The organism is Sphingomonas zeicaulis (assembly GCF_050433225.1).
Lineage (GTDB): Bacteria > Pseudomonadota > Alphaproteobacteria > Sphingomonadales > Sphingomonadaceae > Sphingomonas_D > Sphingomonas_D zeicaulis.
The window spans coordinates 280,154-335,845 of record NZ_JBNPXQ010000008.1; the positions used below are offsets into that span (position 1 = coordinate 280,154).

Below are 55,692 nucleotides of genomic sequence, written 5' to 3' on the forward strand. Positions count from 1 at the left end.
AATCGCGGTGCCCGAACGCACTACGGTGCAACTCAAGCGCGCTGGCGTCCGTGGACCCCTTTACATCCATCTCGATCATGGTGCGGGCGATCGCGCCGCCGGCTTCGACCGTCGCATCCGCCATTTCGACATGGTGTTGATGGCGGGCGAGAAGCACCGCGAGCGACTAGGACGTGAAGGGCTGATCCATGACGGCGGCCACGCCGTCGTCGGCTATCCCAAGTTCGATGCCGCCAACGCGATCCGCGATCCTGCGTGGGATCCGTTCGGCAATCGGCGACCGACCGTGCTCTACAACCCGCATTTCTGCACACTAGGGTCGTGGGCGAAGTTCGGCGTGCCCCTGCTGGAAGCGTTCGCGCGGCAGCATCGCTACAATCTGATCGTGGCGCCGCATGTCCGCATGCTCGACAGCCGCGCGAAGCGCGCACGCTGGCGGGCGCTGACGCAGCATTTCGCGGGCGCCCGCCACCTGCTGCTCGATCCCGGCAGCGACCGGGCGATCGACATGAGCTACACCAGTTTCGCCGACATCTATGTCGGGGACGTCAGCAGCCAGGTCTATGAATTCCTGCGCGTTCCCAAGCCCTGCCTGTTCCTCGACGCGCAGGGCATCGACTGGCAGCAGGACGAGAATTACGGCCACTGGCGTTTCGGGCCGGTCGAGCGTTCGCCCGACAATCTGGTCGGCGCGGTCGACGCCGCGGTTGCCAGCCATGGCGCCTATCGCGCCGCGCAGCTCGAGGGCTTCAACGCCACCTTCTCAGCCGACGCGCTCTCGCCATCCGAACGCGCGGCCGAGGCGATCGGCGATTTCCTGTATATGCGGCTGCGTGGCAGCCCGGCGGTCCGCCCCGCCGTCCGGCGCCTCCAGCGCGCCGCCGCGGTCGCGCTGATGCTGGGCGCGGGTAGCGCCGAACATGGCGCCATGGCCGCGCCGACGGACCTCAGTTCTCCAGCTTCACCTTTGCCGTTACCGACAGGCCCGGCCTGAGCGCGTCCACCGCGCGCTGGCCCGGTTCGAAGCGGATCCGCACCGGCACGCGCTGGACGATCTTGGTGAAATTGCCCGTGCCCGGCTCGAACGGCAGCAGCGCGAAGGTTGAGCCCGATCCCGGTGCGAAGCTTTCGACGCGGCCCTTCAGCGCCTTGCCGCCGATCGCGTCGACGTCGATCGCCACCGGCTGGCCTGCGCGCATGTCGCGGGTCTGGGTCTCCTTGAAATTGGCGGTCACATACAGCGCGTGGAGCGGCACCAAAGTCAGCAGGCGGGTGCCGGGCTGGACATAGTCGCCGACGCGAACCTGGCGGTTGCCGATCACGCCGTCGATCGGCGCGCGGATCAGGCTGTGGCGCTGGTCCTGCCGGGCGAGATCGAGCGCGGCGGCGGCGCGCTGGCGCGCGGCCTCGGCCTGCAGCAGCGCGGCTTCCAGCATCGGCCGGCGCGCGGCGGTGACGCCGGCCTCGCTCTGCGACACGACCAGTTGCGCGCGGGCGCGGGCGGCGGCCTGCTCGGCATCGATCGCGGTGGTGCGATAGACATCGGCATCGCGCTGGGCGACCGCGCCGGTCGCGACCAGCGCCTCGTAGCGCCGCCGGTCGGCGCCGGCACGATCGGCCTCCGCCAGCGCCGAGCGGATCGTCGTGCGCGTCGAGACCACGCCCGCGGCCGCCAGCCTTTGCTCGGCCGCGAGATGCCCCAACGCCGCGCGCGCGGCGATGACATTGGCCTCGGCATCGGCAAGGTCGGCGGTGGCCGCGGCGAGCTTCGCGTCGAACTCCTCGGCGTCGATCCGGACCAGCGGATCGCCCGCACGCACCCTCTGATTGTCCTTCACCAGCACCTCGGCGACCAGCCCGCGCACCTTGGGCGCCACCGTCGTCGCATCGGCGGCGACATAGGCGTCGTCGGTCGATTCGGCGGAAGGGGCGGCGGTGATCCACGCGACCCCACCCAGCGCCACCGCCAGGGCAACGCCGGAAACCACCCACACGCGCGGCACGCGGCGGCGCGGCTTTGCCGGGGCGGCGTTCTCCCCCTCCGGCGCGGGCGCCGCTTCGTGCCGCAATTCGACCACCCGGTCTTCGATCTTCGTGCTCATGCGATGCCACCCCGAATGACGGTGCTTGATGATATGATGAGTGTCATATATATGATGCTCATCATTTGTCCAGTATGGAGACGCGGGTGGGGACGGCAGCTTCAGGAGCGGCGCCGGCATCGGGCTGGCTGGTGGGGCTGTCGCAGGATTGGTCCGCCGATCCGGCGGCGATGCCGACGGCGCGGAAATATCTCATCTTCGGGGTGATGGCGTTCGGCCAGTTCATGGCGCTGTTCGACATCCAGATCGTCTCCGCCTCATTGTCAGACGTGCAGGCGGGGCTGGCGGCGGGGCCGGACGAGGTGAGCTGGGTGCAGACCGCCTATCTGATGGCCGAACTCGTGATGATCCCGCTCTCCGCCTATCTCGCGCGGGCGATGTCGACGCGCTGGCTGTTCATGCTGTCGGCGGGGCTGTTCACCGCCTCCAGCCTGTTGTGCGGCCTCGCCTGGAACATGGAGTCGATGATCGCCTTCCGCGCGCTGCAGGGCTTCACCGGCGGCGCGATGGTGCCGTTGGTGTTCGCGGTGGGCTTCACATTGTTCACCGGCAAGCAGCGCGCGATGATCCCGGCGATCCTCGGCACCGTCGCGGTGATCGCGCCGACCCTGGGGCCGACGGTGGGCGGGCTCATCACCCAGGCGTTCGACTGGCGCTGGCTGTTCTTCATCAACATCGTGCCGGGCATCATCGTCACCGCGCTCTCCGCGCTGATCCTGCGCGTCGACCGCGCCCAGCCGGCGATGTTCGCGCGGATCGACTGGAGCCACTTCATCGCGATGGCGGTGTTCCTCGGCGGGCTGCAGTTCGTGCTGGAGGAAGGGCCGCGCAACGACTGGTTCGGCGATCCGGAAATCGCGATCGGCGCCTGGCTTTCCTTCGTCGCCTTCCTGCTGTTCCTCGAACGCGCCTTCTTCTCGAAGAACCCGATCGTGACCTTGAAGCCGTTCCGCCGGCCGATCTTCGCCTTCGCCTGCCTGTTCAGCCTCGTCATCGGCTTCGGCATGTATGCCTCGATCTATCTGATCCCGGTCTATCTGGCGCGGGTGCGGGGGTTCGACAGCCTGCAGATCGGCACCACCGTGTTCGTCGTCGGCGTCGCGCAACTGCTCAGCACCGTCATTGCCGCCTCGCTCAGCCAGCGGATCGACATGCGCTGGATGATCGCGGTGGGCCTCACCCTGTTCGCGTGGAGCCTTTGGCTGACCTCACACATGACGAGCGAATGGGGCTTCTGGGAACTGGCCTTCCCGCAGGCGGTCCGCGGCCTCGCGCTGATGCTGTGCATCGTCCCCAGCGTGAACATGGCGCTCTCCGCCTTTCCGCCGGCCGAGCTCGGCGCGGCATCGGGGCTGTTCAACCTGATGCGCAATCTGGGCGGCGCGGTGGGGATCGCGGTGGTCAACACCTGGCTGCAGGACGATACGCGCATCGCCGCGGCACGGCTGGGCGAGGCGCTGGGCCATCATGCGACCAGCGCGACCGAACAGGTGCAGGCCCTCGCCGGCCGCCTCGCCGCTACCATCGCCGACCCTGCGGAGGCGCAGGTTACAGCCAGCGGCATGTTCGCCCGCATCGTCGGCCGCCAAGCGCTGACGCTCGCCTTCGACGATGTGTTCCGGCTGATGGCGTGGATGTTCCTCGTCGCACTGGTGCTCGTTCCCTTCTGCCGACAGGCGCCCGGCGCAACGCCGCCGCCCGCCGATGCCGCCGCTCATTGAGGATATTGCGATGCGCTTCTCTCTTCTGCTACTTGGCGCCACCGCGCTTTCCGCGTGCACCGTCGGCCCGGACCACCTGCCGCCCCAGGTGGCGCTGACACCCACCTACGTCACCGTCGCACCGATCGCGCCGGCGGAGGCGGCGTGGTGGCGGGCGTTCGGCGATCCGTTGCTCGACCAAGTGGTGGTGCGGGTGCAGGCGCAGAATCTCGACATCGCCGCCGCCGGCGCGCGGATCGACCAAGCGCGCGCCGCGGCCCAAGGCGCGGGAGCGGCATTGTTGCCGACGGTCGATGTCGCGGCGTCGGCGGACGCGAACCGCCAGTCCCGTCGCACCCCGATCGGCGGCGCGGCGGCCAGCCTCGGCTTCCCGCGCAATTATGAGCTTTATCAGGCCGGCGCCTCGGCAAGCTGGGAGATCGACCTGTTCGGCGGGCTGCGTCGCGGTCGCGAGGCGGCGCGCGCCGACCTCGTCGGCAGCGTCGCCGACGCCGATGCGGTGCGGCTGAGCATGACCGCCGAGGCGGTGGACGCCTATCTCCTGCTCCGCGGGCTCCAGGCACGGCTGGACGTGGCGGAACGGCAATTGGCGGTGCGCCGCGATCTGGTTGGACTGATCCGCCAGCGCGCCGAACAGGGCATCGCCGCCGACCGTGAACTCAACGGCGCGCTCGGCGAGCAGCAGGGGATCGAGGCGGACCTGCCGCGGCTGCGCGCGGGCATCGCCGCGCAGATGAACCGGCTGGATATATTGATGGGCGCGCAGGCCGGCACCTATCGCGCCGAACTGGCGACGGTGGGTGCGATCCCGCGCGCACCGGATCCTTCGGGCAGCGCGGTGCCGGCAGACCTCATGCGGCGCCGGCCCGATCTGGTCGCGGCCGAAAGGCGGGTGGCGGCGGCGGACGCGCGGATCGGCGTGGCGATGGCGGACTATTATCCGCACCTCTCACTTGGCGGACTGATCGGCTTTGCCGGCACCGCCACCGGCAGCCTGTTCACCGGCGGCGCGCTGCAGGCGCAGGGCGGGGCGGGGCTGCGTTGGCGGCTGTTCGATTTCGGCAAGGTCGATGCCGAGGTTGCGGGCGCGCGCGGCCGCTCCGCCGAGGCGCTGATCGTCTATCGCGGCACGGTGCTACGCGCGACCGAGGAGGTGGAGACGGCGCTCGTCCGCCTCGTCGAGGGCCGCGCCGAAGTAGCGAGCCTCACCGAACAGGTCGCGGTGCTGCGCCGCGCGCGCGGGCAGGCGCAGGCAGCCTATGAAAGTGGCGCGGTGGCGCTCGTCGACGTGCTGGATGCCGATCGCGCCTTGCTGGAGGCGTCGGACCGGTTGGCGACCGCCGAGGCGGACACGGCGCGTGCATCGGTCGCGGCGATACGCGCGCTCGGCGGCGGTTACCAGAGTGTGTAGAGGGGGTCATGGCTGACAAGACTGCCCACAAGGCGAAAACCCGCGCACGCATCCTCGACGAGGCGGCGATGGCGATGCGCGCGCGCGGATCGGACGGGATCGGCGTATCCGAACTGATGAAGCGCGCCGGGCTGACGCATGGCGGCTTCTACGCGCATTTCACATCGCGCGACGATCTGGTCGCCCACGCGGTGCACCGCATGTTTCAGGACAGCGCGGCAATGGTCGCGCGCTATCTGGGCGATGCGCCGGACGGTGCCGGGCTGGCGGCGCTGATCGACTTCTACCTTTCCGATTTTGCGATGCGCGCCGCCGATCGCGGCTGCCCGCTGCCTGCGCTGACCGGCGAGGCGGCCCGGATGCCGGAGGCGGCACGGGCGCGGTTCGAGAAGGGCGTGGCAGGCTTCCGGGCCGCGATCGCGCGGGCGCTGACGGCGATGGGAAAGCCGGATGCGGAGACGCTGGCCGCCTCGGTGCTGGCGGAACTGGTCGGCACGATGGCGCTGGCACGGTCGTTCGCGGATGAGGCAACGGGCGCCGAGATGCTCGCTGCCGCGCGCAAGGGGTTGAAGGAACGGCTGGGCCTTACTTAATCCCCCTCCCGCAAGTCAGAGGGGAGCAGGCTAGAGATACCGCACCCACCATGCCCCGCTCGCGCGCTTGAACGCCGCGAACCTGCGACACGCGAACCAGCACGGCACCGCGACTAGCCCGGCAAGCAGCCACAGCGCGCCCAGCGTGGGCACGCTCACCAGCCCGTCCGTCCCCAGCATCGCGCCAACCAGCCGGTTCAGCGCGTGCAGCACGTAGAGGTGCAGGATGTAGAAGAATAAGGGCGCCGATCCGAACACCGCGAGCAGCCGCACGGGCATCTGCGGCACCCGCTCCAGCCCTGCGAGCAGCAGCGCCCCGGTGCCCAGCGTCAGCATCAGGAAGTCCGCCGAGGGCGGATATTTGGTGAGGTTGAGGAAGCTCATCGCGGTGCCGGTCATGTCGGGCTGTGGCGCCCACGGCAGCGGCTCGCCATAGAGGTTGATCATCCGCAGCACCGCGAACAGCGCCAGCGCCGCCGCGCCGGTGATGGCCAGCGCCCGTCCGCGCCGGGCCGCATCGACGCCGCGCGCGAACCACGGGCCTGCGGCATAGCCCAGCGCGATCACGCCGATCCATGGCAGCAGCGGGTAGGATGTCCGCGCCTCGCCACCCCAGGGCAGGGAGATCAGCCCGCGATCGTGGAGCACCGCCCACAGCGCATGGCCCGGTTCCCCGGCGGCGACGTGGATCGGATCGAGCAGGTTATGGCCGAACAGGATGACGAGCCCGATCGCCGCCACCGCCGCGCGGGGCAGGTGGACGACCGCGGCGAGCGCCAGCATCGACAGGCCGATCGCCCAGATCACCTGCAGAAAGGTTCGTTCGGGCGTAGGATCGAAGGTCCAGGCAAAGCTCACCACGGTCAGTTCCAGCGCGATCAAAAACAGCCCGCGCTTCGCGAGGAAGGCGGAGGCTGCCCGCGCGCCGCCGCGCGGCTGGGCATAGAGCCAGGCGGCGATGCCGGTCAGCGCCACGAACACCGGCGCGCAGAGATGCGCGGCGAGGCGGGTGAAGAACAGGGCCGGCGGCGTGATCGCGACATCCATCGGATCGCTGACCTGCGCATGCAGGAAGAAGAACTCGCGCGTGTGATCGACCAGCATCAGCAGCATCACCAACCCGCGCAGCCCGTCGATCGAGGCGATGCGGGCGGAGGCGGTGGTGTCGGCAACCGCGTGCGGAGCCGCGTAAGGCAGGGCTGTGGGTGACCTGGGCAGACTTGACAGCATGAACATCCTTCCGCCATCCGCGATGTTACATCATCACTCGAAAGGCAAGCCTTTTGCTCGTCCGCGTTCCGACGGCAGCCCTGCTGTCGCCCCTGTTGCTTTGCGCTTTCCCTGCCGCCGCCGAGACCGCGGCGGACGGCTCCGGCGATATCGTTGTGCTCGGCACCCGCCCATCGCGGGGCGACCCGACCCTCTCGTCGGATAGCGTGACCGAGGCGATGTCGCAGTCCAGCCGGTCGATCGAGCGCGACATGCTGACCGCTGCGGGCGCCTATCGGCTGGCGGATGCGCTTGAACTGGTCAGCGGCGTCAGCAACCAGAACAATCGCGGCGGTTTCCTCGACAATTTCGCGATCCGCGGCTTCCTCGGCACACCCGATGGCGGCGCCGAATATTATGTCGACGGCTTCCTCGCCAACCGCGGCATGGCGCCGCCGCGCGACCCCGCTACCGCGGAGCGCATCGAGCTGCTCAAGGGCCCGGCCGGCGCGCTGTTCGGAGACATCGATCCGGGCGGGCGCGTCAACATCGTCTCCAAGGCGCCGCGCTTCGTGCCGGCGGCAAGCGCGATATTGACCTATGGCTCGTTCGACACACGCCGCATCGAGCTCGACGCGACCGGACCGCTCGGTGCGACCCTGGCGGCGCGGATCGTGGTGGCGGCGGAGGACAGCGATGGCTGGCGCGACCATGTCTCGCTCAGGCGCCGGGTAATCGCACCCTTGCTGAGCTGGACGCCCAGCGACGCGTTGCGGCTAACCTATGTCGGTGAGATCACCCGCTTCGATGCGCCCTTCGATCGCGGCGTGCCGGCGGTCAACGGCGATGCCAACGCGCTGCCCCGGTCCAACTTCTATGGCGAGCCCGGTGACGGCGTCACCCGCTTTCGCAACCGGCGCCATCAGGTGACGATGCTGGCCGATCTCGGTGGCACCTGGTCGGTCAACGGTGGCATCGCCTGGCGGACCGGATCGCTGCGCGGCTTCTCGTCGGATCAGTCGCGGCTGGTGGGCGAAAGGACGCTGTGGCGGCAGCGGCGGTCGCGCGGCTATGAGGTGGAGGATCTTTCGGCGCGGCTGGAACTGCGCGGGCAGGTCGGCGCGCACCGGCTGAGCATCGGGCTGAAGGGCTATACGCTCGACTATCGCGAACTGCTCACCCGCCGCAATCCGAGCGCCGCCGCGCCGCACGCAATCGATCTTTACGATCCGGTCTATGGCGGCACCGCGCTGCCGCTGCTGCCCTTCACCGACAATCGCGAGCGGCGGCGCGCGGCCACGCTCTATGTGCAGGATATGTGGGATGTGAGCGACCGGCTGACCCTGACCGGCGGCACGCGGATCGACCCCTATCGCCAGACCGTGCGCAACAACCTCACCGGCGTAGAGGGGCGGACGGTGGACGAGCCGGTCAATTTCCGCATCGGCGCGCGCTATCGGCTGAGCGAGGTCGTGTCGCTGCACGCCAATTGGGGCGAGAGCTTCCTGCTCAATTCGGGCACCGGCCGCGACGGCGCCGGCTTCGCCCCCGAACGCGGCAGGGGCTATGAGTTGGGCATGGCGGCGGCGTGGCCGGGGATCGACCTGGCGGTGACCGTCTTCGACATCGAGAAGCAGGGCATCCTCACCAACGATCCGGTCGATTCGTCCTACCTCACCCCGATCGGCAAGCTGCGCAGCCGCGGGGTCGAGCTGGACGGATCGGTGAAACTTGGCAGCCACTGGCAGATCGTCGCCAACTATGCCTGGACCCACGCCCGCGCGGACGACGCGACCTTCGCCACGCCCGACGTACTCAACGTGCCCGAACATGCCGGCACGCTCTTCGCGCTCGGCCGTTTCCTCGATGCGCGCGGCCGCGGCGTTTCGGTCAGCGCCGGCGTCTCCTATGTCGGCGCCCGCGCTGGCGCGATCGATGGCAGCGGGTTGGTGCTGCCGGACTATGCGAAGGCCAAGGCCGCGATCGATTATGCGCTGAATGATCGCATTGGGGTGCGGCTGGAGGCGGACAATCTGTTCGACGCACATTATGCGCAAAGTTCATATAGCCTGATGTGGGTGTTTCCCGGCGTGCCGCGGACGGTAAGGGTCTCGGTGAGGGTGGGATTGTAGAGCCATGCGCGGCGGAGTTTTTGCCAGGTGATGCCGAACCGTACGGAGCCGCTGCTGCTGATCCCCGGCCTGCTGTGCGACGCCGAATTGTGGCAGGCGCAGGTACGCGACCTCGCAGATGTCGCCGCGCCGCAGGTGCCGGACATGACGTTGGACGACAGCATCGCCGCGATGGCCACGCGCGTGCTGACGGCGGCACCGCCCCGCTTTGCGCTCGCCGCGCTTTCGATGGGCGGCTATGTCGCGTTCGAGATCCTGCGCCGCGCACCCGAACGCGTGAGCCGGCTCGCGCTGCTCGACACCAGCGCCGCGCCGGACAGCCCGGCACGCGCCGCCGAACGCCGCGCCGCGATCACTTCACTGGAACTGGGGCGGTTCGTTGGGGTAACCGGGCGGATGCTGCCGCAGCTCGTCCATCCCGATCATGTCGCCGGACCGGTGGGGCAGGCGGTGCAGGCAATGGCGTTGCGCGTGGGCGGCGATGCCTTCGTCCGCCAGCAACGCGCGATCCTTGGCCGGGTCGACAGCCGGCCGGATCTGGCGGCGATCACGGTGCCGACGCTGGTGGTGGTCGGTGCCGAAGATGTGCTGACCCCGGTGGCCGAGGCGCGCATCATCCATGAAGGGATCGTGGGCTCGGCGCTCGAAGTGGTCGAGGGCTGCGGGCATCTGCCGCCGATGGAGGAGCCGGAACGAACGACCGCGGTGCTGCGGGCGTGGCTGAAAGGCTGATGTTCCTCCCCGACCTGAGGGGCCGGAGAGGAACTGGCGGTTAGCCTATCGTCCTCGCCAGGAAGTCCCGCATCAACGGCACGATCTCTTCCAGCTTGTCCTCAAGCGCGAAATGGCCGGTATCCAGCAGGTGAAGCTCCGCGTCCGGCAGGTCGCGCAGATAGGCCTTCGCGCCCACCGGAGGGAAGATCACGTCGTTCGCGCCCCACACCACCAGCGTCGGCGGCTGGTGGGCCCGGAAATAGGCCTGGATCTCGGGATAGAGCGCTACGTTCGTCCGATAATCATAGACGATGTCGAGCTGGATATCGGTCATCCCCGGCCGGTCGAGGAAGAGCTGGTCGTGCAGCCACGCGGCGGGATCGAGCCGCGAGCGGTCATGCACGCCGGTCTCATATTGGAAGCGTGTGCCCTCGATGCCGAAGAAGGAACGCATCGCATCGCGATTGGCGGCGCTGTTGTCCGCCCATAAGGAGCGGGAGGAGGCCCAGAATTCCTCACCCAGCCCTTCCTCATAGGCATTGCCGTTCTGCGTGATCAGCGCAGTCACCCGCTCAGGATGCTTGAGCGCCAGGCGGAAACCGGTCGGCGCGCCATAATCCATCACGTAGAGCGCGTAGCGCGTAGCGCCGAGCTGTTCGAGCAGCGCATCGACCGTGTCGGCAAACCCCGCGAAGCTGTAGACCGGATGGCCGCGCGGCGGCGCTTCGGAGAGGCCGAAACCCGGCAGGTCGGGCGCTATGACATGATAGCGGTCGGCGAGCGCGGGGATCAGCCGGCGGTACATGTGGGACGAGGTGGGATAGCCGTGCAGCAGCACCACGATCGGCGCATCGGCTGGGCCGGCCTCGCGATAGAAGATCTCGAGGCCGCTGACGGTGGCGGTGCGATGATGGGTGACGGGCAGCGCTTCTGTGGACATGGTCATTCTCCTTTTCGGCAGCGAAGGCCGTTGACGGAGGTTTTACGCCAGCCGGCAGGCAGCAATAATCCGCTTATGCTGAAAGAGATTGTTCCGGATCGCGGAATGGCTTGTGCACGCGTTCAAGTATGCCCGCCTCATTTCATCGGCGGTGCTCCATAATAATCCGGCGCGCCGTCGAACCGCACGTCGATGCGGTCGAGCAGGAAGCCCGGGTCTAGCGCATAGACCTGCACGCGATGCTTGCCGGCGGCGAGCTTGCCCAGCGGCACCGTCTCCGCGCTACTGTTGGCGAGCACGTTGAGCTTCCAGCGTTCGCTACGCCCATGCGTCTCGAAGTCGAGGATGCGCGGCGCCGCGTCGTCGATGCGCACGGCGAGCCGCAGCCGGTTCGCCGCGGTCAGCGGGTGGACCGGAATGGCCACGATGCGCAGTTCGGCCTCGCCCGTGGTGGCAGCGCGGAAATCCCAGGCGAGCGGCGCGAGCCCGGCGATGCTGTCGGTGGGGGGACGGCTCAGGCTCGAGCGCAGCGCGGTACCGCGCGAGCCGAGGCCGGGCACGCGTTCCCAGCTACCGTCGGTCGGGAAGCCGGCATCCTCCGAAGCGAGCGAGACGATATGGTTGAGTTCCGCGGGGGCGCCCGATGCGGGGGCAGGCACGACGCGGGCGGTCACCGGGATCCGGCGATCGCCGCAGGTCAGCGTGCCGGCCTCGATCGGGCCGTCACCATCATGGTGCACGAGAACGCGCTGTTCGAAGCCGTTGGAGGCGTCGAGCCTTCCCCGATTGGTCGGAACGCCAGCGCCCTTCAGCGGTGAGAGCGACCAATCCTGCGGCTCCCCGTTGCTCGATATGATGATGTCATGGGTCGCGGCGCGGCCGGCGACGAAGACGAGATCGGAGGCATCGATCGTGCAACCTGGTTTTGCGGCCACTTGCGCGGTGGGATAGGGCGGTTCCGCGAACACCGGCAGCCGGCGCGGCGCCATGTCCATCATGCCGCGCCATTTGCCGCCGTTCTGGTCGTTGTAGGCGGCGGTATCGGTGACGATGCGCTGGTGCGCGGCATGCGCCTCGGCGGCCAGGGCGTTGACGTTGGGGCGGCCCTGCCGGGCCTGGAGCATGGCGAGGTCGAGCGACAGGTTGCGCTGGTTGATGCCGGCGGCGCCGTGAACGGGATAGCCGACAAGCTGGAAAAAGGCATCGTGCCGGTCGGCGGGCATCGTTTTGGTCAAGGCGTCGACGCGAGAGGCGAGTTCGGCGTAGGCATCGATCCGGCGCCGTGCCTCTCCGCCCCCTGTGCGGATATAATCGCCGATGCGGATCGGGCGGGTCGGCTCGGTCTGGCTGAAGCCGATGAACTCGGGCCGCCGTTCGAAGGCGAGATCATAATAGTCGGTCAGGATGCCGGCGATCCGGCGCGCATGCTCCTTGCCGAACTGCGTCGTGGCCCAGGCGGTGAGGTGCTCGCGCGGCGTCTGCGCGAACCTCTGGTGATCGAAGGCGAGGTCCAGAAAATATTGGGTGAGATATTCGCCCGGCTTGATGTCGCCGACATTGACCACCCACAGCTTGCGTGCACCAAGCTGCCACGCGCGGTCCATCTGTTCGCGGATCAGCGCGGGATGGGTCGTCCCCAGCCACAGATAGTCGTGCGGCCGGCCCCAGTAGGAGATGTGGTAATAGACGCCTGAGCCGCCGGCCCGCGCTTGCTCCGCCGGGGTCGGAAGCTGGCTGATGTAGCCATAATTGTCCTCGGGCCACACCAGCGTGACGTCGTCCGGCACCTTGAGGCCGGTGCCATAGATGTCGAGCACCTCCTTGTAGAGCGTCAGCGCCTGCGGCACTTTGTCCGCGGGGCGCCCTTGCGCCTTCGCCAGCAGCGCACGCTGGTCGGCGATGGCGCGGGCGGTGGCGTCCAGCGCCTGTTCGGGCGTGTCGGCGCCTTCCATCGCCGAGTCATGCTTGCCGCGCAGGCCGATCGACGTGATCGTCTCGAAACCCTTCACCGCGCGCGCCCGCTCGCCCCAATAGCGCAGCATTTCCCGGCGGTTGGTGAAATAGTTGAAGGGCCCGCGCTTCGCCTCGTCCCACTCGCGCACATTGTTGCGCATCATCGGTTCGGCGTGGGAGGTGCCGACGATGATCGCATGGTCGCGCGCCGCCTCGGCATTGCCCGGGATCTGGTAGAAGGGCTTGGTGCTGTCATGCATCGCCGGCCAGATCAGATTGGCCTTCAGCCGCCACATCAGCTCGAAGATGCGCGCATAGGTCTTCGGCCCGATATCACCGGTCTCGGGCTCATAGGTCTTTGCTGCCCAGGGCTGCAGCCCCCAATCCTCATCGTTGAGGAAGATGCCGCGATACTGGACGGAGGGCGCCTCGGAGCGTTTGGCCGTGCCGTCCACCGCCAGCCGGTCGATGCGGCGCGGGGTGACGTCTGCCCACCATTCCCATGCCGAGACGCCGAGTTCGCGGCCGAGATCGACCGTGCCCCAGATCGCGCCGCGCTGGTCGGAGCCGGCGATCAGCAGATAGCGCCGCGCCGGATCGCGCCGCGAACGCAGCAGCACGCGTTCATAGCGTTCCCACTGGCCGGCCAGCGCGGCGAGATCGACGCCGGTGTCAGCGGCGACCTGCTTCACCAGCGCCGTATCCCTGGTGCCGATGACGATGCACAACGCCGCGCAGCGCGTGAGATCGGCGGAGACGGCCGGCACCTTGCCGGTCAGCGCGGTAAGGTCGCGCGCAAGCATGTCGCCGGCCAGCGCGCTCGGCTTCGCACCGTCATGGACGATGCCGGCGACCTGCGTGCCGTCGAACAGCACCGCCTCTTCGGCATGCGCGATCGTGGCGGACGAGGCCGCCGCCAACACCCCGAAGATCGCGCGACGCATCAGCGGCACACCGCCCACTTGTCGCATTTGACGCTTTCCAGGCCCGGCAGCGCCTTCAGATCTTCGGCCGTCCACGGTCGTCCGCCGACGGTGACCGCATCGAGCGCGATGCCGGGCGCGTCGATTACCACCGAGGGCTTGGCCGCCTCGGCGACCCTGATGTTGCTGAGCGAAACGCCGGTGATCGGGCTGTCGGTGCGGCCGCGGATCACCATGAGTCGCTCGGTGCGGCCCACCGTCACGTTGTCCATCGTGATGTTGCGGATGACGGGCACGAAATCGCCGCCGGCACCCTCCTCATAATGCATCCAGAGCTGCAGCAGCGCGCGCTCGACCGTGCCGATCTGCACGCGCGAGACGTGGATATTCTCCACCGTGCCGCCGCGATAGCCGTTGGTCTTTACGAACAGCGCCCAGATCAGCACCGGGCTGTCCATCGTGCAATCCTCGATGAAGACGTTGCGGATGCCGCCGGAAAGCTCGCTGCCCAGCGCGACGCCGGCATGCCCCATCTGCATGTGGCAGTTGCGGATCACGATATTTTCGCAGGGCTTGCCGATGCGTCGCCCATCCGCGTTGCGGCCGGATTTGATCGCGATGCAATCGTCACCGGTGTCGAAGCGGCAGCGCTCGATCAGCACGTCGCGGCAGGATTCTGGGTCGATGCCGTCATTGTTGGGGCCATGGCTCGAACAATTCACGTTGCGGAACAGCACATTGCTGCATTCCACCGGGTTGAGCAGCCAGAAGGGCGAATTGGTGAGGGTCACGGCCTCGACCATCACATTGCTGCAGCGATAGGGCTGGAAGAGCGGCGGGCGCAGCCGGTTGCCTTGGCCGAACAGGCGCTGCTCGGGCGGTACGCCGCGTTCGGCCATATCGAACAGGCGGGTGCGGTCCGCCAGCTGCTGCTCGGCCACCGGCACGTCGCGATAGCGGTTCGACCAGGGGCCCTTCCATGGCCACCAATGCGTATCATCCGCACCGCCATCGATCACGCCGGCGCCGGTGACGGCGATGTCGCTTTCCTCGAAGGCGTAGATCAGCGGGTGATAGCCCATCAACTCCACGCCTTCCCAACGGGTCAGCACCGGCGGTAGATAGAGCTGCGGATCGGGGATGAAGCGCAGCCGGCTGCCCGCGGGCACGTGCAGCGCCATCTTGGAGCGCAGCCGGATCGGGCCGGTCAGGCAGATGCCCTGCGGGATGACGATGCGGCCGCCGCCGGCCGTGGCGCAAGCCTCGATCGCGCGGGCGATCGCCGCACTGTTATCGGTCTTGCCGTCGCCGTTGCCACCATATGCCGAGACCGCAAAGTCGCGCCGGGGAATGCGGGGCGGATGGATGCGCGCCACGATGCGGCCGACCTCCGCCCCAGCGGCGGCCTTCGCGACACCGACGGGAAGGATACTCAGCGCCGAAAGGGCCGCGCCGCTGCACAGAAGCTCGCGGCGCGTCGCGACGGCCATGATGGCGCTGTTCATATTCACCCTCCCGATCGGCCTTCTATTCCCCTCCTGTAGCTTTGCTGAATTGGTAATACAATGTGGTATGACATTTCATAATGTAGCGATTGATTTTGGCGCCTTGGTCAGGCCATGATGACATTATCCCAATCATAAGCTATCTTTGATAACGCTAACAACAACATGGAAGACGCATGCTGAAGCCGACGGCCAATAGCGGGGAGAGGCTCTACATCACGGTTGCGCGGCGGCTGGAGCAGGCGATCGAGGCGGGCACTTACCCCATTGGCAGCCGGCTGCCGGCGGAGCGCGAGCTTTCGGACCGGCTGGGTGTAAGCCGGCCGGTCATCCGCGAGGCGCTGATCGTGCTCGAGATTCGTGGCTATATCTCGGTCAGACCAAATGGCGGCACCGTCGTCGCCACCCGCGAAGCGCGCTCGGGCGCGGTCCCAGCGATGCAGGCGGATGCGGGGCCGTTCGAGGTGACCGAGGCACGGCGGCTGCTGGAAGGGGAGGTGGCCGCGCTCGCCGCCACCCTGATCACCGACGACCAGTTCGAGGAGCTTGAGGAAACGCTGCGGCTGATGGACGATCCGATGCTCGACGGGCAGGCGCGCGAGCGTGCGGACCGCGCCTTCCACATGGCGCTCGCGCGGATCACCGGCAATGATGTACTGGTCTCGATGGTCGAGAGCCTGTGGGACATGCGCTACAATTCGGCGCTGTGCATCTATTTCTTCCAGCAGGCGCGTGAGCACGGCATCGAGCCCCCCGCCGACCAACACCGCCTGATCATCGACGCGCTGAGGGCCCGCAATCCGGAGGCCGCGCGTGCCGCTATGCGCGAGCATCTAACCAAGGTCACCGAAAGCCTGCTGATCGCCACCGAAGAGGATGCGCGCGAGCGCGAGCGGCTGAAGGTGACCGAACGCGGCAGCGATTTCGCGCGGCGGGCGCGGATCGGGCGCTGAGCCTAGCTGCCCGGCGAGGCTGGCTCCGGCTCGACGGAGGGGGTTGTCGGAGCAGGTACGGGTTCCGGCTGGTCCTCGGGCTCCGGCGCCACGCGGCGATGGCCGATCGTCATGCTGCGCAGCACGCCGTCCCGGCGGATCAGCCCATGCATCAGCGCCGCGGAGAGATGCGCGAGGATCAGCGCGAAAAACAGGATCGCGATGATCGTGTGCGCTTCCCGCAGCAGCGCATAGACGGCAAGGTCGTGCGGCAGGATCGGCGGCAGCAAAAGCCCGTCGGTCAGCCGCACCGGATAGCCGCCGGCGGAGAGCATTGCCCAGCCGATCAGCGGCATCGCCGCCATGCTGGCATAGAGCAGGACGTGGGAGCCCTTGGCGATCCAGTGTTGCACCGGCGGCAGGTCGGCCGGCAGCGCTGGGGCGCCAGTCGCGAGGCGCAGCGGCAGCCGGATCAGCACTAGCAGCAGGATCGCGATCCCCACCGGCCGGTGCAGTGCGAGCAGGTCGAGATAGGCCGGCCCGGCGGTCGAGACCATGCCGACTCCGATGAACAGCATCGCCATCACCATCGCCGCCATCAGCCAGTGGAGCGTGCGCAACGCCGGATGGAAGTCTGGGGAGGGGCGGCTCATCGCGCGTGGCTCCCCGCCAGATCCTCGCCCACCGCGCTCGGCCCGGCGCCCTCGGTCGCGCGGCGGGTGAAGGAGGAGGAATAGGCCTTCGATCGCGCCGCCAGCAGCGGATCATCGGAAACCGCGATACCGGGCGGCAGGATGGTGGGATCGAAGTTGAGATCGCGGCAGGCGCCCGTCTCCTCGGGCTGTACCGCGTCGATCACCAGCGTGCCCGCGTCGACCGTGCGGTGCGGCCCGGCCCAGGCGACCGTCGCCTTGTCCGCCACATCGCCGGCGTTGGCGACGACGAGTTGCAGGTGCCAGCGCGAGGGTCCCTGTGCGGTGCGCGCGATCATCTCGTCGAACAGATGATCTCGCGGCAGCCGGTCGAGCAGCGCCTTGTCCAGCCCGCTGAGCGGCGCCTCCGGTGCGAACTGCCACCGCACCGCGTGCGTCGCGCCACCGGCGTTGGTGAAGCGGAAAGCGTTGATGCTGTAATAGGTCGCGTTGGCGAAGCTGTCGGGCAGCACCGCCTTCGCCATGTAATCCTGGAACGCCTTCACCTCGGGATGCGCGGCGAGAAAAGGCTTCAGCACCGCCGGATCGGGCTTGCCGGTCTTCGGATCCGGGGTCGTCGCGCGCTGCAGCGCCACGAAGGACGGAACGTCGGCCACCGGGAAGATCGGCGTATGATCCATCGCCAGCCGCCATTCCTGCCCATCGGCGGTCCGCAGCCGCAGCGCCATCGAATGGAATACATTGCGCCCGTCGGTGGCGAGCGGGTTCCCCCCGCCCAGTGAGAAGCGGCCGATGACGGGGTAGTCGCCCGCCACGAACGCGCCGGCCGACGACAATGCGGCGCCCCCGCCATTGGCCTGGAAACGGCCGGTGAAGCACAGCCCCTTGGCATGGGCACGGCGATAGCCCGGATGGCTGCCACCATTGCCGTCGAGCGCAGCGACGATGTCACCGCCGTTGATCCGGTCGTTGCCGATCCAGCCCGCAGCCCAGGCCAAGCCGCCGGCCAGTAGCAGCACGATGGCGCCGATCAGGGCGACAGGCCCGGCAAACGTGCGGAAGGTGAAAGGCATGTCCGGTCCGTCTCCCTTGATGGCATGGGGGTAGACGCTGTGGAACATGGCTTATTCCGGCCGACGCGCAATATGTTCGTTACATTCGAAACGCGATCAGCCTTGCCCGGCCTCCGCCAGCACCGCCTCATAGGCCGCGCGCAGCCGATCCCACACCGAACGGCCTTCCGGCACCGGCGCGCCCAGATGCAGTGCGCGCAGTTCGTCCATGAAATCCGCCCACATCGCGGGGCCGCCTTCTTCCAGCACCTGTGCGCGGATCGAGAGTTCGCGGGAGACCGGCCGGTGCCGCCGCCCCCACGCCCCCATATGCGCCATCACCGGTACCAGCTGTATCGCCGCTTCGGTCAGGCTGTAGATCGACTTTTGCTTATGGCTCGGATCGTCCGCCTTCGTCACCAGACCCGATGCCAGCAATTTCTTCAGCCGGTCGGCAAGGATGTTGGAAGCAATGCCTTCCTCCGACGCAGTCAGCAATTCGCGGAAGTGGCGGCGATTGCCAAACATCATGTCGCGGATGACGATCAGGCTCCACCGATCGCCCAGCACCTCCAGCGTCAGATTGATCGGGCAGCCCGATCGCATCACATCATTCATCGCGGCACGATATCAAACCACTTGCAAAATGCAATCGGTGGTCATAGTCCTGCGTAACTGGTTGTGAATCGCAAGCGGTAAGGAGAGGATCGATGGGGCGGCTGATCGTGTCGGCATTCACCAGCCTGGATGGCTACATCGAGCCGCCGACCGGCTTCGAGGGGCCGGCCTGGTCCGCCGAGGTCGAGCGCCACTGGTCGGGCCATTCGCTCGGCACGGCGAAGCACCTGATCTACGGACGCGTCAATTTCCAGTTCAATGCCGGCTTCTGGAGCGACCCGGAAGGGCCGGCAGTGGAGATTTCCTACGCGCCGGTGATGAACGCGCTGCCCAAGACGGTCTTCTCGCGCACCTTGACCGGCGATCCCGGCTGGAACGCGACGATCGCCACCGATGTCGAAGCGCGGGTGGCGCAGCTCAAGGCGGAGATCGATGGCGACATCTATGCGTTCAGCGGCGCGCAGATGGTGGCGGGCCTCGTCGCGGCGGATGTCGTCGACGAATATATGCTGATGCTGCTGCCGGTGTTGTGGGGCGGGGGCAAAAGGCTGTTCGGCACCGAATTTGCGCGGCAGGATCTGACGTTGATCGACAGTCGCACGCTCGATACCGGCGCGGTCATCCTGCGCTATGCGCGCAATCGCGAAGGGAAGTCCGCGTGACCGCGCTGACGCTCTATTACCACCCGCTCTCCTCCTACTGCTGGAAGGCGCTGGTCGCGCTCAACGAACATGGCGTGGATTATGGGCTGCGCCAGGTCGATCCCGGCGACGCTGCGGTCGGCGCCGAGCTTGCTGCGCTGTGGCCGATGCAGCGCTTCCCGGTGCTGGTGGATGCGGCGCATGACGTTGTGCTGCCCGAAACCAGCATCATCATCGAATATGTCACGACGCGCCATCCTGGCGCCTTCGCCGCGATCCCTGCCGATCGGGATGCAGCGCTGGAGGTGCGGCTGCTCGACCGGCTGTTCGACAATGATGTGATGACGCCGATGCAGCAGGTGGTGTTCGAACATCTCCGACCCGAACCCGAGCGCGACGCCGCCGACATCGCCCGCGCCCGCGCCGCGCTGCGCAGGGCCTATGACATGCTGGAAGCGCGACTGGCCGGGCGGGCCTGGGCGGCGGGCGACGCGTTCACCATGGTCGACTGCGCGGCGATGCCCTCGCTCCATTATGCCGACAAGGTCGAGGCCTTCCGCGCGACGCATCCGTGGCTCGGCGACTATCTCGCTCGGCTGGAAGCGCGGCCGTCAGTGGTGCCGGTGCTGGCAGCGGCGGCGCCCTATGCGCATTTCTTTCCGGTGAAGTGAGTGACCGACCTGTCGACGTCCCCGGTTTTTTCGGGGTCTTCCTCAACCTGAAAGAAGAACGGCGGCCGATCGGCCGCCGTTCCAAAATCTACTCAATCTCAGCGTAGAGCGCCGGGATCAGAGTACCCAGTCCGTCGTCAGCGCCCGCACGTCACCGGTGAACAGAATCAGCATGTCGGCCACGCCATCGCCGTTGGTGTCGCCGCGGAGCAGCGTGGTGTCGCTGTTGGGGTTGTATTGCAGGAACAGTTCGCCCGCGGTGCGCGTGAAGGCGGAAACGATGCTGAACGTCTGGTCGCCGCGGACCAGGCTGTTGGCATCGACGGCCGACAGGTCGAGCACGTCACCTTTGGCGAAGTCTGTGATCCGGTCCGCGGCGTCAACCGCGCTGTCCGCTGCGCTCGTGTAGACGAAGCGGTCGAAGCTTGCGCCGCCAGTCAGTCGATCGGCGCCCAGCCCGCCGAACAGCCAGTCCTGGCCTGCGCCGCCATCGAGCACGTCATTGCCGCCTGCCCCCGTGAGCCTGTCGTTGCCGTTGCCGCCGTTCAGCGTGTCGGCGCCCGATCCGCCATCGAGATGATCGTTACCGAGACCGCCCGAGAGCAGGTTCGCCTGCGAATTGCCGGTGATCACATCATCGAACGCGGTGCCGATGACGTTCTCAATCGAGATCAGCGTGTCGAGGCCGGAACTGGCCGTATTCTGCGCACCGGTCTGCAGCAGGTCGACGATCACCCGGTCGCGCGCGCCTTCATAGCTTGCGGTATCGATGCCCGCACCACCGTTGAGCACGTCATTGCCGAGGCCGCCGTTGAGCAGGTCGTTGCCGGCGCCGCCCGTCAGAGTGTTGGCGCGGTTGTCGCCGGTAAGAACGTCATCGAACGCAGAACCGGTCAGGTTCTCGATCCCGATTAGCCGGTCGGCGCCGACGCCGGTGGTCTGTGCGCCGGTGATCAGCAGGCTGACCTTCACACCCACCGCGGCATCGGCGTAGGTTGCGGTATCGATGCCTGCTCCGCCGTCGAGCACATCGTTGCCGAGGCCGCCGTTGAGAATGTCGTCGCCGAGGCCGCCGATCAGCGTGTTCGACAGCGCATTGCCGGTCAGCTTGTCGTCATGGGCCGATCCGGTCACATTCTCGATGCTGATCAGCCGATCCCGCCCAGCACCGCCGGTCTCCTGGAAACTCAGCAGGAGGTTGACGGTGATCGCGCCAGTCGCATCGGCGTAGCTCGCGGTGTCGATGCCCACGCCGCCGTCCAGCGTGTCATCCCCCAGCCCGCCGATCAGCAGGTCGTTGCCGACCGAACCGACAAGGCTGTTCGCACCCGCGTCTCCGATCAGGGTGTCGTCATAGCTCGACCCGATCAGATTCTCGATCGAGATGAACTGGTCGTTGCCGGCACCGCCGGTGCTGCCCGTCGCGACATTGGCGAACACGCCTGCGACGGCGCCCGCGAACGATGCGGTGTCGATGCCAGCGCCGCCATTAAGCAGGTCGTTGCCACCGCCGCCGTTGAGGAGGTCGTTGCCGCCGTTACCGTCGAGCACGTTGCGGCCGGCGTCACCGGTCAGCGTGTCGGCAAAGCGCGAGCCGATCAGATTCTCGATGGCGGTCAGTCGATCGCGGCCGGCGCCGCCCGAGACATTGGTGCCGATGACTGCGAGGTTGACGCGAACCGCGGAGGCCGCGGTCTCGTACGAGGCGGTGTCGACACCGGCCCCACCGTCGAGCTGATCGTCGCCCGCGCCCCCGATCAGCAGGTCGTCCCCGCGACCGCCGTTGAGAATGTCGTTGCCACCGGCGCCATCGAGCCAGTCGTCGCCATCCAGCCCCTGCGCCGTATCCGCGCCAACCCCACCGGTGAACCTGTCGTTCCCGGAACCACCCACATAGTCGACCAACTTATTCCCCTTCGCAAAACCCCAGCGCGATCTACCACGGCGCGCGGGTCATCGACAGCGGGTTTTGAACCAAAATCGAGTGAATCTGCCGAGACTTAGTGACGGGCAGGCAGGCAAGATGTGCGGCTCGCTTCGGGCCTTGGCCCTGGAACCGCCGTGCCAGTGCTCATCCAGACTTCCCCAAACCCACATAATGGGTTTACGGCGGCCGGGACTCAGCCAGCCAGCGGGGATCGCATGACCGTCATCATCAAGGAAGCCGACCTCGTCGAGAGCGTCGCGGACGCGCTTCAATATATCAGCTACTACCATCCGATGGACTACATCCGCGCGCTCGGCGCGGCTTATGAGGCCGAACAGGGCCCGGCCGCGAAGGATGCGATCGCGCAGATCCTGACCAACAGCCGCATGTGCGCCGAGGGGCATCGCCCGATCTGCCAGGATACCGGCATCGTCACCGTGTTCATCAAATGGGGCCAGCAGTGTATGCTGGACAGCGAGAAATCGCTGCAGGAGGTTGTCGATGAGGGCGTGCGCCGCGCCTATCTCCACCCGGAAAACCGCCTGCGCGCCTCGATCCTGAAGGATCCCGCGTTCAGCCGCGTCAACACGAAGGACAACACCCCCTCGGTGCTCAACGTCGAGATGGTGCCGGGCCATCATGTCGAGGTGCAGGTCGCGGCCAAGGGCGGCGGTTCGGAGAACAAGTCCAAATTCGCGATGCTCAACCCGAGCGAGTCGATCGTCGACTGGGTGCTGGAGATGGTCCCGAAAATGGGCGCGGGCTGGTGCCCGCCGGGCATGCTCGGCATCGGCATCGGCGGCACCGCCGAAAAGGCGATGACGCTCGCCAAGGAATCGCTGATGGGCGATATCGACATGGCGCAGCTCAAGCAGCGCGGGCCGCAGACGGATATCGAGCGGCTGCGCATCGAGATCTTCGACAAGGTCAATGCGCTCGGCATCGGCGCCCAGGGGCTGGGCGGCCTCGCCACCATCCTCGACGTCAAGATCATGGATTATCCGACGCACGCCGCGTCCAAGCCGATCGCGATGATTCCCAATTGCGCCGCCACCCGCCACGCGCATTTCCACCTCGATGGCTCGGGCCCCGCCTATCTGGAGCCGCCGAGCCTCGACGAATGGCCGAAGGTGGAATGGACGCCCTCCAAGGAGTCGATCCGTGTCGATCTCGACACGCTGACGCCTGAGATCGTCGCCACCTGGAAGCCGGGGGACCGGCTGCTGCTCAACGGCAAGATGCTCACCGGCCGTGACGCCGCGCACAAGCGCATCCAGGATATGCTGGCCAAGGGCGAGGAACTGCCCGTCGATTTCAAGGGCCGCGTGATCTACTATGTCGGCCCGGTCGATCCGGTGCGCGACGAGGTGGTAGGCCCCGCCGGCCCCACCACAGCCACCCGCATGGACAAGTTCACCGGCATGATGCTGGAGAAGACCGGGCTGATCGCGATGGTCGGCAAGGCGGAACGCGGCCCCGCCGCGATCGAGGCGATCCGCGAGCACAAGGCCGCCTATCTGATGGCGGTCGGCGGTGCGGCCTATCTGGTCGCGCGCGCGATCAAGGGTGCCAAGGTCGTCGGCTTCGAGGATCTCGGCATGGAGGCGATCTACGAGTTCGACGTGAAGGACATGCCGGTGACGGTCGCGGTCGATGCCACCGGAGAGAGTGTGCATCATACTGCACCGCTGGTGTGGCGTGAGAAGATCAAGCGCGAGCGGCTGCTCGAAGGCGTTTGAACCCGGGTTGCGCAGGCGGCGGGCGCGCATGCGTCCGCTGCCTGTGTCACAGGTGTGTTGACGAAGTAATACAGTCGGTCTAGCACCCCCTCCATATTCGCCAGGCAGGGGGCGTCATGCATCATCCGCTTTTTCGATCGGCGGTCACCGCCTTGGCGCTCGCCGGCATGATCGCGGCATCGGGCGTCGTACGTGCGGCGGAGGGCGAGTATCGTCCCGCCTTCCAGCCCGGCCGCCACAAAGCCCCCGCCACCGCCACGCCCAACGATGTGCTGGTGCTGGGCACGCCGCATCTCTCGGGCTTCCGGGACAGCTTCCGCGCCGAGGCGCTGGGGCCCTTGCTCGATCGGCTGGCGGCGTGGCGGCCGACCGCGATCGCGATCGAGAATCTGTCCGGCCTGCAGTGCGACAGCCTGCGCCGCTATCCGGCGCGCTATGCCGCGACGGTGAAGGATTATTGCCCGGACCCCACCGCCGCGGGCACCGCGACCGGGCTCGATGTGCCCGCCGCCAACGCCGCCGCCGAACAGATGCTGGCGGACTGGCCGGCGGTGCCGACACCCGCGCGGCGGCGGCGGCTGGCGGCTTTGTTCCTCGCGGCCGGGGAGCCCGCATCCGCGCTGGTGCAATGGCTGCGCCTGCCGCCAGCGGAGCGGACGGCGGGGGAGGGGATGGATGCGGCGCTGGCCGCGCGGCTCGACACGCTCAAGGACCGCCGCAACGAGAGTTTCCTGGTCGCGGCGGCGCTCGCCGCGCGGCTCGGGCTCGAACGCGTGTGGTGCGTCGACGATCACAGCGCCGACCAGCCCGACCCCGCCGACCCAAAGGCCTATGAGGCGGCGATCATGGCGGCCTGGAACAATCCCGCCGCGCTGGCGCGGCGCGCCGAGGACCAGCGGCTGGAGGCCGGAGTGATGCAGCCGGACGGGGTGATGGCACTTTATCGCGCCTATAATGATCCGGGCGCCGCCGAGACGGCCTTTCGATCCGACTTCGGCGCGGCGCTCACCGAACCGTCACCCCAGGGCTTCGGGCGCTCCTATGTCGGCTGGTGGGAAACCCGCAACCTGCGGATGGTCGCCAACATCCGCGACGTGCTGGCCCAGCGCCCCGGCGCCCGCCTGCTTGCGATCGTCGGCGCCTCGCACAAGGGCTATTACGAAGCCTATCTCGACCAGATGCACGACGTCAGGCTGGCCGACGCCGCGGCGCTGCTGCGCTGAGGCTGCGCTGGCTCAGCTGTCCAGCGCGATGCCCAGTTGCGTCAGGTCGACGCTGAAGGGCTGCTGCTTGTGGCCGAAGATCGCCGACCAGCCGGTGAACTGCACATCATCGTCGAAGCTGGGGATGAGCTGGTAGAAATTGCGCACCTTGTGACCGATGCCGATCGCGAAATGATCATGATAAACGTGCGGCGGCATGAGCTCGACGAAGGTGCGGGTATGCGTCTTGAGCGCGAGATAGGCGATCGCCGCGCCGTGGATCGCCACCACTTCCTCGGCGCCCTGCATCAGCGCGATCTGCTCGGCGATCGGATGGTCTTCCATATAAACGATGCGGAAACCGCGCGCCTCCAGAAAGGCGTGGAGCGCATCCGCATTCACCGGTGACCGTGGCCCGCGGCGCGACACGAAGATCTTCGCGGGGCCGCTCCGCTCCGCGATATACGCGTCATAGACCTCGCCCGTATAGCTGTAGACCGGTGCGTCGAAGCTCCCCGTGATCTCATATTGCGAAAGTCCGCGAGAGAGGCGGAAGCTCAGTTGCTTGCCGCTGACCGGGCGGTAGGTGCTGATCGGGTCAATGCCGAAATGCTCCAGCAGTTCACGGAAGCGCGGCTCCAGCGGGCGGAAGATGAAGCGGGCGTCGGGCACCGCCGCCTTCACGCACAGGCACAATGGAAGGATGTCCATCAGCAGGTGCGAGATGTTGTTCGGTTCCTTGTAGCGCGTGTCGAAGAAATAGCCGGCCTCGATCGGTCGCCCCCACCGGCTGATCGACCGCTTCGCCAGCGTGCGCGGCCCCAGCGCGCCGAGATCCTCGGTGCGCTTCGAACAGGCGGTGCCCGACAGCAAGGTGATGTCGTTGAAATCCATCGGTCGGCCGACGTCGAGGCGCTTCCGCTCCTCGCCCACCAGCAGATGCACGGGCACCGCGTCGCGCGGCGGCACCGCGCGCACGAGATGCTTGGTGTAGACGGAGCTGGAGACGGCCATATCCCTGCACGCTGTTATGTTCGGGCGTCCCAATCACTACGCGATGCCGGTGCCGCAACAATTCCTTATGCCGCCCTCAGGGTTTTCGGGGGGCAGATCGCCGTTTGGCCTTGTTTTGATATGATAAATCGCTTGAATGGTGTCCTTGGGAGAGGGAGATACGGGATGTTCAGGCCGATGACGGCGCTTGCCGCGCTGATGATGCTGGGCGGGCTGCCGCAGGGGGCGCAGGCCCAGCCGCCCGAACCGGCGCGCCCGGTAACGATCAGCGTCGATGCGGGCAACACGGATGGCAGCCTGCCGCCGGTGTGGCGCTTCTTCGGAGCGGACGAGCCCAATTACGCGACGATGAAGGACGGCCGCAAACTGCTGGTTGAACTCGGCAAGCTCAGGCCCCGCCAGGTTTATTTCCGCGCGCACAACCTGCTGAGCAGCGGGGATGGCACCGCGGCGTTCAAATGGGGCAGCACCAACGCGTATACCGAAACCAAGGACGGCAAGCCGGTCTATGACTGGACGATCGTCGACAACATCATCGACACCTATCTGGCGCGCGGCGTGCGCCCCTATCTGCAGATCGGCTTCACGCCCGAGGCGATGTCCTCCGCGCCCGCCGGCACGCCCTACCAGCATCTCTGGCGGCCGGGCTTCGATTATGGGCTGGTCGCGACCGGCTGGGCCTACCCGCCCAAGGATTATGCGAAGTGGGGCGAACTGGTCTATCAATGGACCAGGCACAATGTGGAGCGCTACGGCGCCGAAGAGGTCGCCACCTGGTACTTCGAGGTATGGAACGAGGCCAACTCGCCCTATTACTGGAAGGGTTCGGCTGAGGATTTCTACAAGCTGCACGACTATGCGATCTCCGGCGTGCGCCGCGCGCTGCCCAATGCACGGGTCGGCGGCGCGGACACCGCAGGGCCCGGCGGCGCCTTCATGGACGGCTTCCTCAAACATGTGTCGTCGGGCCGCAATCATGCGACCGGCGAAGTCGGCACGCCCACCGATTTCCTGTCCTTCCATGCCAAGGGGAAGCCGAGCTTCGTCGACGGCCATGTCCGCATGGGGCTGGCAACGCATCTGCGCGGCACCAATGAGGGCTTTACCAAAATGCTCTCGGTGCCGTCGCTCGCGACCAAGCCGGTGGTGATCGGGGAGAGCGATCCGGAAGGCTGCGCCGCCTGCCCGGGGCCGCAGAACGCCTATCGCAACGGCACCATGTATTCGAGCTACACCGCGGCGAGCTTCGCGCGGATCTGGGAGCTGGCGGCGAAGCGCAAGGTCAATCTGGAAGGCGTGCTCTCCTGGTCGTTCGAGTTCGAGGACCAGCCCTGGTTCGCCGGCTATCGCCAGCTATCCACCAACGGCGTCGACCTGCCGGTGCTCAACGTCTTCCGCATGTTCGCGCAGCTCGGCGAAACCAGGCTGACGGCAGTCAGCGACGCGCAGGTGCCGCTGGAGGCGGCGATGAAGGATGGCGTCCTCGGCGCCGCCGACATCGGCACGATCGCGACGCGCACGGCGGACGGCAAGGTCGCGCTGCTCGTCTGGCATTATCATGACGATGATGTCGCCGGCCCGGACGCGGCGGTGACGATCGCGCTCAAGGGGCTGAAGGCGGCGCCCGCGAGCGCGCAACTCTGGCTGGTCGATCGCGACCATGGCAACGCCTTCACCGCGTGGCAGAAGATGGGATCGCCGCAATCGCCCGATGAGAAGCAATATGCGCAGCTCGAGGCCGCGTCGCGGATGCAGGCGGAGGCGGTGACGGTGAAGAAGGGCGCGCGCGGGGCGGCGAGCCTCGACCTGCGCCTGCCGCGGCAGGGCGTGGCGCTGGTGGTGCTGGACGCGAAATAAGGGGGCTGCCTTCGTGTGACTCGTCCCTCGACTGCGCTCGGGACGAACGGAGTTTACAGAGGCACGTTGCCCCCTCCGTTCGTCCCGAGCGCAGTCGAGGGACGAGTCGCGTGACGGGCGCTCGTGAAGGACGCCCGCAACGCGCCTCCCGGGAATCTTACCCGATCAGGCCCGAAGCCAGCAACAACAGCATCTTCACGTCGATCACCAGACCCTCTGCACGCTTCTGCGCGACGAAGGCGGCGATGTCGTCCAGCGGCACCCGGTGGACGGTGATATTCTCCCCCTCCACGCCGCCGCCATCGCCCACCTTCTCCAGATCATGCGCGATCACGAGGGTGAAGGTCTCCGAGACCATACCGGGCGAGGAAGCGAAATGGCCGGCATGTTCCAGCCGTCCGGCGCGATAGCCGGTCTCTTCCTCCAGTTCGCGGCCCGCGGCGATCTCCACCGCCTCGCCGCTGGTCTCGTCGCCGACCAGGCCGGCGGGCAGCTCCAGGCAATAGGCGCCGATGGGCACGCGATATTGCTCGACGAGCAGGACGTGCCGTTCATCGTCGATCGCGACGATCACCGCCGCCTCGATGCCGCGTGAGCGGCCGACATATTCCCATTGGCCACGGCGCTTGGCGGTAATGAACCGCCCGGCCCACATGATCTCCTCGGGGGTGGCGTTGCGTTCTTCTGGCGTCATAGCTCGATCAGCCGGTCAGGAAGTTCGTTCACATCATCCTCGCTCTTCGGGAAATGCCTGGCCAGCACCACGCCGACCTGTGCCACCGCTTCCGCCATGCCCTCGCCGGGGCGCCCGGCGCGGACATGGCCGATCATCGCCGCCATCGCGTCCCCCCAACATTCGGCGGTGACCTTGGCGGCGATCGCGCTGTCGGCGACGATCTCGGCCCGATGCTCGGCGACGGACAGATAGATCAGCACGCCGACGCGGCCGCGCGTGCGATACTCCGCGCCGACCTTGAAGAGCTGCATCGCACGCGCATGCACCCGCCGCGTCTTCATGCCGCGCGGCGTCAGCGCAAGCCGCAGCGGCTGCCAAGCCAGCAGCAGCCACGCGGCCACCGCCTTGATCGCGGCTACCGCGAGCAACACCGGCAGCAATTCGCCCGGCTCGATCGTCTCTTCCCAGCCGCCACCGATCCAGTGAAACAGCCAGGTGACATGCCCCGGCAGCAGCGCCGCCAGCGCCAGCACGACGAGCACCACACCCAGCACCCAGCCGAGCGCGACGTCGCGATAATCGTCGGACCGGTCGGCGACGATCGTCACGATCTCACCGTCGGTGCCGCGCTCGGCCGCGCCCACCGCGTCGGTCACCAGCCGGTGGTCGGCCTCGCTCAGCGTCTTGAAGCCCGTCGCCATCACCAGCTCCCCGATGCGCCGCCGCCGCCGAACGAACCGCCGCCGCCCGAAAAGCCGCCGCCACCGCCCCAGCTCGATCCGCCGCCGCTGCTCCACGACGATCCCGATCCCCAGCTGTCACCGCCGCCCCAGATGATCACCGGCGCGCCGCCGCCGCGATAGCTGCGGCCGCCCCGCGCGCGGGAAAGGATGAAGATCACCGCGAAGAACAGGATCACCAGCACCACCACGCCGAGCCAGTTCGGGGCGTCATCCTCCTTGGCCTGTTCGGCGAGGATGCGCTTGGCGCGCGCCTCGGCCTGCGGGGCGGGCAGGCGAAGCTGCGCCAGCACCGCATCGGCGCCGGCGCGGATGCCGCCGGGCATGTCGCCGTCGCGAAAGCGCGGCAGGATCTGCTTCTCGACGATCAGCCCGGTCAGCCCGTTGGTGAGAATCGGCGTGAGGCCATACCCCACCTCGATCCGCACCTTCCGCTCGTTCGGCGCGATGAGGAGGATGACGCCATCGTTGACCTCCTTGCGGCCGATTTCCCAGGCGCGCCCCAGCCGATAGCCATAATCCTCGATCGGCCGCCCCTCGAGGCTGGGGACGGTCGCGATCACGAATTGCTGGCCGTTCTGCTTTTCCAGCGCCTCGAGATCCGCGGTGAGCTGCGCTTCCTCGGCCGGCGGGATGATGTTTGCGGCGTCGACCACCCGGCCGGTGAGCTCAGGAAAGGTCTGGGCGTTTGCCGGGTTGGCGATCAGTGCGGCGACAAACGCCAGCAGGACGCCCAACAGGCGCATCGCGCTACTTCGCGATGCCGCCGAAGTCGACGGTCGGCGCCTTGTCGCTGCCCGGCGCGGCCTTGAACGGGGTCATCGGCTTGGCGCCGTAGATGATGTTGGCGCCGATCACCGACGGGAAGGTGCGGATCTCGGTGTTATAGGCCTGCACCGCGCCGTTATAATCGCGGCGGGCGACGTTGATCTGGTTCTCGGTGCCGGCCAGCTCTTTCTGGAGCGCGATGAAATTGTCGTTGGCCTTGAGGTTCGGATAATTCTCGGTGACGACCAGCAGCCGGCCAAGCGCGCCGCTCAGCTGGTTCTGTGCCGCCTCGAACGCCTCGACCTTCGCCGGATCGGTAAGATCCTCGGCGTTGAGCTGGACGGAGGTCGCTTTGGCGCGCGCCTCTGTCACCTCGCGCAACGTCGTGCGCTCCTGGATAGCGGCGGCTTCCACTGTCTTCACCAGGTTTGGGATCAGGTCGGCGCGGCGCTGATACTCCGCCTCGACGTCGCCCCAGCGCGCCTTCGCATTTTCCTCGGCGGTCGGGATGGAGTTGATCCCGCAGCTCGACAGCGACAGGATCAGCGCAGGCGCGGCGAGCGCTGTGGCCAGGCGGCGGGCGAACGGCATCGAAATACTCCCTCGATCGTCTCGTGCCTGCCGCGTACCGCACCGCCGCCCGCGCCGCAATGAGGGGTTCCATCCGCCGGCCGATCCGTTCACATGGGCGCGGGGCGGCAGGAGCGATCAGTCAGGGGACGGTTCATGCTTAACGAGTTCAAGGCCTTCATCGCGCGCGGCAATGTGCTCGATCTCGCCGTGGCGGTGATCATCGGCGCCGCGTTCGGCAAGATCGTCACCTCGTTGACCGAGGATATCATCATGCCGGTGATCGGATGGATCTTCGGTGGCTTCGATTTCTCGGGCTATTTCGTGCGGCTGGGCGCGATCCCGGCCGACTTCAAGGGATCGGCGGCCAGCTATGCGGACCTCAAGGCCGCAGGCGTGCCGATGTTCGGCTATGGCCAGTTCATCACCGTCGCGGTGAACTTCGTCATCCTGGCCTTCATCATCTTCCTGCTGGTGCGCGTCGCCAACAAGCTGATCGAAAAGCCGAAGCCGGCGCCCAAGGGCCCCAGCGAGGTCGATATCCTCAAGGAGATCCGCGACGAGCTTAAGAAGCAGTCCGAAGGCAAAATGGGGTGAGGTGTTCCGCCCCTCCCGGAAAGGGGAGGGGCGCAGAAGCCTACAACTCCACCCATTCCGGCCCGCCGGGCCAGATCATGTCCTCGACCTTGTCACCGATCAGCGTGAAGCCGCCCAGCACCATCAGGATCACCGAGAGGTCGAACAGGAGAACGCCGGCGAACGCGACATAGGGGTGGAACGGGCCCACCCGGTCGAATCCGTCCGAAAGCGGCGCACGGCGGCGCCGCATCAATAGGCCCGGGCGACCGCGAATTCGACCGCCTCGACCATCGCCGCCTTGGCGGTGCCGGCGTGGAAGCCGCCGATCGCATCGATCGCGCGCTGACCGTAGAGACGGGCGCGGGCCATGGTGTCGGCGATCGCGCCGCAGTCACGCAGAAGCTGGGTGGCGTGCGCGAGGTCCTCGTCGCTTACCCGGTGACCGGCGATCGCTTCGCGCCAGAACGCCTTGTCGGCATCCGACCCGCGCGCATAGGCCAGGATCACGGGCAAGGTGACCTTGCCGTCGCGGAAATCGTCGCCCGCATCCTTGCCCATCGTCGCCCCGTCTGACGCATAGTCGATCGCGTCGTCGATGAGCTGGAACGCGATGCCGAGATTGCGGCCATAGGAATCGAGCGCCAGTTCGGCGGCCTCGTCACGCTCGGCGACCACCGCGGCGATGCGGCAGGCGGCGGCGAACAGGGCAGCGGTCTTGGCGCCGATGATCTCCAGATAACGATCCTCGTGCAGATCGATGCGGCGCTGCGCGGTGAGCTGGTTGACCTCGCCCTCGGCGATGACCGCGCTGGCGTTGGAAAGAATCCGCAGCACCTTGAGGCTGCCTTCCTCCACCATCAACTCGAACGAACGGCTGAACAGGAAATCGCCCACCAATACGCTCGCCGGGTTGCCCCAGATGATGTTGGCGGTGCGGCGGCCGCGACGCATGCCCGAACCGTCGACGACATCGTCGTGCAGCAGCGTCGCGGTGTGGATGAACTCCACCGCGGCGGCCAGCTTGTGATGGCGCGATCCGGTATAGTCGAGCAGCCTGGCGCTCGCCAATGTCAGCATCGGGCGCATGCGCTTGCCGCCGCCAGCGATCAGGTGGCCGGCAAGTTCGGGAATCAACGGGATCTCCGACTGCATCCGGGCCAGGATCACCTGGTTGACGGCGTTCATGTCACTCGCAACGAGGCCGATCATCGCGTCGAGCGAGGGCGGCCGCGAGGGGTTCATACGATGTACTGTCGCGCTCATGCCTGCCCGCATTGGCGCGGCTGCGCGTCGAACGCAAGCACATAGCCCTTGCAAAGCAGCCCGGCTGCGCCGCAAAGGCGCCGGGTGAAGGGAGTGACGATGACCGACGAGACGTTGCAGCGGTACCGCGAGAGCATCGACAATATCGACGCGGCGCTGGTGTTCATGCTGGCGGAGCGCTTCAAGGTCACCCAGGCGGTGGGCGAATACAAGGCCCAGGCCGGGCTGCCGCCGGCCGATCCCGGCCGCGAGGACCGCCAGATCGCCCGGCTTCGCGCGCTGGCCGGCGACGCGAATCTCGATCCCGACTTCACCGAGAAATTCCTGCGCTTCATCATCGATGAAGTGATCCGCCACCACCAGAAGCTCCAGGGGTGAGCAGCAGCGGGTGATTCGGCACCGAAAGGTGTCGGAAAGCCTCAGATGTTCGAGACGCGCGCCGAGCCCTCTCCCGCACTTCGCGGGAGAGGGTTGGGTGAGGGGCCGAGCGTAGCGAGGCTTCTTTTTTGTTCTTCGTGCACTGAGGCTGCCGATGGATCGGCGCCGAAGAACGCTCGCTTCGCTCGCGCCCTCACCCGACCCTCTCCCGCACTTCTGCGGGAGAGGGCTTGACGCGCCTCCCGCTCCTTACGCGAACTCCGTCTCCGCAAACCGCACCGGCCGGCCCGATGCGGCATTGGCCAACTGTCCATCCCACATCACCCGCCGGCCGCGGATGATCGTGCCCATCGGTTTGCCGGTCAGCACCATGTCGGTGAAGGGAGACCAGCCGCAGCGGCTGGCGAGCCAGCTTTCCTCGACCGTCCATTGCGCCTTGAGGTCGACGATGGTGAAGTCCGCATCATAGCCCGCGGCGATGCGGCCCTTGCCGGCGATGTTGAACACGCGCTGCGGCCCGGCGGACGTCAGTTCGATCACGCGCTGCAAGGTCGTCCGGCCTTTGGCGACATGGTCGAGCATCAGCGGGAGCAAGGTCTGCACGCCGGGCATGCCCGACGGGCTGGCCGGATAGGCCTGCGCCTTTTCCTCCAGCGTGTGCGGCGCATGGTCCGAACCCAGCACGTCGGGCACGCCCTGGTTCAGCCAGTGCCAAAGCCCGTCGCGGTGCGCGCCGGATCGGATCGGCGGGTTCATCTGCGCATAGGTGCCGAGGCGCGGATAGGCATCCTCGCCAGCCAGCGTCAGGTGCTGCGGCGTCACCTCGCAGGTCGCGACATCCTTGTGGTTGGCGATCACTTCCAGTTCGGCCGGCGTCGTCACATGGAGGATGTGGATCCGTCGCCTGGCCGCGCGGGCGAGGGTGAGGATGCGGCGCGTCGCCAGCATCGCACTCTCATCGTCGCGCCATACCGGATGGCTGGAGGGATCGCCGGTGATCCGCTCGCCGGCGCGCTCCTGCATCCGCGCCTCATCCTCGGCGTGGATCGCCACGCGGCGGCGGCCGGAAGCGAGCACGCGCGCCAGTTCGCTGTCTTCCGAAACCAGCAGGTCGCCGGTCGAGGCGCCCATGAAGATCTTGACCCCCGCGGTGCCCGGCAGGCGTTCGAGTTCCGCGAGCATCGGCGCGTTGGCCGAGGTCGCGCCGACATAGAAGGCATGGTCGCACCACATCCGATCATAGGCACGGTCGAGCTTGTGGTTGAGCGCTTCGGCGCTGTCCGTGTTGGGCTTGGTATTGGGCATCTCGAACACCGCGGTCACGCCGCCGAGCACCGCCGCGCGGCTGCCCGATTCGAGATCCTCCTTATGCTCCAGCCCCGGCTCGCGGAAATGGACCTGGCTGTCGATGACGCCGGGCAGCACCGTCAGCCCGGTGCAGTCGATCGTCTCGCCGGCATCGCCGTCGACGCCGATCGCCGCGATTCGCCCGTCGCGCACGCCGACCGAGACTTCGGCGGGCCCGCCCGGGGTCCACACCGTGCCGTTCCTGAGGATGAGATCGTAAGTCGCCATATGTCTTCCTTTCCGCGCCCGGCCTTCCTACCTGTGCGCCATGCCGCAGACCACCCTTGCCGATCGCGCCGTGCTCCGTCTCTCCGGAGAGGATGTCCGTGGCTTCCTCCAGGGCCTCGTCACCAATGACGTGTCCGGGCCCTTGCCGGTGTGGGCGGGGTTGCTGACCGCGCAGGGCAAGGCGCTGTTCGATTTCATCCTGTGGGCCGATGGCGACGATATTCTGATCGACTGCGAGGCCAGCCAGATCGACGCGCTGGCCCGCCGGCTGACGCTCTACCGGCTGCGCCGCCCGATCACCATCGCGCGCGATGATTCGCTCGCCGTCCACTGGTCAACCGAACCGGGCGAAGGCTTGCCCGATCCGCGCCTCGCCGCGCTTGGCTTCCGCTGGATCGCCCCTGGGGATGCGCCCGCCGAGGGTTGGCCCGCGCACCGGCTGGCGCTCGGCGTCACCGAGGGCGTCGAGGAACTGGGGCAGGACAAGACGCTCTGGCTGGAATGCAACGCCGCCGAACTCAACGGCGTCAGTTTCTCCAAGGGCTGCTATGTCGGGCAGGAGAATACTGCGCGGATGAACTGGCGGCAGAAGGTGAACCGGCGGCTCGTGGTGACGCCGGGCGCCGAGCAGACCGATCGGACGCGCATCCTCTATCCCAACCTCGGTTTGAAGGTGGAGCATTTGCGGGTCGAGGCGATCGATGCCGCTGCGGCGCCGGACTGGCTGCGCGCGGCGCTCACCAAAGTTGAAGGTTGAAGGTCGGGTCGGGCGCAACGGCGCGCCACGACCGTTGTGAGTGCAGTCTGCCCCGTCCGCGATCAGCGAATGGTAGCGCGCCGGACGGCGCCCTCACTGGTTGTCATGCGCTCGCGGCTTGGCACGTCCTAAGCAAAGACGGGCGCCGCGGCGGCCATGAGGACGAGGGTGGACAGTGCCAGGGCAATGATCTTGCCAGGCATCGAGATATGCTGCTGCAAAACGTTAAATCCTTTCCAATCTTGCAGCCGAGAACGGCCGACACGCGAGAAAGGTTGCAGCAACGTGAACGAAGCGAAACGGCGTTAAAGGAAATATTTCAGCCGAATGCTTTGCGGCTTGGCCGTGCCCGATATTTCGAACTGTGCCGAGGCGAAGCGCGGCGGGCCGAACGCGAGCTTGGGGTTGCGCGAAAAGCCGACGCCTTCGCGCGGAATGCCGGCGAAGGTATCCAGCTTGCCATTGCCATTCTCGTCATGAACCACGGCGATCGCATATTCGCCGGCGGGAAGCGCGGCAATGTCCAGATGCGGCTTGGCGGCGCTTACCGAGCGGGTGACCGCCGCGGGATCGCCCTTGCAGTTGGGGAAGCGATCCGGGTTGGTGGTGATGCAGATGCGCAGCACGCCCTTGTCGGAACGCAGGCCTTCGAATTGCGCGTCAACCGCCCCGGTCTGCACCGCCCCCGGTAGCACGGCGAGCGCGAGCAGCGCCATCCCCGCTCTCGCTACCGTCGAACGTACCGATCCCGGAATCCGTCCCGCAGAGGCGGTCCCAGATACGGAAATAGAGACCATAGTTGCACCTGTACCGCTCATGGTGCCGCTGATGATGGCTGGCGGTGATCAGCCAGCGGCCCGCCCTACCCCGCACGATCCAACGGGGGAATATTTCCCACCCCATGTGATTGGTGACACCCATAATCGTCATGATGGTCAAAACAAGCGCCAAAGCGCCGACATGGATGGGAACAAAAAACACCAGCGCTGGAATGACGACCGCGCCGGTCATGGCTTCCCAGGGATGGAAGCTCATCGCCGCCCACGCTGTAGGCGGACGGCTGGCGTGATGGACGGCGTGCGCGATGCGGAACGGCTTAGGCCGGTGCATCCAGCGATGCGTCCAATAAAACCAGGTATCGTGCAGGAAGAGATAGACCAGCACCGAGACAGGTAACCACCATAACGGACGGGCCGCGACATCGTCATAGATCAACGTCCAGCCGCGATTCTGCCAGCCCCACGCGACGATGCCTGCGGGCAAGCCGTAAATCGCAGCCGACGCAAGGCTCCAGCCGATTTCGCGGCGGATCTGCCGGTCCAGCCCCGCATAGAGCCGCGGATGGCGCAGATGCGTGCCCCAGGCGAAGCCGGCCGACACGATCAGATAACGCACGCCGACGATCAGCGTCATGGCAAGCGCGGAAAGCGCGATGGCGAGGGCGATGGTCACGGCCGCTGCGTACCCGTTTTTGCGTTTCGGCGGTAGCGCGCACAGTGGGAAACATGTCCAAATTGCGGAGGTTGCGAGATCGCGACTTTCACCTCGACCGCAAAGCTGTGTATGCCCGCCCGCGATGGCTCGAACGCGCGATTGTGATCTCCTCATCGTCGGCGCCGGTCTGGCCGGTGGCCTGATCGCGCTCGCACTCGCGCGGCACCGTCCGGAACTGGATGTCGTGCTGGTCGGAGACGAGGCGGCGATCGGCGGCAACCATGTCTGGTCCTTCTTCGATTCGGATATCGATGCCGCCGGCGTCGAATTGGTCGCGCCGCTGATCGCGCACCGCTGGCAGGGATATGATGTGTGCTTTCCGGCGTTTGCGCGAAGCTTGCGCGCGACCTATCATTCGATCGAGTCCGAACTCTTGGACAAGGCCGTGCGCGCGGCGCTGCCGGCCGAACGCATCCGCACCGGCCGCCGCGTCCTCACCACCAGCACAACCGCAGCGGTGCTCGACGATGGCAGCCGGATCGAGGCGGCGGGGCTGATCGACGCGCGCGGGGCGGGGGACCTGTCGCTGCTCGATCTCGGGTGGCAGAAATTCGTCGGCCAGGAACTGGTGCTGGCGGCGCCGCATGGGCTGGATCGGCCGATCGTGATGGATGCCAGCGTTCCGCAGATCGACGGCTATCGCTTCGTCTACAGCCTGCCCTTCGCGCCCGATCGGGTGTTCGTCGAAGACACATATTACAGCGACGGTCCCGCGCTCGACACCGCTGCGATCGGTGACCGCATCGCAGCCTATGCCGCAGAGCAGGGCTGGTCGGTCGCGTCCGTCGGGCGGGCTGAAACCGGCGTGTTGCCGGTGGCGATGGGCGGCGATTTCGAGGGCTATTGGCGCTCGGGCGGGCAGGGTGTCGCCAAGGCCGGGGTGCGTGCCGGGCTGTTCCATCCGACCACCGGCTATTCGCTGCCCGACGCAGTGGCGACCGCGCTGCTGGTCGCGGCCATGCCCGATGTGGATGGCGCGGCGCTGCACGATCGGCTGCACGCACATGCCCGCGCGCGCTGGCGAGAGCGCGGCTATTATAGGATGCTCGCGAAGATGCTGTTCCGTGCGGGGGCGGCAGACGAGCGCTATCGCATCTTCGAGCGCTTCTATCGACTCGACGAACGGCTGGTCGAACGCTTCTATGCGGCGCGTTCGACGTTGGCGGACAAGGCACGGCTGCTCGCGGGGAAGCCGCCGGTGCCGGTGATGGGGGCGATCCGTGCGATCGCCGGTGGACAGGTGGGGGCAGAGGCAAGGGCATGACCAAGAAGGTTGCTGTGATCGGCGCCGGATTCGGCGGACTGGCGCTCGCGATCCGGCTGCAGTCGGCGGGCGTTTCGACGATATTGATCGAGGGGCGGGACCGCCCCGGCGGCCGCGCCTATGTGTGGGAGCGGGACGGCTTCACCTTCGACGCCGGGCCGACGGTGATCACCGATCCCGCCTGCCTGAAGGAGCTTTGGGCGCTCAGCGGGCACGACATGGCCGACGACGTCACGCTGCGCCCGGTCTTCCCCTTCTATCGGCTCAACTGGCGCGACGGCACCAACTTCGATTATTCGAACGACGAGGCGAAGCTGAACGCCGAGATCGCGCGACTCAACCCGCAGGATGTCGACGGCTATCGCCGCTTCACCGAATATAGCGCCGGGGTCTATCGCGAGGGCTATGAGAAGCTGGGCCATGTGCCCTTCCTCGATTTCGCCTCGATGGTGAAGGCGGCGCCCGCGCTGGCGCGCTATCAGGCGTGGCGCTCGGTCTATTCGATCGTCTCGTCCTTCGTGAAGAATGAGAAGCTGCGCGAAGCGCTGAGCTTCCATACCTTGCTTGTCGGCGGCAATCCGATGACGACCAGCGCGATCTACGCGCTGATCCACAAGCTGGAAAAGGATGGTGGCGTGTGGTTCGCCGATGGCGGCACCAACCGGTTGGTGGCCGGCATGGTCCGCCATTTCGAGCGGCTGGGCGGCACGTTGCGCCTGTCCGATCCGGTAACCGAAATCGAGACGCGCGGCGACAAGGTGACGGGCATCGTCACAGCCAGCGGCTGGCGCGACAGCTTCGATGCGGTGGCGAGCAACGCCGATGTCGTTCACTCCTATCGCGATCTGCTGCGCAACAACAATGCCGGCCGCCGCGCCGGGCAGAAGCTGGTCAACAAGCGCTTCTCGCCCTCGCTGTTCGTCGTCCATTTCGGCATTCGCGGCAGCTGGCCGGGCATTCCCCACCACATGATCCTGTTCGGACCGCGCTACAAAGGGCTGCTCGACGACATCTACGATCATGGCGTGCTGCCGCAGGATTTCTCGCTCTATCTGCACCACCCCACCGTCACCGATCCGTCGATGGCGCCGGAAGGCCATTCGACCTTCTATGCGCTGGCGCCCGTGCCGCACCTCGGCAAGCTGCCCGTGGACTGGTCTCAGGTGGGGCCGATCCTTGAGAAGCGCATCCTCGACGAGATCGAGCAGCGGCTGATCCCGGACATCCACAGCCGCATCGTCACCAAATTCCACTACACGCCCACGGATTTCGGGCGCGATCTCAACGCCCATCTTGGCAGCGCGTTCAGCCTGGAGCCGATCCTTACCCAGAGCGCCTGGTTCCGCACCCACAACCGCGACGACGAGATCCCCAACATGTATTTCGTCGGCGCGGGCACGCATCCGGGCGCCGGCATTCCCGGCGTCGTCGGCAGCGCGAAAGCGACTGCGGCGTTGATGCTGAGCGATCTCAGGCTATGAGCCCGCCGATCTGTATAGGGAGTCAGTCATGCGCGTAGCCGTCTATTGCGGGTCCAGCTTCGGCGTCGATCCGATCCATGCCGAATGCGCCCGTGCGCTCGGCACCGAACTGGCGCAGGCCGGCGTCGGGCTGGTCTATGGCGGCGGCAATGTCGGGCTGATGGGCGCGGTCGCCGATGCGGCGCTGGCGGCCGGTGGCGAGGTAATCGGCGTGATCCCGCAGGCGCTGGTCGATCGCGAGGTCGCGCATCACGGCGTCACCCAGCTTCACATCACCACCTCGATGCATGAGCGCAAGCAGATGATGGCTGATCTGTCGGACGCGTTCGTCAGCCTGCCGGGCGGCATCGGCACGATGGAGGAATTGTTCGAGGTGTGGACCTGGGCGCAGCTCGGCTACCACGCCAAGCCCTGCGCGCTGCTCAACATCGGCGGCTATTATGACGGGCTCATCACCTTCCTCGATTCGATGGTGACCGGCGGCTTCCTGAAGGATGAGCATCGCTCGATGCTGATCGAGGTCGATGCGGTGGCGGATTTGCTCGACCGGCTGGCCGACCATGTGCCGGAGACGGTCGACAAGTGGATCGGCCGGAAGGATCTGTGACGACGCTGCTGCCGGCCCGCGACGCGATCGTCGCGACCGCAGAAGAGAGCATCGCGCGGGGCTCGCGCAGCTTCGCGCTGGCGAGCCGGCTGTTCGACCGCCCGACGCGGCAGCGCGCCTGGCTGCTCTATGCCTGGTGCCGCCGCTGCGACGATCTCGCTGACGGGCAGGATCATGGTCATGACGCCGAGCGGCTGAGCGCGGATGACGCCGAGGCGCGCCTTGCCGAGATCGCCGCCAAGACCGCGACCGCGCTCGCCGGCGAGGTCGTCGGCGATCCCGCATTCGACGCGCTGCGCATCGTCGCTGCCGAAACCGCGATGTCGCCGGCGCTGCCTGCCGAACATATCGCCGGCTTCGCGCTCGACGCCGCCGGCTGGCGCCCGCAGACCGAGCAGGATCTGCTGCGCTATTGCTGGCACGTCGCCGGCGTCGTCGGTTGCATGATGGCGGTGGTGATGGGCGTCTCGCCCGCCGACCGCGACACGCTCGATCGCGCGACCGACCTCGGCATCGCCTTCCAGCTCGCCAACATCGCCCGCGACGTCGCCGAGGATCATCGTGCGGGCCGCTGCTATCTCCCCGCCGACTGGCTGGCGGAGGCGGAGATCGATCCCGCCGACCTGCTCGACCGCCGCTACCGCGCGCAGCTCGCGGCGCTCACCCGGCGGCTGGCGACGATGGCGGCGCGCTACGAGGCGTCAGCGCGGGTCGGCGCGGCGCGGCTGCCCTTCCGTTCGCGCTGGGCGGTGCTCGCGGCGGCGGGCATCTATGGCGGCATCGCCCGTATCGTCGCCGCGGAAGGGGCGGCGGCGCTCGACCGGCGCGTGACGACCAGCGGAACGGCAAAGGCCGGTGCGGTGTTGAAGGCGCTCGGCGAGGCCTTCTCGACGCCACCGCCCGCTTCCCGCGAAGGATTGTGGACGCGACCATGAGCATGACCCGCATCGAGGCGCTGGAGGGCGACATCACCCGGCTCGCCGTCGATGCGATCGTCAACGCCGCCAATTCCAGCCTGCTCGGCGGCGGCGGCGTCGACGGCGCCATCCACCGCGCCGCGGGTCCGGACCTGCTGGCCGAATGCCGCACCCTCGGTGGCTGCCCGACCGGCGAGGCCCGTATCACCGGCGGCTATCGCCTTTCCGCGCGCCACGTGATCCACACCGTCGGCCCGGTCTGGCGCGGCGGCGATGCCGGCGAGCCCGAACTGCTCGCCGCCTGCTATCGCAACAGCCTGGCGCTCGCCCGCGCCAACGGCGTCCGGAGCATCGCCTTCCCTGCGATCAGCTGCGGCGTCTATGGCTATCCGGTGGACCGGGCGGTGACGATCGCGGTGCGTGAGGTGCGCGCGTTCGTGGCGGCGGCGGATGCGTTCGCCCGGATCATCTTCGTCTGCTTCGGTGCGGGAATGCTGGGGGCATATCAAGGGGAATTGCGGGGAGATTAGGGGGTGTCCGGGGGGTGGGGCGCAGCACCGAATCCTCCGCCCGCGCCCTTCTGCTTTGCGCAGGGCGAACGGCGCGGGAATCAAGCACATCGCGCGTGAGCACCGCGCCGCCCGCCGCTATACGTTGACGCGATCACATATGCGCACAGGGAATGGGATGACGATGACGACGGTAGCGGTGCTCGGCCTGGGGCTGATGGGATCGGGCATGGCCCGCCAGTTGCTGGCGGCGGGGTTCGATGTGGCGGTGTGGAACCGTAGCGCCGCGAAGTCGGCGCCCTTCGCCGAAACACCCGCGCGCATCGCCGCCAGCCCTGCGGACGCCGCGGCCGGCGCTGGGATCGTCATCGCGATGCTCGCCGACGACGATGTCTCGCGGAGCGTCTGGACCGGGGAAAATGGCGCACTGGCGGCGATGGCGCCCGGCGCAATTGCGATCGAATCGAGCACATTGACCGGGGACTGGATCGCCGAGCTTGCGGCCGCTGCCGCCGCGCGCGGTGTCGACATGCTCGAGGCGCCGGTGACCGGCAGCCGTGACCAGGCGGCCACGGGCGCGCTGCGCTTTCTGGTCGGCGGCGAGGCGGCGGTGCTCGGCCGCGCGCGTCCGGCGCTGGCGGCGATGGGCAGCACGATTGTCCATCTCGGACCGGTGGGCAGCGGGGCGATCGTGAAGCTCGCCAACAATTTCCTGTGCGGCGTGCAGGTGGCGTGCCTGGCCGAAGCGGTGGCGCTGTTCGAGCGGCGCGGGCTGGATGCCGAGCAGGCTGTATCGATCCTGACCGAAGGCGCCCCCGGCAGCCCGCTGGTCAAGGCGGTCAGCCGCCGCATGCTCGACCGCGCCTATGATCCGCATTTCCTGCCGCTGCTGATGGCGAAGGATCTCGGCTATGCCGCGCAGGCGCTGGCGGCGGCCGGCATCGAAACCGGCATCGCCCCTGCCGCCCGCCAGCGCTTCATCGAGGCCGCCGCGGCGGGGGAGGGCGACAAGGACATGGCGGCAATCGTCGAGCCGCTGCGCCCCTGATCCGCGGGTCGGGGGGCGGGCAACGCACCGCCCTAGTCGTGGATGTTGGGCGCGACGAAGCCGCGCAGGTTGAGCGTCAGCTGCAGGCTGAGAGCGTGGTCCATCTGCGCGCGTGATCCGCTACGCGCCGGGCGAAACTGGTTGAGATAGCCGAGATCGGCGGACATCTTGCGGCCGAGCGGCAAGGTGAAGCCGATGATATTGCGCATCCGCTCATAGCCGCGGCGCTGCCCCCAGCGCGTGGCGTTGGGCAGATAGAAGCTCTCATGGCTGACGAACAGCGCCAGCCCCTTGCGGTTAAGCTTGTGGTTGTAGCGGATCAGCGGGCGGATACGGAAACCGACCTCGCTGCCGCGCGGGTTGAAGCGCTCATCGACGCGGAACCGCGTCGTCAATGGGCCGAAGGTGGCGACCACCTGCTGGCGGATGCGGTTTTCGTTGGCGCCGCTGTTGCCGTTGTGCGCACCGACCCAGCGATAGCCGAAGCCCAGTTCTACATTTGGGCTGAGTCGCACGCCCAACAGCGCGCCGAGTTCGCTCTGGTAAAGCCCATCCTGCCGATCGCTGGTGCGCGCGATCTGCTCCAGCGTGACACGCAAGTCTTTGACAATGGGCACATTTGTGTTTGCTTGGAACCAGAGTTGCTCATCTTGTTGCTGCGCCCGGGCGGGGCTGGCGAACAGACAAAAGCAGCCGGCAATTGCGGCAGACAGGTAATGGCGGTGATCGGCGCGGGCCAATTTCTTCGCTTTCTCTTCGAGCGCGCGGCCGATGTCACATCATCGTCATATTGTCCATCGCCGTCGATGGGGGCCGTTGACGCGCGTCAATGCCGCGCCGCGTTGCCGCTGCCATGCAGCGCCACGAAGGGAAGGATGGCCCGATGGAAGCAAAGCCGACTGGTGGCAGCGTGGTGCCGTTCGCGCGGCGATGGCATGTGATCCACGAGATCGATCTCGTCCGGCTGATCGCCGGGCATCGGCTGCGCAACGGGTTGTGCGACCGGCTCGAGCGCGTGGCCGACGACCTGCCGGCGCGCCCGCCGGCGGAGATGGTGGCGGCGCTGTGCGGCATGCTGGCCGAGGTCCTCGCGCGCGATGGCAATGATGCGCTGGTGCGGCTGGAGGCGTTGTTGCCGAGCGGCGGCGACGGGCTCGCGCAAGGGCTGATCGAGCGCATCCGCGCGCGCCACGCGGCGGATGCAGCCACCGCGGATGAGCTTGTGGCAGCACTTCTGCCAGCCGATCAGCCCGACGTGCTGGTGCCCGAAGCGCTTGGCTATGCGATCCGTTGCTTCGTCACCGGCTGCCGCGCGACGATCGAGTTCGAACTGCTGGCGATCGTCGCGCTCGCCAGGCATCGGCTGACGCCACAGGCGCGCGCTTTGCTGACCGAATGCCTGCTGCCGACCGCGCCCGAAGACCTGCACTGAACCGCGGCGATCAGACCCCCAGGGTCGTCGCCGCGACCATCGCCGCGTCCTGCACCTCCGCCGCGACCACCCCGGCGGCGCGCAGGCGCGTGCTGATGATATCGCCCACGCGCAGTGCGTTGGCGATGATCGTCAGCCCCAGGTTGGTGCCGCCGCTGGTGGGCATGAACGCGGAATCGACGATGTAGAGATTGTCGACGTCATGCGCCTTGCAGTCGCCATCGACCACGCTCGTCGCGGGGTCGGTGCCGGCGCGGCAGGTGCCGCAGGCATGGCCATAGTTGAGCTGCAGGTCGAAGTTGAACGGAAAGGGACGCAGGCCGCGGAACGCCTTGCCGATCAGCTTGCGCGCCATGCGGCTGCGCTCGCGCAGTTCGTCGCGCACGGTATAGAGTACGCGGATCCGGCCTGGCGCCTTCGGATCGAGGACGACGCGGTTGTCGGGATAGCCGAGATCCTCGACGATCATCACGAACACGGTCGCCTCGCCGAACAGCTTCGCCGCGATCTTCGCCGGGATCTTGAGCAACGGAAACAAACGCCTGATCTTGGGCAGGCGGCTGCGCTCCACCATGTCGACCAGGAAGCGGTAGACATGATAACCGCTTGCCGAGAGTCCGGTGGACTGGATGCTGCCCAGCCGCACGCCATCCATCGTGTAGAAATCCCTCAGACCGATCGTCTTGCGCGGCCCGGCCTGCGATGCGCGCCGTTTCGGCCACACCGCGAACCATTCGTTGACATGGAACATCAGGTGCCGGCCAACCTGATCGGTGCGATTGGCAAGCCCACCGGGCCAGGCGGGGGAGGTCGATTGCAGCAGCAGCGCGGGACTTCGGTAGGCGCCTGCCGCCAGCACCACCATGCGCGCGCGGACGCTGATTTCGCCTCCGTCCGCGTCACGATAGGTCACGCCGTGCGCACGAGTGTCGTCTGCCTCGATGCGCAGCACCTCGCATTCGCTGCGCAGTGTCGCGCGGCCGCTGGCCAGTGCCGGCTCCACGCAGATCAGCCGGGAATCGCTCTTGCAGCGCATCGGGCAGGGCTTGCCGCCGCATTCGCCGCAGCCGGGCAGATAGGCGAAGCCGACGTGAAGGCGATAGGGGTTGAGCCCGATGCCGGCCATGTTCTGCATCAGTTCGGCATCCACCGGACTGGCAGGCGGCGGGGGCGGGAGCGCCGGCCCATCATCCCGCGCCAGCGGGTCCATCGTGCCGACGATGCGGTAGAGCCGTTCCGCCTCGCCATAATAACGCTGCAGGTCCGCCCAGCGGATCGGCCAGCCGCCGGTGGGGTGGGGCAATCCCGCTACGCTCTCCACATCACTGCGCTCGAAGCGTTCGAGCGTGGCGGCGTAGAGCTGCGATGAACCGCCGGCCCCGCAGCCCAGCGGCGCGAACATCTCGGTGGGCCGACTGTCGACGGTCACCGAGACTCGATCCGGCCAATGCGCGCGGTCGAGCCGCTCGGCGGGATCCTCGGGTTCGGCGATATCGGGGTCGGCAAGGGGCGGGAAGCTCTCCTTGCCCTTTTCGAGAAACAGTACGCGGTGCCCGGCCTGCGCCAGCCGATGTCCGATCGTCGCACCGCCCAGCCCGGTGCCGACGACGATGACATCCCACCAGTCGTCCATCGCCGGGCCTGACGGGCCGCAGCCGTCGATCTCGGCCTTCATGTTCGCGGTGCTGGGGTGCAGCGCCGCAACGTCAACGCAGCGATGCAGCGGACTAGCGGTGTCATTCCCGAAGACGCGTACATCGCCGCGCCAGGTGTCTCTTGCGTTTTCATGCCTTTGCCGCCGCCTGTGGCAGAATTTCCCCCGGTCGCCCCCGATCGGCGCGACACGCCAGGATCAATGCCCTGCAGCAAAGTTCTGGTCTCTTCCGAAAACTTATCATGACGAGACGAACTGCGCTGGAATTGCGTCGAATTGTTTCTGAACTGTGGCTGGGCCGGATAATCCCTGCGTGGCAATGCATTAGTCGGTTCTGGATGAGATGCACGGGGGTGGTGTTCACCGACCGTTGAGCATCCTTATTTTTCAGCCCGAGATTTTCCGTCTCAGCCACTTTCGGTTTGGTGGCGTTTGCAGGTGGCTCTATTGTTCGACGATAGACAAATCACACGCTGACAAGCGGCGATGTCGTCGGTTGCGAACGCGAGCCGTGTGGCCATGCGCGGCGCCGATGACCGCAGCATGGAGAGGATGACGGATGCCTACCTACAACGGCACAGCCGGCAGGGATACGATCTCAGGTGACCAGGGTGGCATCGCGGATGACGTCATCAACGGCTTGGGCAGCAACGATAGGCTCGATGGCGGCGGCGGCAACGATCTGCTCAATGGCGGTGCCGGCAACGACGTGCTGATCGGTGGCGTGGGGAACGACACCGCGAACTACGCGGATGCGATCTTTACCGTCTACATTCGACTGGCGCTCATGGAAGAGCAGAACACCATCGGGGCGGGTGCCGACACGCTGTCCGGCATCGAGAATGTCGTGGGCAGCGCGTTCGGCGACCTGCTCATCGGGGATGCGGCAGACAATCTGCTCTACGGTGGCGATGGTAGTGACCAGCTCATCAGCGGCGGTGGCGACGACGGCCTGTTCGGCGGCAATGGCGATGATGTTCTCGATGGCGGGCTCCTCATGGAAGGCGGCGCCGGGAACGACCGCTATTCCGTCCATGCTTCGAATGCGACGCTGGTCGAGGAGGAGGGGGGCGGGATCGACATCGCGCTCATCGACGTCTCCTTCACCTTGCCGGATCATATCGAAGATCTGATGACCCAAGGGCCGGGACTGGTGACTGGAATTGGCAATGCGCTCGACAACATCATGTATGGCATATCCCATCACATGACGCTGTACGGCATGGGCGGCAACGACATCCTGCGGGGTGGTTTGACTGGCGATACACTCGACGGTGGCGATGGCGACGATCTTCTGACGGGATCGTTCGACGCCTTCAGCCTCGGCAACACGGATGATGATGTACTGATCGGTGGCGCGGGAACGGATACGGTGACCTACGCATCGGCCTTCTCGCGGGGAGCTCAGGGCGTCGTCGTCAATCTGGCGATCACGACCGCGCAGGACACGCGGGTCGGCGGGATCGACACCCTGACCGGGATCGAGAACATCATCGGCTCAGACGTCGCCGACGTTCTGACGGGAAATGGCGTGACCAATATCCTGTGGGGTGGCGCCAGCGACGACACGCTCGACGGTGGCGGTGGCGACGATGTGCTCGATGGCGGTGCGGGCGTGGACACTATTCGGTTCGGATCGGCAATCGCAGCGGTCGTCGCCAGCCTCGCGACGGGAACGGCGAGCGGCGGTTCCGGCAGTGATACGCTGACAGACATAGAGAATCTGACGGGCACTGCCTTTGCCGACACGCTCACCGGCAATGCCGGCGCCAATATATTGGCGGGAGATGCCGGTGATGACCTCCTGGCGGGGGGCGGCGGCAGTGATGTGCTGTCGGGTGGCGAGGGAACCGATACCGCCAGCTATGCCGCCTCGACGCGCGCCGTGGCGGTCAGTCTCGCGACGGCGTCTCCGCAGGATACGCTGGGCGCCGGGGCGGACACGCTGGACGGCATCGAGAATCTCTCCGGCTCGGCGTTCAATGACGTGCTGGGCGGCGATGCCGGCAACAATGTGCTCTCCGGCAACGCCGGCAACGACCTGCTGGTCGGCGGGGGCGGCAACGATCTGCTGGACGGCGGCCTCGGCAGCGACACTGCCGACTATGTCGCGGCGGTCGCCGCCGTACATGTCGATCTGGGGCTTGCAGGCCCGCAGGATACCGGTGGGGGTGGCATCGACACTCTCGTCGGGATCGAGAATCTGGCGGGCACCGCGTTTGACGACGTGCTGCGCGGCGATGGTGGTGACAATGTGCTCAGCGGCAATGCCGGCAATGATCTGCTGACCGGAGGAGCGGGCAACGACACGCTCGACGGGGGGCTCGGCATCGATACCGCGAGCTATGCGGGCGCGACGGGCGCGATCACCATCAACCTCCTCGGCCAAGGGCAGAACACCGGCAACGCCGGCATCGATCGCCTCATCCGGATCGAGAACATCATCGGCTCGGCCTTCGGTGACACGCTGACCGGCAACGACCTCAGCAACCGGCTTGATGGAGGCGCGGGCGACGATGTGCTCAATGGCGGTCTCGCCAACGACATCATGAATGGCGGTGACGGCCGCGATCTCGCAACCTACGCGACCGCAACCGGGGCGGTGAAGGTCAGCCTGGCGATCACCGGGGCACAGTTCACCCTCTCCGCCGGCACCGATACACTGGGCGGGATCGAGAATCTGACAGGTGGCGCGTTCGACGATCAGCTGACCGGCGATGCCGGAGCCAATGTGTTGACCGGCAATGCCGGCAATGACGTGCTGGTCGGCGGCGCAGGCGACGATATGCTGTTCGGCGGCACCGGTGCCGATACGGCGAGCTATGCCGGGGCGGCGAGCGCAGTGATCGTAAGTCTCGCGATCGCCGTCGCGCAGAACAGCGGCGGCGCCGGCATCGACACGCTTGCGTCGATCGAGAACCTCACCGGCTCAGCGTTCGACGACACGCTGACCGGCAGTTCGCAGGTCAACATCATCGCGGGCGGCATCGGCAATGACCGCATCGATGGCGGCAGCGGGAATGACACGATCGACGGCGGTAGTGGCAATGACATGCTTGCAGGGGCGAACGGTGACGATGTGCTGACCGGCGGCTCTGGCAACGACCATCTCGATGGCGGTCTCAACACGGATATGGTCAGCTATGCTGCGGCCGGTGCCGGCGTGACCGTGAACCTGTCGCTGGCCGGTGCGCAGGCGGTGGGCGGCGGCCAGGGCATCGATACGATCCTCAATGTCGAGGCCGTGCGGGGTTCGGCCTTCGCCGACACGCTGACGGGGTCGTCGCTGGCCAATACTCTCATCGGCGGCGGTGGCCGTGATCTGCTGACGGGAGGCGCAGGCGACGATCTGTTCGTCCTTGCCGCTGTCGGCGACAGCGTCGTCGGTGCCGATGCCGACCGGATCGTCGATTTCGCAAGCGGCGACCGCGTCGACCTCTCCGCGATCGACGCCGATACGGGCACCGCGGTGGACGACGCTTTCCACTTCGTCGCCGCATTTACACATGCAGCCGGCGAAGTCGTGCTGGGCTATGACGCCGGCGCCAACAGCACGATATTGTCAGGTGATGTCGATGGCGATGCGCTCGCTGATTTCAGCGTGTTGTTCACCGGAGACGTCACCGCGTTGGCGGCGAACTGGATATTGTGAAAGTCGTCAGCGCGATTTCCCGAGCAGTGCATCGAGCGACCACGCTCCTCCGCCGCGCGCGATCAGCGGCAGCAGGATCGCCGCCCAGCTCAGATGCGTCGGCCAGGCATCGGGATAGACGAAGATCTGGATCGTCGCTGTCATGGCCAGCAGCGCCAGCGCCGAAAACCGCGTGGACAGCCCGATCACGAGCAGCACCGGAAAGAGATGCTCGGCGCCTGTCGCCAGCACCGCGGCGCTTTCCGGCGGGATCAGCGGCAGCGCATATTCGCTACGGAACAGCTCATAGGTGCTGTCGGTGATGTGCAGCACGCCATCCACCTTGGTGCGACCGGAAAGGAAGAAGATCGCGGCGATGCCGAGGCGGGCGACGAGCAGCAGCAGCGCCTCGGGCAGCAGCGTCGATGCGGCCTGGGCGAAGCGTGCATGGAGGGTGGCGGGCGCAGCCATGATGGTCTCCGAATGAAGCGCGGGCCGGGGGCTGGATCGCCGCCCGGCCCGCGATGCTCAGGTTTGCGGGCTCACGCCTTGGGCGTCAGCGAGCCATTGCCCTTGGGCGTCTTGATCGTGGTGCATGTGCCCGCCTTCACCAGCGTCCAGGCATTGCCCTGATAATCGACCTTGGAAGTGCCGGCGCAGCTCGTGCCGGCGCCCGCCTTGCAGTCATTCTTGCCGGCAAGCGAGACGCCGTAGCATTTTTCCATCTTGTCCTGCTTGGCCTGAGCATTGGCCGAGGTGGCAAGCGCGGCGGCGGTGATCGCCAATGTGGCGGCAAGCGTGGCGTGGGTGGTGCGCATCAGATGATCCTCAAGAATATGAACGCCTCTGCGCGCGGCCCGGCGGGGGATGCCGGGCCGCGCGGTGACACGGGAGGAGGCTGTTGAACCGTGTCACTGAAGCGGTTTCGCGGCAGGGCGCGCCGTGGTTACGAGGTCTTCAAGAAAAAATCGCGATGCGGGTGTAACCTGCGCCGAACCTGAACCGTACCTGCGATCGAGGAGCATGGATGCGGGCGGACGAAGCGCTTCTGCGGCGATTGATGGTCGATGGGCTCGACGGTGACGCCGGCGCCCATACCGCGTTGCTGCGCCTGCTCGTTCCCGTGTTGCGGGGCTTCTATCGGCGACGCGTCAACGGCGCCGACGACGATATCGAGGATCTGGTGCAGGAAACGTTGATTGCGGTTCACACACGTCGGGCGACCTATGATCGGGATCGTGCGTTCACCGCGTGGCTGTTTGCGATCGCGCGTTACAAGATGGTCGATCATTTTCGCCGGCGCGGCCGGCTGCAGCCGATCGACGGACTGGAAGAGGTGCTGGTCGCCGAGGATTTCGAGGCGGCGGTGCTCGCCCGGCTCGACATCGACGATCTGCTCACCGTGCTGCCGCCCAAGCAGGCGCAGATGATCCGCGCGACGCGGATCGAGGGGTTGAGCGTGGTCGAGGCAGCCGAAGCGGGCGGCATCGGCCAGTCGGACGTCAAGGTTTCGGTCCATCGCGGCATCAAGACCCTGATCGCGCGCATCCATGGCGCCGCGCGATGAAGACCGAGGATCTCATCGCCGATCTCGCCCGCGATACCCGACGGGTGCCGCGCAGCACTGTGGGGCGTCGTATCGCGATCGGCCTCGTGCTTGGGGCCCTCGCCTCCGCCTTGCTGGTCACGGTCTGGATGGGCATCCGCCCCGATCTGGGCAAGGCGATGCGCGGTTTCCCCTTCTGGATGAAGTGGGGCTACACGCTCTCGCTGACGCTCGCCGCGCTGGTGGTGACGGTGCAGCTCGCCCGACCCGACAGCGATCGGCTGCGCGGGCTGTGGCTCACCGCGATCCCGATCGCCCTGCTCGCGATGATCTGCCTGTTCGAACTGGCGTGCACGCCCCCGGCGGACTGGCTGGCGATGTGGCTGGGGCATAGCTGGACGAGCTGCCCATGGCGGGTGTTGTCGCTCGCGGTGCCGATCTTCGCGGGGCTGCTCTGGTCGTTCCGCCAGCTCGCGCCGACGCGGCTGCGCGCGGCGGGTGCCGCTGCGGGTCTCACCGCCGGCGCTTTTGCCGCTACCGTTTATTGCCTGCACTGTCCGGAGGTGTCGGCGATCTTCGTGCTGACCTGGTATTCGCTCGGCATTCTGCTGGCGGCCGCGCTCGGCGCGGTGCTCGGCCCGCGGCTGCTGCGCTGGTGAATTCATCGCTGCCTGTAACCTGCCGACGGGCGGTGGCGAATGTGAAAGGCCACATCGGCAGGATCTGAAGAGGAGAGAGTTCATGATGATCACGCAGCAAAGCGCCCTCGGCATCGCCGCCTCCGCCGCCGTCGTCGCGGTGGCAATGGCATCAGCCCCCGCCGCCGTTGCGGCAGACGAGGGTGCCAAGGCGGAAGTCGTCCATTGCTATGGCATCAATACGTGCAAGGGCACGTCCGACTGCAAGACCGCGAAGAATGAGTGCAAGGGCCAGAACGGCTGCAAGGGGCAGGGCTTCAAGGCGCTCACCAGCAAGGAATGCAAGGCCGCCGGCGGCAGCCTGACCGAACCGAAGAAATGAGCCGTGCCGGCCCGGCGGGGAACCGCTCCACCGGGCCGGATGCTTTGCCCGAGGCCTGTCCGATGACCATTCCCCGGTTGGCCGGCTTCGGCCTCGGCTTGCGCCGCCCGCATTATACGGACTTTCATAGTGGGCCCATCGCCGTAGATTTCGTCGAGGTGATCTCGGAGAATTTCATGGTCGATGGCGGCCGTCCCCGGCAGATCCTGCGCGATGTGCGCGCGGACTATCCGGTCGCGCTGCACGGCGTCTCGATGTCGATCGGCTCGGCGGACGGGCTGGACGGCGCATATCTGGCGCGGCTTCGCGCGCTCGTCGACGAGATCGAGCCGCTGTTCGTCTCCGACCATCTGAGCTGGACGCGGATCGAGGGGTTCAGCGCGCATGACCTGCTGCCGCTGCCTTACACGCAGGAGGCGCTCGATACGGTCTGCGCCAACATCCACCGCGCGCAGGATGTGCTCGGCCGGACGATGCTGGTCGAGAACCCCTCCACCTATATCCGTTTCGCCGAGGCCGACATGACCGAATGGGCGTTCCTCGACGCGATGTGCGCGCGCACCGGCTGCGGGCTGCTGCTCGACGTCAACAATGTCTATGTCAGCGCCTGCAACCACGGCTTCGATCCAATCGCATATCTGGACGGCGTGCCGCATGATCGCGTGCGGCAGATCCATCTCGCCGGGCATAGCCAGGGTGTCGAACTGCTGGTCGATACGCATGACCGACCGGTGCCGGCATCGGTGCTCGATCTCTATTCGCATGTGCTGCCCCGGCTGGGGGCGGTCGCGACGATGATCGAGCGTGACGACGACATCCCGCCGCTCGCCGACCTTCTCGCCGAACTCTCCACGGTGCGCGGCATCGCTGCCACCGCGCTTGCGGCCGCGGCATGAGCCTCCTCGCCTTCCAGCGCGACATGCGCGCCTGGCTGACCCGCGAGGACGGCGCGGCGGCAGGGCGCATCGGCCGCGATGCCGGGCCTGGCCTGCGCGTCCACCAGAACAACTATCGAGCGCAACTCGTCGCCTGCCTCGAAACCGGGTTCGTACGGACGCGCGCGTGGATCGGCGACGAAGCGTTCCTCGCCGCCGCGGCGTTTCATGTCGATCGCGTGCCGCCGGGCGGCTGGACGCTTGATGCGTATGGCCATGATTTCCCGTCGAGCCTGCACCTGCTCTACCCCGCCGACCCCGAGATCGCCGAGCTCGCGTGGATCGATCTGGCGCTCGACGAGGCGTTTGTCGGCGTGGATGCCCCGGCGATCACGGCTGCGGATCTTGCCGATGTTGATTGGGACCGCGCCGTGCTGCGCCTCGTGCCGACGATGAACATCGGGGATCGGGCGACCAATGCCGACTGCATCTGGTCCGCGCTTGCTGCCGGTCACGAACCGCCCGCGCCGCGGCGGCTTGCTGTCTCCGGCGCGTTGCTCGTCTGGCGGCAGGGGTTTGTGCCCCGGTTTCGCGCTATCGAGGCGGACGAGCAGACCGCGCTGATCCACGCCCACGCCGGGTTGCCCTTTGCGGCGTTGTGTACCGCCGCGGTCGAAAAACTGGGTGAAGAAGCCGGCATCGCGCAGGCCGGACAATGGCTTGGTCGCTGGGTAAGCGAAGGGCTGGTCCGCGCGATCCAACCATAGCTGTACCAAAATGATGAACAAAAATTAATCTATTGTTCAGAAGTTATTGGTAGACAGTTGCAAGAGCCGGGATGCGGGGTTGAGTGGGGAAGCTCTCTTCCAGTTCCGGGGCGTACCACGATGCCCGGGGGGGGGACATGCGATCGGCGTCTCATATTTCGTTGGTGATACAGAACCAGATCATGCGCGAAGGGCTGCGCCGGCTGATGTCGGACGATTGCGGCCATGTCGAAACCTGCGCTGGCCCACATGATCTTTCCGGCACCGCGCCGCAGGGTGAAAATATCATCCTGATCAGTGACCTGTTCGTGCCGCATGGTGAATATCATGCGCTCGATACTTTGCGGGAACGGCGCCCTGACGCCAAGATCGTCGTAATGGGCAGCAGCAGCGATCCGCAACACATCTCCAAGATCTTCAAGGCGGGTGCCGCCGGCTATGTCAGCGGTAACAGCGCCTTTCGTGCGCTGCGATCCCAGCTCGATCTCGTCGCACTAGGCGAAAGGGTCTATCCAGCGGCGCTGATCGAACATGTGTCGCGCGACATCCCGGCCAAGCCTCCACATGATCCGTGGCCAGGCCTCACCACGCGCGAGCGATCGGTGCTGGACGGTCTCATCCTTGGCTTGCCCAACAAGTCGATCTCACGCCGGCTGGAGGTGAGCGAGGCAACGGTGAAGCTGGCGCTTAAGACCTTGTTCCGAAAAATGCAGGCGCGCAACCGCACCCACGCTGCGGTGCTCGCGCGCGAGCATGGTTGGAACGCGCGCGACCGGGATCGCGACCAGCTGCACTGAGCTGCGCACCCCATTTGCGCCGCGCCTTGCAGTCGCGCATGGCTTAAGCCAGATGGTGGCCGGCAAGCGGGTGCTCGATGTGGGACAGTCTCTGGTATCTTCGCGGCGCGACACCTGTGCCGACCGCGATGTCGGATGCGGAACTGCTCGACCGCGTTGTGCGCTTGCTCGACCGACAGGGAAAGCTGGTCACATCGCGACGTGCCCGTGCGCTCGCCTTCGAGGCGCCGTTCTGGTGGGCAAGGCTGAACGCAAACGGGCTCGCGCTGGCCATCTACGATCGAGGACGGTTCCGGATCGAAAATGGCGCTGATGGACGGGTGCTCCGCTACGCCTTGCGGAGCTTGTACGGCTTCCTCCTTGTCCTTTGCTTTGCTCTGGTCTTCTTCCTGCTTACTGTGCGATCGGAGGGTTTCGGCAGCGGAATCATAACCATGACATTCGTTGTCGCCTGGCTTTAGGGCGGCAATGTGGGGCTCGCCTGGGCGCGTATTCCGACGCTCATCCGCACGGCGCTGGAATAGCCTATCCGCCCGTGCGTCGCTGCCAGCGCGCGATTCGCACCTCCACGCAGACGCGCAATGCCACGGGCGCGCGCTGGCCGTCGAACGCGCAGTCGCGCACGAAGCCGCAGATCCTGTCGATCGCTGCCGGATCCTGCTCCCGGTCACGTCCGCCGCAATAGGAGATTGCCTTGTCTTTCAGCCGATAGTCGATCCGCGTCGTGCCCAGCCTTTTGCCGGTGACGGTGATGCTGTCATGCTCGATCGCCGCCACGGTCTCGCCAGACAGTGCCGCGGCAGGCGCGGGCAGGGGGAGCGCCAGCGCGGCCCCCGAGACGATCGCCATCGCCGGGGCCGTGCCGCGCGTCCGTTCAGCGCGTGTGGTAAAGCGCCTGAGCATCGGCCTTGAATTGCGCGCCGCTGTCGTTGCGGCTGTAGAACATGTGACCGCCGGGATAGACGCTCAGCTTGATCCGCTCGGCGGTGCCGAAGGCTGGCATCTGGTCGACAATCAGGCGCGAGGCGAAATAGGGGCAGGAGAGATCGTCCCAGCCGTGGACGATCATCACTGCCATGCGCGGATCCACCGAGATCGCCTTGCGCAGATCCTGCACTGGCGTGTCTTCCGGTTTGCCGCGATCCCAAGCGGCGTTCACCGCATAGGAGAGGGCGTTGAAGCGCGCATCCGTCTTCCAGCCGACCTCACGCGTCACGAAATCGACCATCGCGCTGGTGGTGGGCGCGATCAGTGCGTCCAGGATCGGATCGTTGGACTTGCGCTCGGCGGCCCAGGGGAAGGGATCGAAGCCCGTGACGTTGGAATCATAGACGCTGCCGATCGTGCCCGCGCTGCGGCGCACCTCGCGCAGATAGGTGCCGGTGTCGACGCGCCCGCCCAGCTTCTGCACGAGTGCGGGATCGAGCCCGGTGAGCTGGCTGACGCGCGCAACAATGCGTGTGACCGCTGCCTGGTCCGCGCGGCCGCGTAGCAGGTCGGTGGCAAACTCGCCGCGGGTATAGGCCTCGATCTCCGCCATTGCCTGCGGAGTCAGCCGGCCTTGCCGTTCGAGCTCCGCCGCGGCCATCGAAGGCAGGTTGACCATCCAGGGCAACGGCGAGAGGGCAGTCGCCTCGTCGCCCGAGGCGGGATCGAGGTAGGGCGAGACCATGATCAGGCCGTTGACGCCCACGCCGATCTGCGACTGCAGTTCATAGGCAATGCGCGGCGCGCGATAGCCACCATAGCTTTCGCCCATGACATATTTGGGCGAGCGCAGCCGGCCAGCCTTCACCAGCCAGTCATAGACGACCTTGGAGAGATATTTGATGTCG

The 55,692-nt window shown here is 66.9% G+C and carries 55 protein-coding genes (2 of these 55 only partly in view); 30 read left to right on the plus strand and 25 right to left on the minus strand.

The features are described from left to right. Positions 1–994, plus strand: partial view of a hypothetical protein gene (locus FHS96_RS23390; protein WP_429597706.1) — the 3' portion only. 335 nt of this gene lie to the left of the window's left edge; 994 of the gene's 1,329 nt are visible here — the last part of the coding sequence; the start codon falls outside the window, past its left edge; its stop codon occupies positions 992–994. Here the strand turns inward: FHS96_RS23390 and FHS96_RS23395 are convergent. After that, the gene (locus tag FHS96_RS23395; protein ID WP_429597709.1) at positions 948–2,102 is read right to left on the minus strand and encodes an HlyD family secretion protein; all 1,155 of its coding nucleotides are present in this window, start codon (positions 2,100–2,102) and stop codon (positions 948–950) included. The two genes, FHS96_RS23390 and FHS96_RS23395, sit on opposite strands and share 47 nt — an antisense overlap. A gap of 86 nt (positions 2,103–2,188) precedes the next feature. Here FHS96_RS23395 and FHS96_RS23400 point away from each other — a divergent pair, with 86 nt between their 5' ends. Genes FHS96_RS23400 through FHS96_RS23410 form a run of 3 tightly spaced genes read left to right on the plus strand, consistent with a single transcriptional unit; the run spans position 2,189 to position 5,827 of the window. Beyond that, positions 2,189–3,823, plus strand: coding sequence for a DHA2 family efflux MFS transporter permease subunit (locus FHS96_RS23400; RefSeq protein WP_429597712.1), 1,635 nt, complete (start codon positions 2,189–2,191; stop codon positions 3,821–3,823). Between the two features lie 10 nt (positions 3,824–3,833). Next, positions 3,834–5,234: an efflux transporter outer membrane subunit gene (locus FHS96_RS23405; RefSeq protein WP_429597716.1), complete on the plus strand. Its 1,401-nt coding sequence runs from the start codon at positions 3,834–3,836 to the stop codon at positions 5,232–5,234. A gap of 8 nt (positions 5,235–5,242) precedes the next feature. Next, the gene (locus tag FHS96_RS23410) at positions 5,243–5,827 is read left to right on the plus strand and encodes a TetR/AcrR family transcriptional regulator (RefSeq protein ID WP_429597719.1); all 585 of its coding nucleotides are present in this window, start codon (positions 5,243–5,245) and stop codon (positions 5,825–5,827) included. Between the two features lie 30 nt (positions 5,828–5,857). On the opposite strand, the gene FHS96_RS23415 is transcribed toward FHS96_RS23410, so the two are convergent. Beyond that, positions 5,858–7,057, minus strand: a complete 1,200-nt coding sequence (locus FHS96_RS23415) for an acetyltransferase domain-containing protein (protein ID WP_429597722.1) — start codon at positions 7,055–7,057, stop codon at positions 5,858–5,860. A gap of 53 nt (positions 7,058–7,110) precedes the next feature. Between FHS96_RS23415 and FHS96_RS23420 the strand changes: the two genes are divergently transcribed. Further along, the gene (locus FHS96_RS23420) at positions 7,111–9,168 is read left to right on the plus strand and encodes a TonB-dependent siderophore receptor (protein ID WP_429597725.1); all 2,058 of its coding nucleotides are present in this window, start codon (positions 7,111–7,113) and stop codon (positions 9,166–9,168) included. A 30-nt stretch (positions 9,169–9,198) separates the two neighbouring features. Next, a complete protein-coding gene (locus FHS96_RS23425) occupies positions 9,199–9,900 on the plus strand; it encodes an alpha/beta fold hydrolase (protein WP_429597728.1) in 702 nt (233 codons plus the stop codon). A 40-nt stretch (positions 9,901–9,940) separates the two neighbouring features. Here FHS96_RS23425 and FHS96_RS23430 read toward each other — a convergent pair whose 3' ends face one another. The 3 genes from FHS96_RS23430 to FHS96_RS23440 all read right to left on the minus strand — a co-directional run bounded on the left by FHS96_RS23430 (position 9,941) and on the right by FHS96_RS23440 (position 15,203). Continuing rightward, a complete protein-coding gene (locus tag FHS96_RS23430; RefSeq protein WP_429597731.1) occupies positions 9,941–10,822 on the minus strand; it encodes an alpha/beta fold hydrolase in 882 nt (293 codons plus the stop codon). A 137-nt stretch (positions 10,823–10,959) separates the two neighbouring features. Next, positions 10,960–13,746 carry a glycosyl hydrolase 115 family protein gene (locus FHS96_RS23435; RefSeq protein ID WP_429597733.1) on the minus strand — a complete coding sequence of 929 codons (2,787 nt, stop codon included), beginning with the start codon at positions 13,744–13,746 and terminating at the stop codon, positions 10,960–10,962. Then, the gene (locus tag FHS96_RS23440) at positions 13,719–15,203 is read right to left on the minus strand and encodes a glycoside hydrolase family 28 protein (RefSeq protein ID WP_429597736.1); all 1,485 of its coding nucleotides are present in this window, start codon (positions 15,201–15,203) and stop codon (positions 13,719–13,721) included. The genes FHS96_RS23435 and FHS96_RS23440 overlap by 28 nt, the downstream gene beginning before the upstream one ends. 176 nt (positions 15,204–15,379) lie before the next feature. On the opposite strand from FHS96_RS23440, the gene FHS96_RS23445 reads away from it, so the two are divergent. Beyond that, on the plus strand, positions 15,380–16,156 hold the full coding sequence (locus FHS96_RS23445; protein ID WP_429597739.1) for a FadR/GntR family transcriptional regulator: 777 nt from the start codon (positions 15,380–15,382) through the stop codon (positions 16,154–16,156). A gap of 2 nt (positions 16,157–16,158) precedes the next feature. On the opposite strand, the gene FHS96_RS23450 is transcribed toward FHS96_RS23445, so the two are convergent. The 3 genes from FHS96_RS23450 to FHS96_RS23460 all read right to left on the minus strand — a co-directional run bounded on the left by FHS96_RS23450 (position 16,159) and on the right by FHS96_RS23460 (position 18,446). Beyond that, positions 16,159–16,788, minus strand: a complete 630-nt coding sequence (locus FHS96_RS23450) for a cytochrome b (protein ID WP_429597742.1) — start codon at positions 16,786–16,788, stop codon at positions 16,159–16,161. Further along, on the minus strand, positions 16,785–17,861 hold the full coding sequence (locus FHS96_RS23455) for a catalase family peroxidase (protein WP_429597745.1): 1,077 nt from the start codon (positions 17,859–17,861) through the stop codon (positions 16,785–16,787). Before FHS96_RS23455 ends, FHS96_RS23450 begins: the two co-directional genes overlap by 4 nt. Before the next feature lie 96 nt (positions 17,862–17,957). Continuing rightward, positions 17,958–18,446 carry a winged helix-turn-helix transcriptional regulator gene (locus FHS96_RS23460; RefSeq protein ID WP_429597748.1) on the minus strand — a complete coding sequence of 163 codons (489 nt, stop codon included), beginning with the start codon at positions 18,444–18,446 and terminating at the stop codon, positions 17,958–17,960. A gap of 104 nt (positions 18,447–18,550) precedes the next feature. Between FHS96_RS23460 and FHS96_RS23465 the strand changes: the two genes are divergently transcribed. After that, entirely contained in the window at positions 18,551–19,120 is a 570-nt protein-coding gene (locus tag FHS96_RS23465) for a dihydrofolate reductase family protein (protein WP_429597750.1), read from the plus strand. Further along, a complete protein-coding gene (locus FHS96_RS23470) occupies positions 19,117–19,770 on the plus strand; it encodes a glutathione S-transferase family protein (RefSeq protein ID WP_429597752.1) in 654 nt (217 codons plus the stop codon). The genes FHS96_RS23465 and FHS96_RS23470 overlap by 4 nt, the downstream gene beginning before the upstream one ends. Positions 19,771–19,887: 117 nt before the next feature. Here FHS96_RS23470 and FHS96_RS23475 read toward each other — a convergent pair whose 3' ends face one another. Further along, positions 19,888–21,675 carry a M10 family metallopeptidase C-terminal domain-containing protein gene (locus tag FHS96_RS23475; RefSeq protein WP_429597754.1) on the minus strand — a complete coding sequence of 596 codons (1,788 nt, stop codon included), beginning with the start codon at positions 21,673–21,675 and terminating at the stop codon, positions 19,888–19,890. Between the two features lie 237 nt (positions 21,676–21,912). Here FHS96_RS23475 and FHS96_RS23480 point away from each other — a divergent pair, with 237 nt between their 5' ends. Both FHS96_RS23480 and FHS96_RS23485 read left to right on the plus strand, forming a co-directional pair. After that, positions 21,913–23,436 (plus strand): fumarate hydratase, encoded by a 1,524-nt coding sequence (locus FHS96_RS23480; protein ID WP_429597756.1) that lies wholly within the window; start codon positions 21,913–21,915, stop codon positions 23,434–23,436. 116 nt (positions 23,437–23,552) lie between these two features. Further along, entirely contained in the window at positions 23,553–24,659 is a 1,107-nt protein-coding gene (locus tag FHS96_RS23485) for a DUF5694 domain-containing protein (protein ID WP_429597758.1), read from the plus strand. Positions 24,660–24,671: 12 nt separating this feature from the next. Here FHS96_RS23485 and FHS96_RS23490 read toward each other — a convergent pair whose 3' ends face one another. After that, positions 24,672–25,652 carry a glycosyltransferase family 61 protein gene (locus FHS96_RS23490; RefSeq protein ID WP_429597760.1) on the minus strand — a complete coding sequence of 327 codons (981 nt, stop codon included), beginning with the start codon at positions 25,650–25,652 and terminating at the stop codon, positions 24,672–24,674. A 165-nt stretch (positions 25,653–25,817) separates the two neighbouring features. On the opposite strand from FHS96_RS23490, the gene FHS96_RS23495 reads away from it, so the two are divergent. Further along, positions 25,818–27,509, plus strand: coding sequence for a GH39 family glycosyl hydrolase (locus tag FHS96_RS23495; RefSeq protein WP_429597762.1), 1,692 nt, complete (start codon positions 25,818–25,820; stop codon positions 27,507–27,509). A 157-nt stretch (positions 27,510–27,666) separates the two neighbouring features. Here the strand turns inward: FHS96_RS23495 and FHS96_RS23500 are convergent, their stop codons facing one another. From FHS96_RS23500 to FHS96_RS23515, 4 genes are read right to left on the minus strand one after another with little or no spacing between them, the layout of a single operon-like run. Beyond that, entirely contained in the window at positions 27,667–28,203 is a 537-nt protein-coding gene (locus FHS96_RS23500; RefSeq protein WP_429597764.1) for an NUDIX hydrolase, read from the minus strand. Further along, a complete protein-coding gene (locus FHS96_RS23505) occupies positions 28,200–28,886 on the minus strand; it encodes a TPM domain-containing protein (protein WP_429597766.1) in 687 nt (228 codons plus the stop codon). The genes FHS96_RS23500 and FHS96_RS23505 overlap by 4 nt, the downstream gene beginning before the upstream one ends. After that, a complete protein-coding gene (locus tag FHS96_RS23510; protein WP_429597768.1) occupies positions 28,886–29,671 on the minus strand; it encodes a TPM domain-containing protein in 786 nt (261 codons plus the stop codon). Before FHS96_RS23510 ends, FHS96_RS23505 begins: the two co-directional genes overlap by 1 nt. A 4-nt stretch (positions 29,672–29,675) precedes the next feature. Continuing rightward, positions 29,676–30,284: a LemA family protein gene (locus FHS96_RS23515; protein WP_429597770.1), complete on the minus strand. Its 609-nt coding sequence runs from the start codon at positions 30,282–30,284 to the stop codon at positions 29,676–29,678. Between the two features lie 135 nt (positions 30,285–30,419). Between FHS96_RS23515 and mscL the strand changes: the two genes are divergently transcribed. After that, on the plus strand, positions 30,420–30,860 hold the full coding sequence (gene mscL / locus FHS96_RS23520) for a large conductance mechanosensitive channel protein MscL (protein ID WP_429597772.1): 441 nt from the start codon (positions 30,420–30,422) through the stop codon (positions 30,858–30,860). Positions 30,861–30,900: 40 nt separating this feature from the next. Here the strand turns inward: mscL and FHS96_RS23525 are convergent, their stop codons facing one another. Beyond that, positions 30,901–31,092: a hypothetical protein gene (locus FHS96_RS23525; RefSeq protein ID WP_429597774.1), complete on the minus strand. Its 192-nt coding sequence runs from the start codon at positions 31,090–31,092 to the stop codon at positions 30,901–30,903. Then, positions 31,092–32,105, minus strand: coding sequence for a polyprenyl synthetase family protein (locus FHS96_RS23530; protein ID WP_429597776.1), 1,014 nt, complete (start codon positions 32,103–32,105; stop codon positions 31,092–31,094). The genes FHS96_RS23525 and FHS96_RS23530 overlap by 1 nt, the downstream gene beginning before the upstream one ends. 99 nt (positions 32,106–32,204) lie before the next feature. Here FHS96_RS23530 and FHS96_RS23535 point away from each other — a divergent pair, with 99 nt between their 5' ends. Further along, on the plus strand, positions 32,205–32,483 hold the full coding sequence (locus FHS96_RS23535) for a chorismate mutase (protein ID WP_429597778.1): 279 nt from the start codon (positions 32,205–32,207) through the stop codon (positions 32,481–32,483). A 249-nt stretch (positions 32,484–32,732) separates the two neighbouring features. Here FHS96_RS23535 and FHS96_RS23540 read toward each other — a convergent pair whose 3' ends face one another. After that, positions 32,733–34,058, minus strand: coding sequence for a dihydroorotase (locus tag FHS96_RS23540; protein WP_429597780.1), 1,326 nt, complete (start codon positions 34,056–34,058; stop codon positions 32,733–32,735). Positions 34,059–34,098: 40 nt separating this feature from the next. On the opposite strand from FHS96_RS23540, the gene ygfZ reads away from it, so the two are divergent. Beyond that, complete coding sequence (ygfZ, locus tag FHS96_RS23545; protein WP_429597782.1) at positions 34,099–34,815, plus strand: CAF17-like 4Fe-4S cluster assembly/insertion protein YgfZ; 717 nt, start codon at positions 34,099–34,101, stop codon at positions 34,813–34,815. 305 nt (positions 34,816–35,120) lie between these two features. Here ygfZ and FHS96_RS23550 read toward each other — a convergent pair whose 3' ends face one another. Together FHS96_RS23550 and FHS96_RS23555 are read right to left on the minus strand one after the other, a co-directional pair. Then, positions 35,121–35,531, minus strand: a complete 411-nt coding sequence (locus FHS96_RS23550; protein WP_429597784.1) for a DUF2141 domain-containing protein — start codon at positions 35,529–35,531, stop codon at positions 35,121–35,123. Further along, the gene (locus tag FHS96_RS23555; RefSeq protein WP_429597852.1) at positions 35,476–36,228 is read right to left on the minus strand and encodes a sterol desaturase family protein; all 753 of its coding nucleotides are present in this window, start codon (positions 36,226–36,228) and stop codon (positions 35,476–35,478) included. Before FHS96_RS23555 ends, FHS96_RS23550 begins: the two co-directional genes overlap by 56 nt. Positions 36,229–36,391: 163 nt before the next feature. Here FHS96_RS23555 and crtY point away from each other — a divergent pair, with 163 nt between their 5' ends. From crtY to FHS96_RS23585, 6 genes are read left to right on the plus strand one after another with little or no spacing between them, the layout of a single operon-like run. Continuing rightward, the gene (gene crtY, locus FHS96_RS23560) at positions 36,392–37,573 is read left to right on the plus strand and encodes a lycopene beta-cyclase CrtY (RefSeq protein ID WP_429597786.1); all 1,182 of its coding nucleotides are present in this window, start codon (positions 36,392–36,394) and stop codon (positions 37,571–37,573) included. Beyond that, positions 37,570–39,054, plus strand: coding sequence for a phytoene desaturase (locus tag FHS96_RS23565; RefSeq protein ID WP_429597788.1), 1,485 nt, complete (start codon positions 37,570–37,572; stop codon positions 39,052–39,054). The genes crtY and FHS96_RS23565 overlap by 4 nt, the downstream gene beginning before the upstream one ends. A gap of 28 nt (positions 39,055–39,082) precedes the next feature. Further along, a complete protein-coding gene (locus FHS96_RS23570) occupies positions 39,083–39,661 on the plus strand; it encodes an LOG family protein (RefSeq protein ID WP_429597790.1) in 579 nt (192 codons plus the stop codon). 5 nt (positions 39,662–39,666) lie between these two features. Further along, complete coding sequence (locus FHS96_RS23575) at positions 39,667–40,596, plus strand: phytoene/squalene synthase family protein (RefSeq protein WP_429597854.1); 930 nt, start codon at positions 39,667–39,669, stop codon at positions 40,594–40,596. Beyond that, complete coding sequence (locus tag FHS96_RS23580; protein ID WP_429597792.1) at positions 40,593–41,108, plus strand: O-acetyl-ADP-ribose deacetylase; 516 nt, start codon at positions 40,593–40,595, stop codon at positions 41,106–41,108. The genes FHS96_RS23575 and FHS96_RS23580 overlap by 4 nt, the downstream gene beginning before the upstream one ends. Then, positions 41,029–42,135: an NAD(P)-dependent oxidoreductase gene (locus FHS96_RS23585; RefSeq protein WP_429597794.1), complete on the plus strand. Its 1,107-nt coding sequence runs from the start codon at positions 41,029–41,031 to the stop codon at positions 42,133–42,135. Before FHS96_RS23580 ends, FHS96_RS23585 begins: the two co-directional genes overlap by 80 nt. A 32-nt stretch (positions 42,136–42,167) precedes the next feature. Here FHS96_RS23585 and FHS96_RS23590 read toward each other — a convergent pair whose 3' ends face one another. Further along, complete coding sequence (locus tag FHS96_RS23590; RefSeq protein ID WP_429597796.1) at positions 42,168–42,875, minus strand: DUF2490 domain-containing protein; 708 nt, start codon at positions 42,873–42,875, stop codon at positions 42,168–42,170. Between the two features lie 143 nt (positions 42,876–43,018). On the opposite strand from FHS96_RS23590, the gene FHS96_RS23595 reads away from it, so the two are divergent. Next, positions 43,019–43,567, plus strand: coding sequence for a hypothetical protein (locus FHS96_RS23595; RefSeq protein WP_429597798.1), 549 nt, complete (start codon positions 43,019–43,021; stop codon positions 43,565–43,567). Between the two features lie 10 nt (positions 43,568–43,577). On the opposite strand, the gene FHS96_RS23600 is transcribed toward FHS96_RS23595, so the two are convergent. Further along, complete coding sequence (locus FHS96_RS23600; RefSeq protein ID WP_429597800.1) at positions 43,578–45,242, minus strand: GMC oxidoreductase; 1,665 nt, start codon at positions 45,240–45,242, stop codon at positions 43,578–43,580. Positions 45,243–45,780: 538 nt separating this feature from the next. Here FHS96_RS23600 and FHS96_RS23605 point away from each other — a divergent pair. After that, the gene (locus FHS96_RS23605) at positions 45,781–48,873 is read left to right on the plus strand and encodes a beta strand repeat-containing protein (protein ID WP_429597802.1); all 3,093 of its coding nucleotides are present in this window, start codon (positions 45,781–45,783) and stop codon (positions 48,871–48,873) included. A 6-nt stretch (positions 48,874–48,879) separates the two neighbouring features. Here the strand turns inward: FHS96_RS23605 and FHS96_RS23610 are convergent, their stop codons facing one another. After that, positions 48,880–49,323, minus strand: a complete 444-nt coding sequence (locus FHS96_RS23610) for a DoxX family protein (RefSeq protein WP_429597804.1) — start codon at positions 49,321–49,323, stop codon at positions 48,880–48,882. Between the two features lie 71 nt (positions 49,324–49,394). Next, complete coding sequence (locus FHS96_RS23615) at positions 49,395–49,670, minus strand: BufA1 family periplasmic bufferin-type metallophore (protein WP_429597806.1); 276 nt, start codon at positions 49,668–49,670, stop codon at positions 49,395–49,397. 209 nt (positions 49,671–49,879) lie between these two features. On the opposite strand from FHS96_RS23615, the gene FHS96_RS23620 reads away from it, so the two are divergent. From FHS96_RS23620 to FHS96_RS23650, 7 genes are all read left to right on the plus strand, one after another. Further along, complete coding sequence (locus FHS96_RS23620; RefSeq protein WP_429597808.1) at positions 49,880–50,419, plus strand: sigma-70 family RNA polymerase sigma factor; 540 nt, start codon at positions 49,880–49,882, stop codon at positions 50,417–50,419. Then, entirely contained in the window at positions 50,416–51,057 is a 642-nt protein-coding gene (locus FHS96_RS23625) for a DUF1109 domain-containing protein (RefSeq protein ID WP_429597810.1), read from the plus strand. Before FHS96_RS23620 ends, FHS96_RS23625 begins: the two co-directional genes overlap by 4 nt. 85 nt (positions 51,058–51,142) lie before the next feature. Continuing rightward, on the plus strand, positions 51,143–51,418 hold the full coding sequence (gene bufA2, locus FHS96_RS23630) for a BufA2 family periplasmic bufferin-type metallophore (protein WP_429597856.1): 276 nt from the start codon (positions 51,143–51,145) through the stop codon (positions 51,416–51,418). Between the two features lie 62 nt (positions 51,419–51,480). Continuing rightward, positions 51,481–52,314, plus strand: a complete 834-nt coding sequence (gene bufB / locus FHS96_RS23635; protein WP_429597812.1) for an MNIO family bufferin maturase — start codon at positions 51,481–51,483, stop codon at positions 52,312–52,314. Further along, positions 52,311–53,060, plus strand: coding sequence for an HvfC/BufC N-terminal domain-containing protein (locus FHS96_RS23640; RefSeq protein ID WP_429597814.1), 750 nt, complete (start codon positions 52,311–52,313; stop codon positions 53,058–53,060). Before bufB ends, FHS96_RS23640 begins: the two co-directional genes overlap by 4 nt. 182 nt (positions 53,061–53,242) lie before the next feature. Further along, entirely contained in the window at positions 53,243–53,857 is a 615-nt protein-coding gene (locus FHS96_RS23645; RefSeq protein ID WP_429597816.1) for a LuxR C-terminal-related transcriptional regulator, read from the plus strand. A gap of 77 nt (positions 53,858–53,934) precedes the next feature. Further along, positions 53,935–54,318 (plus strand): hypothetical protein, encoded by a 384-nt coding sequence (locus FHS96_RS23650; protein WP_429597818.1) that lies wholly within the window; start codon positions 53,935–53,937, stop codon positions 54,316–54,318. Positions 54,319–54,382: 64 nt separating this feature from the next. On the opposite strand, the gene FHS96_RS23655 is transcribed toward FHS96_RS23650, so the two are convergent. After that, positions 54,383–54,706 carry a hypothetical protein gene (locus FHS96_RS23655; protein ID WP_429597820.1) on the minus strand — a complete coding sequence of 108 codons (324 nt, stop codon included), beginning with the start codon at positions 54,704–54,706 and terminating at the stop codon, positions 54,383–54,385. A 25-nt stretch (positions 54,707–54,731) separates the two neighbouring features. Further along, positions 54,732–55,692, minus strand: partial view of a S10 family peptidase gene (locus FHS96_RS23660; RefSeq protein ID WP_429597822.1) — the 3' portion only. Its footprint extends 548 nt past the window's final position; 961 of the gene's 1,509 nt are visible here — the last part of the coding sequence; its start codon lies off the right edge, out of view — the gene reads right to left on this strand; the stop codon is at positions 54,732–54,734.

Coding starts and splice junctions, on each gene's coding strand:
- FHS96_RS23395 (WP_429597709.1), bottom strand. CDS start 2,102: ATGAGCACGAAGATCGAAGACCGGGTGGTCGAATTGCGGCACGAAGCG.
- FHS96_RS23405 (WP_429597716.1), top strand. CDS start 3,834: ATGCGCTTCTCTCTTCTGCTACTTGGCGCCACCGCGCTTTCCGCGTGC.
- FHS96_RS23410 (WP_429597719.1), top strand. CDS start 5,243: ATGGCTGACAAGACTGCCCACAAGGCGAAAACCCGCGCACGCATCCTC.
- FHS96_RS23415 (WP_429597722.1), bottom strand. CDS start 7,057: ATGCTGTCAAGTCTGCCCAGGTCACCCACAGCCCTGCCTTACGCGGCT.
- FHS96_RS23425 (WP_429597728.1), top strand. CDS start 9,199: ATGCCGAACCGTACGGAGCCGCTGCTGCTGATCCCCGGCCTGCTGTGC.
- FHS96_RS23430 (WP_429597731.1), bottom strand. CDS start 10,822: ATGTCCACAGAAGCGCTGCCCGTCACCCATCATCGCACCGCCACCGTC.
- FHS96_RS23435 (WP_429597733.1), bottom strand. CDS start 13,746: ATGCGACAAGTGGGCGGTGTGCCGCTGATGCGTCGCGCGATCTTCGGG.
- FHS96_RS23440 (WP_429597736.1), bottom strand. CDS start 15,203: ATGAACAGCGCCATCATGGCCGTCGCGACGCGCCGCGAGCTTCTGTGC.
- FHS96_RS23445 (WP_429597739.1), top strand. CDS start 15,380: ATGCTGAAGCCGACGGCCAATAGCGGGGAGAGGCTCTACATCACGGTT.
- FHS96_RS23450 (WP_429597742.1), bottom strand. CDS start 16,788: ATGAGCCGCCCCTCCCCAGACTTCCATCCGGCGTTGCGCACGCTCCAC.
- FHS96_RS23455 (WP_429597745.1), bottom strand. CDS start 17,861: ATGCCTTTCACCTTCCGCACGTTTGCCGGGCCTGTCGCCCTGATCGGC.
- FHS96_RS23460 (WP_429597748.1), bottom strand. CDS start 18,446: ATGCGATCGGGCTGCCCGATCAATCTGACGCTGGAGGTGCTGGGCGAT.
- FHS96_RS23465 (WP_429597750.1), top strand. CDS start 18,551: ATGGGGCGGCTGATCGTGTCGGCATTCACCAGCCTGGATGGCTACATC.
- FHS96_RS23480 (WP_429597756.1), top strand. CDS start 21,913: ATGACCGTCATCATCAAGGAAGCCGACCTCGTCGAGAGCGTCGCGGAC.
- FHS96_RS23485 (WP_429597758.1), top strand. CDS start 23,553: ATGCATCATCCGCTTTTTCGATCGGCGGTCACCGCCTTGGCGCTCGCC.
- FHS96_RS23490 (WP_429597760.1), bottom strand. CDS start 25,652: ATGGCCGTCTCCAGCTCCGTCTACACCAAGCATCTCGTGCGCGCGGTG.
- FHS96_RS23495 (WP_429597762.1), top strand. CDS start 25,818: ATGTTCAGGCCGATGACGGCGCTTGCCGCGCTGATGATGCTGGGCGGG.
- FHS96_RS23500 (WP_429597764.1), bottom strand. CDS start 28,203: ATGACGCCAGAAGAACGCAACGCCACCCCCGAGGAGATCATGTGGGCC.
- FHS96_RS23505 (WP_429597766.1), bottom strand. CDS start 28,886: ATGGCGACGGGCTTCAAGACGCTGAGCGAGGCCGACCACCGGCTGGTG.
- FHS96_RS23510 (WP_429597768.1), bottom strand. CDS start 29,671: ATGCGCCTGTTGGGCGTCCTGCTGGCGTTTGTCGCCGCACTGATCGCC.
- FHS96_RS23515 (WP_429597770.1), bottom strand. CDS start 30,284: ATGCCGTTCGCCCGCCGCCTGGCCACAGCGCTCGCCGCGCCTGCGCTG.
- mscL (WP_429597772.1), top strand. CDS start 30,420: ATGCTTAACGAGTTCAAGGCCTTCATCGCGCGCGGCAATGTGCTCGAT.
- FHS96_RS23525 (WP_429597774.1), bottom strand. CDS start 31,092: ATGCGGCGCCGCCGTGCGCCGCTTTCGGACGGATTCGACCGGGTGGGC.
- FHS96_RS23530 (WP_429597776.1), bottom strand. CDS start 32,105: ATGAGCGCGACAGTACATCGTATGAACCCCTCGCGGCCGCCCTCGCTC.
- FHS96_RS23535 (WP_429597778.1), top strand. CDS start 32,205: ATGACCGACGAGACGTTGCAGCGGTACCGCGAGAGCATCGACAATATC.
- FHS96_RS23540 (WP_429597780.1), bottom strand. CDS start 34,058: ATGGCGACTTACGATCTCATCCTCAGGAACGGCACGGTGTGGACCCCG.
- ygfZ (WP_429597782.1), top strand. CDS start 34,099: ATGCCGCAGACCACCCTTGCCGATCGCGCCGTGCTCCGTCTCTCCGGA.
- FHS96_RS23550 (WP_429597784.1), bottom strand. CDS start 35,531: ATGGCGCTGCTCGCGCTCGCCGTGCTACCGGGGGCGGTGCAGACCGGG.
- FHS96_RS23555 (WP_429597852.1), bottom strand. CDS start 36,228: ATGACGCTGATCGTCGGCGTGCGTTATCTGATCGTGTCGGCCGGCTTC.
- crtY (WP_429597786.1), top strand. CDS start 36,392: ATGGCTCGAACGCGCGATTGTGATCTCCTCATCGTCGGCGCCGGTCTG.
- FHS96_RS23565 (WP_429597788.1), top strand. CDS start 37,570: ATGACCAAGAAGGTTGCTGTGATCGGCGCCGGATTCGGCGGACTGGCG.
- FHS96_RS23570 (WP_429597790.1), top strand. CDS start 39,083: ATGCGCGTAGCCGTCTATTGCGGGTCCAGCTTCGGCGTCGATCCGATC.
- FHS96_RS23580 (WP_429597792.1), top strand. CDS start 40,593: ATGAGCATGACCCGCATCGAGGCGCTGGAGGGCGACATCACCCGGCTC.
- FHS96_RS23585 (WP_429597794.1), top strand. CDS start 41,029: ATGCGTTCGCCCGGATCATCTTCGTCTGCTTCGGTGCGGGAATGCTGG.
- FHS96_RS23595 (WP_429597798.1), top strand. CDS start 43,019: ATGGAAGCAAAGCCGACTGGTGGCAGCGTGGTGCCGTTCGCGCGGCGA.
- FHS96_RS23600 (WP_429597800.1), bottom strand. CDS start 45,242: ATGAAGGCCGAGATCGACGGCTGCGGCCCGTCAGGCCCGGCGATGGAC.
- FHS96_RS23605 (WP_429597802.1), top strand. CDS start 45,781: ATGCCTACCTACAACGGCACAGCCGGCAGGGATACGATCTCAGGTGAC.
- FHS96_RS23610 (WP_429597804.1), bottom strand. CDS start 49,323: ATGGCTGCGCCCGCCACCCTCCATGCACGCTTCGCCCAGGCCGCATCG.
- FHS96_RS23615 (WP_429597806.1), bottom strand. CDS start 49,670: ATGCGCACCACCCACGCCACGCTTGCCGCCACATTGGCGATCACCGCC.
- FHS96_RS23620 (WP_429597808.1), top strand. CDS start 49,880: ATGCGGGCGGACGAAGCGCTTCTGCGGCGATTGATGGTCGATGGGCTC.
- FHS96_RS23625 (WP_429597810.1), top strand. CDS start 50,416: ATGAAGACCGAGGATCTCATCGCCGATCTCGCCCGCGATACCCGACGG.
- bufA2 (WP_429597856.1), top strand. CDS start 51,143: ATGATCACGCAGCAAAGCGCCCTCGGCATCGCCGCCTCCGCCGCCGTC.
- bufB (WP_429597812.1), top strand. CDS start 51,481: ATGACCATTCCCCGGTTGGCCGGCTTCGGCCTCGGCTTGCGCCGCCCG.
- FHS96_RS23640 (WP_429597814.1), top strand. CDS start 52,311: ATGAGCCTCCTCGCCTTCCAGCGCGACATGCGCGCCTGGCTGACCCGC.
- FHS96_RS23645 (WP_429597816.1), top strand. CDS start 53,243: ATGCGCGAAGGGCTGCGCCGGCTGATGTCGGACGATTGCGGCCATGTC.
- FHS96_RS23650 (WP_429597818.1), top strand. CDS start 53,935: ATGTGGGACAGTCTCTGGTATCTTCGCGGCGCGACACCTGTGCCGACC.
- FHS96_RS23655 (WP_429597820.1), bottom strand. CDS start 54,706: ATGGCGATCGTCTCGGGGGCCGCGCTGGCGCTCCCCCTGCCCGCGCCT.